60 protein-coding genes, 1 pseudogene and 1 riboswitch (1 of these 62 only partly in view) are annotated in these 53826 nt (G+C 67.8%); of the genes and pseudogenes, 34 read left to right on the top strand and 27 right to left on the bottom strand.

The window, feature by feature from the left end; all coding sequences use genetic code 11:
• Both PV772_RS12670 and PV772_RS12665 read left to right on the top strand, forming a co-directional pair.
• Nucleotides 1–518, top strand: partial view of an alpha/beta hydrolase gene (locus PV772_RS12670; RefSeq protein ID WP_347886357.1) — the 3' portion only. Its footprint begins 298 nt before the window's first position; 518 of the gene's 816 nt are visible here — the last part of the coding sequence; its start codon lies beyond the left edge, outside the window; its stop codon occupies nucleotides 516–518.
• Between the two features lie 209 nt (nucleotides 519–727).
• A complete protein-coding gene (locus PV772_RS12665) occupies nucleotides 728–1747 on the top strand; it encodes a metallophosphoesterase (RefSeq protein WP_347886356.1) in 1020 nt (339 codons plus the stop codon).
• A gap of 86 nt (nucleotides 1748–1833) precedes the next feature.
• On the opposite strand, the gene PV772_RS12660 is transcribed toward PV772_RS12665, so the two are convergent.
• Nucleotides 1834–2409, bottom strand: a complete 576-nt coding sequence (locus PV772_RS12660; protein ID WP_347886355.1) for a TetR-like C-terminal domain-containing protein — start codon at nucleotides 2407–2409, stop codon at nucleotides 1834–1836.
• Nucleotides 2410–2475: 66 nt separating this feature from the next.
• On the opposite strand from PV772_RS12660, the gene PV772_RS12655 reads away from it, so the two are divergent.
• The 3 genes from PV772_RS12655 to PV772_RS12645 all read left to right on the top strand — a co-directional run bounded on the left by PV772_RS12655 (nucleotide 2476) and on the right by PV772_RS12645 (nucleotide 4778).
• Nucleotides 2476–2961 carry a DUF4188 domain-containing protein gene (locus tag PV772_RS12655; protein ID WP_347886354.1) on the top strand — a complete coding sequence of 162 codons (486 nt, stop codon included), beginning with the start codon at nucleotides 2476–2478 and terminating at the stop codon, nucleotides 2959–2961.
• A gap of 215 nt (nucleotides 2962–3176) precedes the next feature.
• The gene (locus tag PV772_RS12650; protein ID WP_347886352.1) at nucleotides 3177–4151 is read left to right on the top strand and encodes a type IV toxin-antitoxin system AbiEi family antitoxin domain-containing protein; all 975 of its coding nucleotides are present in this window, start codon (nucleotides 3177–3179) and stop codon (nucleotides 4149–4151) included.
• A 246-nt stretch (nucleotides 4152–4397) separates the two neighbouring features.
• Nucleotides 4398–4778, top strand: coding sequence for an STAS/SEC14 domain-containing protein (locus PV772_RS12645; RefSeq protein ID WP_347886351.1), 381 nt, complete (start codon nucleotides 4398–4400; stop codon nucleotides 4776–4778).
• Between the two features lie 148 nt (nucleotides 4779–4926).
• Here PV772_RS12645 and PV772_RS12640 read toward each other — a convergent pair whose 3' ends face one another.
• The gene (locus PV772_RS12640) at nucleotides 4927–5829 is read right to left on the bottom strand and encodes a helix-turn-helix transcriptional regulator (RefSeq protein WP_347886350.1); all 903 of its coding nucleotides are present in this window, start codon (nucleotides 5827–5829) and stop codon (nucleotides 4927–4929) included.
• An 86-nt stretch (nucleotides 5830–5915) separates the two neighbouring features.
• Here PV772_RS12640 and PV772_RS12635 point away from each other — a divergent pair, with 86 nt between their 5' ends.
• The 4 genes from PV772_RS12635 (at nucleotide 5916) to PV772_RS12620 (ending at nucleotide 9234) form a co-directional block, all read left to right on the top strand.
• Nucleotides 5916–6797 carry an aldo/keto reductase gene (locus PV772_RS12635; protein ID WP_307359366.1) on the top strand — a complete coding sequence of 294 codons (882 nt, stop codon included), beginning with the start codon at nucleotides 5916–5918 and terminating at the stop codon, nucleotides 6795–6797.
• Nucleotides 6798–6810: 13 nt separating this feature from the next.
• Nucleotides 6811–7839: an aldo/keto reductase gene (locus PV772_RS12630; protein ID WP_347886349.1), complete on the top strand. Its 1029-nt coding sequence runs from the start codon at nucleotides 6811–6813 to the stop codon at nucleotides 7837–7839.
• Nucleotides 7840–7878: 39 nt separating this feature from the next.
• Nucleotides 7879–8709 (top strand): oxidoreductase, encoded by an 831-nt coding sequence (locus tag PV772_RS12625; RefSeq protein WP_347886348.1) that lies wholly within the window; start codon nucleotides 7879–7881, stop codon nucleotides 8707–8709.
• 87 nt (nucleotides 8710–8796) lie between these two features.
• Entirely contained in the window at nucleotides 8797–9234 is a 438-nt protein-coding gene (locus PV772_RS12620; protein WP_347886347.1) for a hypothetical protein, read from the top strand.
• A gap of 160 nt (nucleotides 9235–9394) precedes the next feature.
• Here the strand turns inward: PV772_RS12620 and PV772_RS12615 are convergent, their stop codons facing one another.
• Nucleotides 9395–9928, bottom strand: coding sequence for a DinB family protein (locus PV772_RS12615; RefSeq protein ID WP_347886346.1), 534 nt, complete (start codon nucleotides 9926–9928; stop codon nucleotides 9395–9397).
• A gap of 76 nt (nucleotides 9929–10004) precedes the next feature.
• Between PV772_RS12615 and PV772_RS12610 the strand changes: the two are divergent.
• A pseudogene (locus PV772_RS12610) lies at nucleotides 10005–10100 on the top strand (hypothetical protein); the annotation flags it as partial.
• 14 nt (nucleotides 10101–10114) lie between these two features.
• Nucleotides 10115–11650 (top strand): arsenical pump-driving ATPase, encoded by a 1536-nt coding sequence (gene arsA / locus PV772_RS12605; RefSeq protein WP_347886390.1) that lies wholly within the window; start codon nucleotides 10115–10117, stop codon nucleotides 11648–11650.
• Nucleotides 11651–11666: 16 nt separating this feature from the next.
• Here arsA and PV772_RS12600 read toward each other — a convergent pair whose 3' ends face one another.
• Complete coding sequence (locus PV772_RS12600) at nucleotides 11667–12017, bottom strand: metalloregulator ArsR/SmtB family transcription factor (protein ID WP_141182311.1); 351 nt, start codon at nucleotides 12015–12017, stop codon at nucleotides 11667–11669.
• Nucleotides 12018–12136: 119 nt separating this feature from the next.
• Here PV772_RS12600 and arsB point away from each other — a divergent pair, with 119 nt between their 5' ends.
• From arsB to PV772_RS12585, 3 genes are read left to right on the top strand one after another with little or no spacing between them, the layout of a single operon-like run.
• Nucleotides 12137–13234, top strand: coding sequence for an ACR3 family arsenite efflux transporter (arsB, locus tag PV772_RS12595; protein WP_347886345.1), 1098 nt, complete (start codon nucleotides 12137–12139; stop codon nucleotides 13232–13234).
• 26 nt (nucleotides 13235–13260) lie between these two features.
• On the top strand, nucleotides 13261–13680 hold the full coding sequence (locus tag PV772_RS12590) for an arsenate reductase ArsC (RefSeq protein WP_347886344.1): 420 nt from the start codon (nucleotides 13261–13263) through the stop codon (nucleotides 13678–13680).
• 28 nt (nucleotides 13681–13708) lie between these two features.
• Entirely contained in the window at nucleotides 13709–15097 is a 1389-nt protein-coding gene (locus PV772_RS12585) for an FAD-dependent oxidoreductase (RefSeq protein WP_347886343.1), read from the top strand.
• Between the two features lie 55 nt (nucleotides 15098–15152).
• Here the strand turns inward: PV772_RS12585 and PV772_RS12580 are convergent, their stop codons facing one another.
• The gene (locus tag PV772_RS12580) at nucleotides 15153–16055 is read right to left on the bottom strand and encodes a response regulator transcription factor (RefSeq protein WP_347886342.1); all 903 of its coding nucleotides are present in this window, start codon (nucleotides 16053–16055) and stop codon (nucleotides 15153–15155) included.
• A gap of 375 nt (nucleotides 16056–16430) precedes the next feature.
• Here PV772_RS12580 and map point away from each other — a divergent pair, with 375 nt between their 5' ends.
• Nucleotides 16431–17204: a type I methionyl aminopeptidase gene (gene map, locus PV772_RS12575; protein ID WP_347886341.1), complete on the top strand. Its 774-nt coding sequence runs from the start codon at nucleotides 16431–16433 to the stop codon at nucleotides 17202–17204.
• A gap of 62 nt (nucleotides 17205–17266) precedes the next feature.
• On the opposite strand, the gene PV772_RS12570 is transcribed toward map, so the two are convergent.
• Complete coding sequence (locus tag PV772_RS12570; RefSeq protein ID WP_347886340.1) at nucleotides 17267–18202, bottom strand: SGNH/GDSL hydrolase family protein; 936 nt, start codon at nucleotides 18200–18202, stop codon at nucleotides 17267–17269.
• Nucleotides 18203–18323: 121 nt separating this feature from the next.
• Nucleotides 18324–18842: an N-acetyltransferase family protein gene (locus tag PV772_RS12565; protein WP_347886339.1), complete on the bottom strand. Its 519-nt coding sequence runs from the start codon at nucleotides 18840–18842 to the stop codon at nucleotides 18324–18326.
• 167 nt (nucleotides 18843–19009) lie between these two features.
• On the opposite strand from PV772_RS12565, the gene PV772_RS12560 reads away from it, so the two are divergent.
• Nucleotides 19010–19420 carry a hypothetical protein gene (locus tag PV772_RS12560; RefSeq protein WP_141182318.1) on the top strand — a complete coding sequence of 137 codons (411 nt, stop codon included), beginning with the start codon at nucleotides 19010–19012 and terminating at the stop codon, nucleotides 19418–19420.
• Here the strand turns inward: PV772_RS12560 and PV772_RS12555 are convergent.
• Nucleotides 19389–21365 (bottom strand): amino acid transporter, encoded by a 1977-nt coding sequence (locus tag PV772_RS12555; RefSeq protein WP_347886338.1) that lies wholly within the window; start codon nucleotides 21363–21365, stop codon nucleotides 19389–19391. The two genes, PV772_RS12560 and PV772_RS12555, sit on opposite strands and share 32 nt — an antisense overlap.
• Before the next feature lie 145 nt (nucleotides 21366–21510).
• Nucleotides 21511–22089 (bottom strand): TetR/AcrR family transcriptional regulator, encoded by a 579-nt coding sequence (locus PV772_RS12550; RefSeq protein ID WP_347886337.1) that lies wholly within the window; start codon nucleotides 22087–22089, stop codon nucleotides 21511–21513.
• Between the two features lie 135 nt (nucleotides 22090–22224).
• Between PV772_RS12550 and PV772_RS12545 the strand changes: the two genes are divergently transcribed.
• Entirely contained in the window at nucleotides 22225–22902 is a 678-nt protein-coding gene (locus PV772_RS12545; RefSeq protein ID WP_347886336.1) for an NAD(P)-binding domain-containing protein, read from the top strand.
• Nucleotides 22903–22927: 25 nt separating this feature from the next.
• On the opposite strand, the gene PV772_RS12540 is transcribed toward PV772_RS12545, so the two are convergent.
• On the bottom strand, nucleotides 22928–23611 hold the full coding sequence (locus tag PV772_RS12540) for a response regulator (RefSeq protein ID WP_347886335.1): 684 nt from the start codon (nucleotides 23609–23611) through the stop codon (nucleotides 22928–22930).
• Complete coding sequence (locus PV772_RS12535; protein ID WP_347886334.1) at nucleotides 23608–26184, bottom strand: DUF4118 domain-containing protein; 2577 nt, start codon at nucleotides 26182–26184, stop codon at nucleotides 23608–23610. The genes PV772_RS12540 and PV772_RS12535 overlap by 4 nt, the downstream gene beginning before the upstream one ends.
• Nucleotides 26185–26361: 177 nt before the next feature.
• Here PV772_RS12535 and PV772_RS12530 point away from each other — a divergent pair, with 177 nt between their 5' ends.
• Nucleotides 26362–27108 (top strand): ABC transporter permease, encoded by a 747-nt coding sequence (locus PV772_RS12530; protein WP_347886333.1) that lies wholly within the window; start codon nucleotides 26362–26364, stop codon nucleotides 27106–27108.
• Between the two features lie 142 nt (nucleotides 27109–27250).
• Here PV772_RS12530 and PV772_RS12525 read toward each other — a convergent pair whose 3' ends face one another.
• Entirely contained in the window at nucleotides 27251–27796 is a 546-nt protein-coding gene (locus PV772_RS12525; protein ID WP_347886332.1) for a YceI family protein, read from the bottom strand.
• A 145-nt stretch (nucleotides 27797–27941) separates the two neighbouring features.
• Here PV772_RS12525 and PV772_RS12520 point away from each other — a divergent pair, with 145 nt between their 5' ends.
• Together PV772_RS12520 and PV772_RS12515 are read left to right on the top strand one after the other, a co-directional pair.
• Complete coding sequence (locus PV772_RS12520) at nucleotides 27942–28370, top strand: hypothetical protein (RefSeq protein WP_347886331.1); 429 nt, start codon at nucleotides 27942–27944, stop codon at nucleotides 28368–28370.
• Between the two features lie 42 nt (nucleotides 28371–28412).
• A complete protein-coding gene (locus PV772_RS12515) occupies nucleotides 28413–29147 on the top strand; it encodes a CDP-alcohol phosphatidyltransferase family protein (protein ID WP_347886330.1) in 735 nt (244 codons plus the stop codon).
• A gap of 29 nt (nucleotides 29148–29176) precedes the next feature.
• On the opposite strand, the gene crcB is transcribed toward PV772_RS12515, so the two are convergent.
• The 6 genes from crcB to PV772_RS12485 all read right to left on the bottom strand — a co-directional run bounded on the left by crcB (nucleotide 29177) and on the right by PV772_RS12485 (nucleotide 32239).
• The gene (crcB, locus tag PV772_RS12510; RefSeq protein ID WP_246839853.1) at nucleotides 29177–29554 is read right to left on the bottom strand and encodes a fluoride efflux transporter CrcB; all 378 of its coding nucleotides are present in this window, start codon (nucleotides 29552–29554) and stop codon (nucleotides 29177–29179) included.
• Entirely contained in the window at nucleotides 29551–30075 is a 525-nt protein-coding gene (locus PV772_RS12505) for a CrcB family protein (protein ID WP_347886329.1), read from the bottom strand. The genes crcB and PV772_RS12505 overlap by 4 nt, the downstream gene beginning before the upstream one ends.
• On the bottom strand, nucleotides 30075–30623 hold the full coding sequence (locus tag PV772_RS12500) for a universal stress protein (RefSeq protein ID WP_347886328.1): 549 nt from the start codon (nucleotides 30621–30623) through the stop codon (nucleotides 30075–30077). Before PV772_RS12500 ends, PV772_RS12505 begins: the two co-directional genes overlap by 1 nt.
• 71 nt (nucleotides 30624–30694) lie before the next feature.
• Nucleotides 30695–30781, bottom strand: a riboswitch (Fluoride riboswitch).
• 46 nt (nucleotides 30782–30827) lie between these two features.
• On the bottom strand, nucleotides 30828–31505 hold the full coding sequence (locus PV772_RS12495; protein ID WP_347886327.1) for a haloacid dehalogenase type II: 678 nt from the start codon (nucleotides 31503–31505) through the stop codon (nucleotides 30828–30830).
• Nucleotides 31506–31518: 13 nt separating this feature from the next.
• Complete coding sequence (locus PV772_RS12490; RefSeq protein ID WP_347886326.1) at nucleotides 31519–31935, bottom strand: DUF302 domain-containing protein; 417 nt, start codon at nucleotides 31933–31935, stop codon at nucleotides 31519–31521.
• 46 nt (nucleotides 31936–31981) lie between these two features.
• Entirely contained in the window at nucleotides 31982–32239 is a 258-nt protein-coding gene (locus PV772_RS12485) for a metal-sensitive transcriptional regulator (RefSeq protein WP_043452296.1), read from the bottom strand.
• A 125-nt stretch (nucleotides 32240–32364) separates the two neighbouring features.
• Between PV772_RS12485 and PV772_RS12480 the strand changes: the two genes are divergently transcribed.
• From PV772_RS12480 to PV772_RS12445, 8 genes are all read left to right on the top strand, one after another.
• Nucleotides 32365–32982: a rhodanese-like domain-containing protein gene (locus tag PV772_RS12480; RefSeq protein WP_141159514.1), complete on the top strand. Its 618-nt coding sequence runs from the start codon at nucleotides 32365–32367 to the stop codon at nucleotides 32980–32982.
• Nucleotides 32979–33737, top strand: a complete 759-nt coding sequence (locus PV772_RS12475) for a sulfite exporter TauE/SafE family protein (RefSeq protein ID WP_347886325.1) — start codon at nucleotides 32979–32981, stop codon at nucleotides 33735–33737. The genes PV772_RS12480 and PV772_RS12475 overlap by 4 nt, the downstream gene beginning before the upstream one ends.
• A 23-nt stretch (nucleotides 33738–33760) precedes the next feature.
• On the top strand, nucleotides 33761–34102 hold the full coding sequence (locus PV772_RS12470; RefSeq protein WP_347886324.1) for a rhodanese-like domain-containing protein: 342 nt from the start codon (nucleotides 33761–33763) through the stop codon (nucleotides 34100–34102).
• A 49-nt stretch (nucleotides 34103–34151) separates the two neighbouring features.
• Nucleotides 34152–34448: a rhodanese-like domain-containing protein gene (locus PV772_RS12465; protein ID WP_141159511.1), complete on the top strand. Its 297-nt coding sequence runs from the start codon at nucleotides 34152–34154 to the stop codon at nucleotides 34446–34448.
• A 34-nt stretch (nucleotides 34449–34482) separates the two neighbouring features.
• The gene (locus PV772_RS12460) at nucleotides 34483–34845 is read left to right on the top strand and encodes a thioredoxin domain-containing protein (protein ID WP_347886323.1); all 363 of its coding nucleotides are present in this window, start codon (nucleotides 34483–34485) and stop codon (nucleotides 34843–34845) included.
• Between the two features lie 5 nt (nucleotides 34846–34850).
• Complete coding sequence (locus PV772_RS12455) at nucleotides 34851–35150, top strand: rhodanese-like domain-containing protein (RefSeq protein ID WP_347886322.1); 300 nt, start codon at nucleotides 34851–34853, stop codon at nucleotides 35148–35150.
• A gap of 90 nt (nucleotides 35151–35240) precedes the next feature.
• The gene (locus PV772_RS12450; RefSeq protein ID WP_347886321.1) at nucleotides 35241–36641 is read left to right on the top strand and encodes an MBL fold metallo-hydrolase; all 1401 of its coding nucleotides are present in this window, start codon (nucleotides 35241–35243) and stop codon (nucleotides 36639–36641) included.
• 156 nt (nucleotides 36642–36797) lie between these two features.
• Nucleotides 36798–38069 carry an MFS transporter gene (locus PV772_RS12445; RefSeq protein ID WP_347886320.1) on the top strand — a complete coding sequence of 424 codons (1272 nt, stop codon included), beginning with the start codon at nucleotides 36798–36800 and terminating at the stop codon, nucleotides 38067–38069.
• Here PV772_RS12445 and PV772_RS12440 read toward each other — a convergent pair.
• From PV772_RS12440 to PV772_RS12405, 8 genes are all read right to left on the bottom strand, one after another.
• Nucleotides 37967–39043: an alpha/beta hydrolase gene (locus tag PV772_RS12440; RefSeq protein WP_141159507.1), complete on the bottom strand. Its 1077-nt coding sequence runs from the start codon at nucleotides 39041–39043 to the stop codon at nucleotides 37967–37969. The genes PV772_RS12445 and PV772_RS12440 overlap by 103 nt on opposite strands.
• 7 nt (nucleotides 39044–39050) lie before the next feature.
• Nucleotides 39051–39293 (bottom strand): phosphopantetheine-binding protein, encoded by a 243-nt coding sequence (locus tag PV772_RS12435; RefSeq protein WP_347886319.1) that lies wholly within the window; start codon nucleotides 39291–39293, stop codon nucleotides 39051–39053.
• 21 nt (nucleotides 39294–39314) lie between these two features.
• A complete protein-coding gene (locus tag PV772_RS12430; RefSeq protein ID WP_347886318.1) occupies nucleotides 39315–40745 on the bottom strand; it encodes a dihydrolipoamide acetyltransferase family protein in 1431 nt (476 codons plus the stop codon).
• Nucleotides 40738–41718 (bottom strand): alpha-ketoacid dehydrogenase subunit beta, encoded by a 981-nt coding sequence (locus PV772_RS12425; protein WP_347886317.1) that lies wholly within the window; start codon nucleotides 41716–41718, stop codon nucleotides 40738–40740. The genes PV772_RS12430 and PV772_RS12425 overlap by 8 nt, the downstream gene beginning before the upstream one ends.
• Nucleotides 41715–42776, bottom strand: a complete 1062-nt coding sequence (gene pdhA / locus PV772_RS12420; protein WP_141159504.1) for a pyruvate dehydrogenase (acetyl-transferring) E1 component subunit alpha — start codon at nucleotides 42774–42776, stop codon at nucleotides 41715–41717. Before pdhA ends, PV772_RS12425 begins: the two co-directional genes overlap by 4 nt.
• A complete protein-coding gene (gene acsA, locus PV772_RS12415) occupies nucleotides 42773–44605 on the bottom strand; it encodes an acetate--CoA ligase (protein WP_347886316.1) in 1833 nt (610 codons plus the stop codon). Before acsA ends, pdhA begins: the two co-directional genes overlap by 4 nt.
• Entirely contained in the window at nucleotides 44602–45942 is a 1341-nt protein-coding gene (locus PV772_RS12410) for a phosphoribosyltransferase family protein (protein ID WP_347886389.1), read from the bottom strand. The genes acsA and PV772_RS12410 overlap by 4 nt, the downstream gene beginning before the upstream one ends.
• A 137-nt stretch (nucleotides 45943–46079) precedes the next feature.
• Entirely contained in the window at nucleotides 46080–46436 is a 357-nt protein-coding gene (locus PV772_RS12405; protein WP_141182342.1) for an SPW repeat protein, read from the bottom strand.
• A gap of 193 nt (nucleotides 46437–46629) precedes the next feature.
• Between PV772_RS12405 and PV772_RS12400 the strand changes: the two genes are divergently transcribed.
• The 6 genes from PV772_RS12400 (at nucleotide 46630) to PV772_RS12375 (ending at nucleotide 52019) form a co-directional block, all read left to right on the top strand.
• Entirely contained in the window at nucleotides 46630–46980 is a 351-nt protein-coding gene (locus tag PV772_RS12400) for a PadR family transcriptional regulator (protein ID WP_347886315.1), read from the top strand.
• Between the two features lie 2 nt (nucleotides 46981–46982).
• Nucleotides 46983–47348 (top strand): DUF1048 domain-containing protein, encoded by a 366-nt coding sequence (locus tag PV772_RS12395; protein ID WP_347886314.1) that lies wholly within the window; start codon nucleotides 46983–46985, stop codon nucleotides 47346–47348.
• 27 nt (nucleotides 47349–47375) lie between these two features.
• Nucleotides 47376–48146: an ATP-binding cassette domain-containing protein gene (locus PV772_RS12390; protein WP_347886313.1), complete on the top strand. Its 771-nt coding sequence runs from the start codon at nucleotides 47376–47378 to the stop codon at nucleotides 48144–48146.
• Nucleotides 48146–48910 carry an ABC transporter permease gene (locus tag PV772_RS12385; protein WP_141159498.1) on the top strand — a complete coding sequence of 255 codons (765 nt, stop codon included), beginning with the start codon at nucleotides 48146–48148 and terminating at the stop codon, nucleotides 48908–48910. The genes PV772_RS12390 and PV772_RS12385 overlap by 1 nt, the downstream gene beginning before the upstream one ends.
• A gap of 381 nt (nucleotides 48911–49291) precedes the next feature.
• The gene (locus tag PV772_RS12380; RefSeq protein ID WP_347886312.1) at nucleotides 49292–50296 is read left to right on the top strand and encodes an alkaline phosphatase family protein; all 1005 of its coding nucleotides are present in this window, start codon (nucleotides 49292–49294) and stop codon (nucleotides 50294–50296) included.
• 1 nt (nucleotide 50297) lies between these two features.
• Complete coding sequence (locus tag PV772_RS12375; RefSeq protein WP_347886311.1) at nucleotides 50298–52019, top strand: alkaline phosphatase family protein; 1722 nt, start codon at nucleotides 50298–50300, stop codon at nucleotides 52017–52019.
• Between the two features lie 30 nt (nucleotides 52020–52049).
• Here the strand turns inward: PV772_RS12375 and PV772_RS12370 are convergent, their stop codons facing one another.
• Nucleotides 52050–53558 carry an FAD-binding oxidoreductase gene (locus PV772_RS12370; RefSeq protein ID WP_347886310.1) on the bottom strand — a complete coding sequence of 503 codons (1509 nt, stop codon included), beginning with the start codon at nucleotides 53556–53558 and terminating at the stop codon, nucleotides 52050–52052.
• Between the last annotated feature and the right edge of the window lie 268 nt (nucleotides 53559–53826).

Here is a 53826-nt window from a genome sequence, read left to right as displayed (position 1 = left end):
ACGGGATCTCTTCGGGCGCCGCGCTGGCCCTCGAGGCTGCCGCGGCGGGAGTTCCAATGCGCGGCCTGGCCACGTATGAGGCGCCCTACACCGGTGTCCAGGGCGCCGACGGGACACCGGGGAGCCACCGCGAACACCTCGAGGCCCTGCTGCGGGACGGCAAGCGCGGCAGCGCCGTGTCCTACTTCCTGGTCAAGATGGTGGGGGCGCCGGCGTTCCTTCCTTACATGCTGCGCCTCATGCCGGGGGTGTGGAAGAAGCAGACGGCGGCGGCGAACACGTTGCCCTACGAAACCTGGGTGACCAACAACTTCGTGGCCCCCGTGGACCGGCTCCGCACCATCACCGTGCCCACCCTGGTCATGGTGGGCGGAAAAGCCGCAGACCCCATGGCGCAGGGGCAACAGACCATCGCGGCCGCCGTTCCCGGCAGCGAGCACCGCGTCCTCGACGGCCAGACCCACCAGGTTTCCGCCGCCGCCATCGCCACCCAGCTCAGGGGCTTTTTCACCGCCTGAGCCAGCCGGCCGACGTCGTGCTCGCCTCCTTGACGCCTGCCTGCGCCGCGCCGCCCTCCTCTCGGGGCGGCTTGGGCCGCATGCGGCGGATAATCCTGCGGGAATCCCTATTGATCCGTCCGCGGCGGCTCAATAGGTTGGTTTCACCCGGCCAAAGCACAGCCGGAGGGGCGCATCAGGCAGAGGAGCGCCGCAAAAGGGAGGACCGCATGCCGGCACGAAAGGGTTCAGCGTCGATTCTCCTGGCACTGCTGGTGTGTACCGGTATCGCCGGGTGCGAGTCGAAACCGCCGGCGCCGGATATTCCAAGAATCACAGACGCCAGGACCGTGCATTTCACTGCCGCCGGCGACACCGGCATCGAAGAGGGCGCCGAGTCCGTGCTCGACACCATTAAAGACCTTGGTCCCGATTTCAACCTCCACCTCGGCGACATGTCCTATTCCGACGTTCCGGAGCAGGAGTTCTGTGACATGGTCACCAACAAGCTTGGCCCGTACTTTCCATATCAGCTCGTCGCCGGCAATCACGAAAGCGACGGCCTGCAAGGCGACATTGAGAACTTCGCGCAGTGCCTGCCGAACAAGCTGCAGGGTCTCCAGGGTGAGTATGCCAAGCAGTGGTACGTGGACCTGCCCCAGGAAGAACCCCTTGTCAGGCTGATTTTGGTCTCTCCGGGGATTCCATTCAAAGACGGTGATGAACTGGACTACTCAGAGGGCAGTGCCCGCTGGCAGTGGACCGAGGGCGCTATCGACGGCGCCCGGGACGCGAAGATTCCTTGGACTGTGGTGGGCATGCACACCCCTTGCTTCAGCATCGGGCGCTATAGCTGCGACGCCGGGCGCGAGCTGACCGACATGCTGATCCGGAAGAAGGTGGATCTGGTCCTGAACGGCCACGAACACGTTTACCAACGGACCAATCAGCTGGCCACGAGTGTTAGCTGCCGCCAAATATCAGCCAGGAAGGAATGCATGGCTGATACGGATGACTCACTCATCAAGGGCAAGGGCACTGTGTTCGTCACTTCCGGGTTGGGTGGCAGGAACATCAGGGCCATCAACACCAAGGACGAGGAAAAGCCCTACTTCACTGCTTGGTCCGGCAGCAACGCAGACCCGGCGCTCGGGACGCTGGACGTCCAGGTGACAGGCTCGCGGATGGACGTGAAATTCGTGCCCGCGGCCGGATACTCCTTCACAGATTCCTTCAGCGTCACCAAATAATCCATGCCGCGGCTCTTACTGGCGCGCCCCGCCGTCGTGCTTTCCCTGGTTGGATCTGGAGCTGCGGGCGCTGACGACCGGAACCGTCAGGCAGCCCATCCGCGCCCGACGGCGTCCAGGGCCTGCATGTACACCCCGGCCCAATCGGCCCCGGGCGGTCCAACCTGCGCCAACTCAAGACTCACAAGGCCGTGGACCTGGCCCCAGATGGCGGCCGCGATCAGGTCCACGGGTGCCTCACGCAGGGTGCCGGCGGACTGTGCAGAAGCGACCGCGTCCTTCAGTGGCTGCATGGCATCCATGGCCGCGTCGGGGTCTGGCTGGCAATCGACGTACGCGGCCAAAGCGCCGCCGAACATCAGGCGGTAGAGGGCCGGGTGCTGGAGTGCCCAGGCCCGGTAGGCGTCCCCGAGCCCCTGGAGGCCGCCGCCGGCTGCTGCCCGCTGCGAATCGCCGAAGGAGCGGAACCCGTCCTCCACCACTGCTGTCAGGAGCTGGGCTTTTCCGCCGAACAGTGAGTACACAGCCGTGGTGGACGTCCTTGCCGCGGCGGCCACGTCCCGCAGCGTCAGCCGCGCGGGACCACTGCGGTCCACCAACTCGGCGGTGACGTCCAACAGGTCCCGCCTCAGGGAATCGTTATGCACAACAGGTCTTGCCATGGACCCCATTGTTTCATAACCTTGTTTTGTAACAGTGTTATGAAACGATCAAGCGAGGGAGTTCCCATGGCGCAGAAGGTATTTCCGGGCCGGTACACCGCCGACCCCGCACGGGAATCCGTAACGGTCTTCCTGATCGGCATGCGGGCCAACCGGTGGTGGAAGATCGGAACCGTAGGCAGGGTCGGTGCCGCCATGGGGCGCATGCTCCAGCACCTGGCCACGGTCCCCGAAGCGGGAATGCTCGGCTACCACCAGTGGGCGGGGCGCACCACCATGTTGGTCAGCTACTGGGAGAGTCCGGAGCACCTGCGGAAGTTTGCGGCGGACCGGGACGCCCCTCATCTTGAGCCCTGGCGCCGCTTCATGAAGGAGCTTGCCGGGAGCGGAGACGTCGGCGTTTGGCACGAGACATACCAGGTGCCGGCCACCGGCATCGAGGTCGTCTACAGCGGAATGCCGGTCTTTGGGCTCGCCAAGGCAACGACACATGTCCCAATCGGCGCAGGAACCAACACCGCCAAGCAGCGGATGGGCCGCGCCGGCGCCTAGGGGAGAAAGCAGCCGCTCCGGCTCGGGTTTTCGACGCGCGGATTCATCCTCGACGCGGGCGCTCCCTCCCGCGGCCCACATGGAGCGTGCGCGTCAGCGGGGCAAATGCGCGTCCCTGATGGGGGACGGTACGACTGGCCAACAGGGTAAGCCGCTTATCCACATAACCCCGGACTGCCGTTCCGGTGATGCGCTCTGCACGCCACCGTTGATACATGACCGAACTCCCGCCGTTCCTGCTTTCGCGGGACCGCATTCTGCACGGGCTCAGCGCCAACGATCTGGCCAAGCGCGTGCGGTCCGGCACCCTCGTGCGGGTCCGGCACGGCGTGTATGTCGACGGACCAGCGTGGCGGGACCTGAAGCCTTGGCAGCAGTACCGCGTCAGGGTCCAGGCCGCCGCGGAAACGTTTGAGAAAACCACAATTTTCGCCAGACACTCCTCAGCCAGCGTGTGGGACATCCCGTTCATCGGCCAGAACCACCCGGTTCAGGCCCTCACGTTGAAGAACGACGGCGGGAGGTCACGTGCCGGAGTCAGCCGCCACTTCGCTGCCCGGTCGGGCCTGAGGGCGTGCTGCGTGGAGGGGCTGCTGGTCACCGACCGCGTCCGGACTGTCCTGGACCTGGCCGCATTCAGCCCCTTCGCCGAAGCCATGGCACCGCTGGACCACGTGCTCCGGCCGGACCTGGCCCGTCAATTGCCTGCCCTGACCAAGGCTGAACTGGAGGCGGGCATCGGGAACATCTACTCCGCTGCGGCGGCGCGACGGATCCGGGCCGCCATCGCTTTTGCCGATCCCGCGTCTGCTTCGGCCGGCGAATCCTGGAGCCGCGCACTGATCCACGTGGCCGGCTTCGAACCCCCACTCCTCCAGCAGCGCTTCACGGACGCCGCCGGCCTGGTGGGGTACTCGGATTTCTACTGGAAGGAGTCGCGGATCATTGGCGAGTTCGACGGTGAGGAGAAGTACGTCAAACCCGAGTTCCTCAAGGGCAGGACCACATCCGAGGCAGTCCTGGCTGAGAAGAAACGCGAAAACCGACTTCGTTCTTTGGGATTCCGCGTGGAGCGGTGGGACTGGGCGGAGCTCGCTGCGGCTGGAACGCTGGAACGGAAGCTCGCGGCGGCGGGGGTGGGCCGGCGTCGTACGCGTTCCGCTGTTCTCGACCCGCAAAATCCCTTGTGACGCACCATCTGCCGCGCGCGGCGCTTATGTGGGTGGCGTTCAGGAATTTGCGCGTCGGGACTGAACCTCAGCAGCGGTGTCCGGCAACCCGTTCGGTGAAGCCACCCTCTGGCCCGCCATGCGTCGGCCCCCGCAGGCGGTGATCCGACCGAGCCGACTTCACCCCTCGTTGCATGCAGACCGCCGTCATACGCTTGGGCGCCTCACCGGTGGCGCTCCTACTGAAAAGCCATCACAGTAGAAGGCATGAATGCCGCAGAGGATGAGGACGTCACCGGAACCATCGAGCTCTCCGGCGGCTTGCTCCACCTGAAGTGGTCGCCCGGGGACGTGGTCACGGAGCGGGATGCCAGGGCGCTGATGCACCGGGCCCGGGCCCTCAGCGGGGGCCGCGCCCTTCCGATGCTGGTCGAAATGACAGGCTTGGAATGGATTGACCAGGGCGCCCTGACGGCCTTCGCCGGCACCTGGCCGGTGAAGTGCGCGGCGGTGGTAGGCACATCCCCCGTAGACCAAACACTGGCCGACTTCTATATGGGACGGCACAAGCCGGCCCATCCCACCCGATACTTCACCTCCATGGACGAGGCAATCGCGTGGCTGAACGAGGATGCGCCGCTGGTGTGAGCGGAGGCCTCGGGGAATTTCTGCTTCTGTGGTTCCATTACGACGCGCAAAACCACCTCCGACGCGCAAATTCCCTAGCGCGGCCGGAATCTGCGCAGCGGCAGGGAATACGCGCGTCGAAAACGAATGGGCGCAGCGCGGAAGCGGTTCAGGTCTCCTGCGCCGCCACGTCAGACGCCGGCAGCTCGGGCGCTGCCCCCAAAGCCCGCTGCGTGGCCACCCAACTGGCGAGGACCTTCAGTGCGTCCTCTGACGGCGAGCCCGGCTCGGCCGTATAGATGTTGATGCGCAGCCCGGGATCCGCAGGAAGCTCCATCGCCTCATAGGTCAGGTCCAGGTCCCCCACGATGGAATGATGGAGCCGCTTGCGGCCGGTGCGGTGGTACTTCACGTCGTGCCGGGCCCAGCGGACGCGGAACTCCTCGCTGCGGGTGGAGAGTTCGCCGATCAGGTCCGAGAGGTCCTTGTCGTACGGGTTCTTGCCCGCAGTGGACCGCAGCACGGCCACGATGTCGTCCGCGGCGCGCTCCCAGTCGGCGAAGAACTCCCTCGCCTTCGGGCTCAGGAAGGTGAACCTCGCGCTGTTGGGCGGGGTGCCGCCGTCGAGCATCATCTCCAGGTACAGGGCCCGGCCCAGCTCGTTGGAAGCCAGCACGTCGCCGCGGTCGTTGCGGACCCAGGCCGGCGCCGAGGTAATCGCATCGATCACCCGCTGCACGCTGGGCCGCACCGTCTGCGGGCTGCGCTTGCGCCGCACCCTCGGGGCAGCCGTGGACGCGCGCGCCAGGTCGAAAAGGTGGGCCGTCTCGGCGTCGTCCAACTGCAGGGCCCGTGCCAAAGCCTCCAGCACACTGTCCGAAGCTCCGGACAGGTTTCCCCGCTCCAGCCGGATGTAGTAATCAATGCTCATCCCGGCGAGCATGGCCACCTCCTCCCGGCGCAGGCCCTTCACGCGCCGGTTGCCGCCGTACGCGGGCAGCCCGGCTTCATCGGGTGTGAGCCTGGCGCGGCGGGAGGCCAGGAACTTCCGCACGTCGTCGCTGTTCGTCATGGCACCCACGCTACGCCCCGGGTGGACAGCGAAGGAGGGACTGGCAAGCCCTCCCACAATCCCGCGTACCGAAATAGCGTGGAGGCATGGAACTCACGCTCAACAACGGAATCACACTGCCCGCGCTCGGCCTGGGCGTCTTCCAAAGTCCCCCGGAAGAGACGACGGCGGCCGTCCAGACCGCGCTCGAGGTAGGCTACCGGCACATCGACACCGCCGCCGCCTACGGCAACGAGCGCGAGGTGGGCGAAGGCATCCGCCGCTCCGGGCTGCCGCGCGAAGAGGTCTTCATCGAGACGAAAGTCTGGGTCAGCGACTACGGCTACGACGAGGCGCTGCACGCCTGGGACAAGGCGGTGGGCAAGCTGGGCGTGGAGCAGCTGGACCTGCTCATCCTGCACCAGCCCGCGCCGGACCGGTTCGACAAGACCATCGCCGCATACAAGGCCCTGGAAACCCTGCTCAAGGACGGGCGGGTGCGGGCCATCGGCGTCAGCAACTTCATGCCGCACCACCTCACCCAACTGCTGGCGGAAACGGACGTTGTCCCCGCCGTCAACCAGATCGAACTGCACCCCTACTTCGCCCAGCGGAACGTCCAGGCGGCCGACGCCGAACACGGCATCCTCACCCAGGCATGGTCACCCATCGGCGGGATCACGTTCTACCCCGGCTGGGGCGAGAACCGGAAAAACGTCATGCGGGACCCGGCGATTGCCGCCGTCGCGGACGCCCACGGCAAGACCCCCGCGCAGGTAATGCTCCGGTGGCACCTGCAGCAGGGCCGCTCCGCCATTCCCAAGTCCACCAACCCGGTGCGCATCGCGGAGAACTTCGACGTGTTCGGTTTCGAGCTGTCCGCAGCTGAACTCGCCGCCATCGACGCCCTGGATACCGGTATCCGCAGCGGCCCGGACCCTGATGTGGCCCGGCCGGAGCGGTTCGCTATGGTCATCCCCGAAGCCTAAAGGAGAAAAAGCTATGGAATACCGCCCCCTTGGCCGCACCGGCGTGCACGTCAGCCCCCTCTGCCTCGGCGCCATGATGTTCGGCCCGTGGGGCAATGACGACCGCGCCGACGCCACCCGCATCATCCACCGCGCCCTGGACGCCGGCATCAACTTCATCGACACCGCGGACGTGTACTCCGGCGGCGCCTCCGAGGAAATCGTCGGTGCGGCACTTGCCGGAAGACGCGACGACGTCTTCCTGGCCACCAAGTTCTTCATGCCCATGAACGAAAAGGACCCCAACCAGCGCGGCGGGTCACGCCGGTGGATCATGCGGGAGGTGGAGGACTCGCTGCGCCGGCTGAACACCGACCACATCGACCTCTACCAGGTGCACCGGCCCAGCCCGGACACCGACGTGGAGGAAACCCTCGGCGCACTCACCGACCTGGTCCGCCAAGGCAAGGTGCGCTACATCGGCTCCTCCTCCTACTCCGGCTCCCAGATCGTCGAAGCCCAATGGGCGTCCCGCGAGCGCAATTTGGAGCGGTTCGTCACCGAGCAGCCGCCCTACTCCATCCTGACCCGCGGCATCGAGGAGGACGTGCTCCCCACGGTGCAGCGCCACGGGATGGGCACCCTCACGTACAGTCCGCTGGCGGGCGGCTGGCTCTCCGGACGGTGGCGGAAGGACTCCGCATCCCGGCCCACCTCGAGCGCCCGGCCCAGCGCCCGGTTCGACATGAGCCAGCCCGCCAACCAGCGCAAGCTGGACATCGTGGAGGAGCTTGCGCAGGTGGCCGAATGGGCCGGGGTGACCCTCATCGAGCTGGCCATCGCGTTCGTGATCAACCACCCCGGCGTCACCTCCGCCATCGTAGGCCCGCGCACCATGGAGCAGCTGGAGTCCTACCTCCCGGCCGAGGACACCGTCCTGGCCCCGGAGGTGCTGGACCGCATCGACCAGCTGGTGGCCCCGGGCGTCACCGTCAACCCCGACGACAACAGCTACGGCGCGCACGAACTGAGCGCCCACGCACGACGGCGGCAGCGGGCTTAGGTGCCCGCCCCGCCTTACACCCCTACGAAAGGAAAACCCATGGCAACGTGGCTCATCACAGGCTGCTCCACCGGACTTGGCCGGGCACTCGCTGAAGCCGTGCTCGCGTCCGGGCACAACGCTGCGGTCACCGCCCGGAACGTTGACCCGGTGCAGGACATCACCGCCGGCTTCCCGGACAGCGCACTTCCCCTGGCCCTCGACGTCACGGACAAGGCGCAGATCGCCGCCGCGGTCAAGGCAGCCGAGGAAAAGTTCGGCAGCATCGACGTGCTGGTGAACAACGCCGGCTACGGCTACCGCGCCGCCGTGGAGGAAGCGGACGACGCCGACATCCGCCGCCTGTTCGACACCAACTTCTTCGGCGCCGTGGACATGATCAAGGCCGTGGTGCCGGGCATGCGCGCCAACAAGTCCGGGACCATCCTGAACATCTCCTCCATCGGCGCCCGCATCACCCCTCCCGGTTCCGGCTACTACTCGGCCACCAAGGCGGCGCTGGAGGGCATGTCCGGATCGCTGCGCAACGAACTGAAGCCGCTGGGCATCAACGTCACGGCCATCGAGCCCGGGGGCTTCCGCACCGACTTCGCGGGCCGCTCGCTCACCCAGTCCGCGACGGCGATCGGGGACTACGCGGACACGGCGGGCAAGCGCCGCAAGGAAGTCGACACGGCCCACGGCAACCAGCCCGGGGACCCGGACAAGGCAGCCAAGGCGATCCTCGCCGTCGTCGATTCCCCCAACCCGCCGGGCCTGCTGGTCCTGGGCACGGACGCCTTCGGCGCGTTCGGCATGGTGGCCGATGCCCAGCGCGCCGAGCTGGACCAGTGGCAGGAGCTGAGCACCAGCACCGACATCACGGACTAGCCCAATTCGAGTACCGGGTACTCATGACACGGCGCCCGCCCGGTGCGAAAGTGGATGCCTAACAATCACTTCGCAAGAGGAACCAGCATGGCAGCCAAACGACGTCGGTCACGCAGCGGAGGCGGCGGCTCCACCGGGTGCGCGCCCTTCTTCGTCCTCATCATCGTGGCGCTCATCATCCAGTACTGGTGGGTGCTGCTGATTGCGGCGGGGGTGGTTGCGCTGACGGTGGCACTTGTCCGCTCCGCCAACGCCCCGGCACGTCCGGTCCGTATGCCGCAGCCCCCGCCGCAACCCCTCAGGCCGCCGCCCCCGCCCCGGGTGCCCAGCGGCGAGGAACTCACCGCCCAAATGCGGGCCCACAAGCGGATCAGCCGTGTGCGGGACATGCAGGAGTGGGACTACGAGTGGCTCCGGCTGGCAAACCCGGGGAAGAGCGTCCGCGAGGTCAACGAGATCGCAAACGCCCATTTTGCCCACGGGCGTTCCATCGGCCTGGACGGCGGGGACCCGTCAGTTCCCTAGCCCGGCCGCGGCCCCGGGCCGTCCACGGGGCCGCCGTCGAGCATTCCCGCCCGGTTACTCCTGCCGCACTGGGTGAACACGCCGTGCTCAGCGGCGTGTCCCCGCTCCCACGCGGGATGCGGCCGGAGTAACTGGGCCGAAGTGCACCGAACCCTTCCGCTCAGGCCGGAAGCGTGGTCAGGCTCAACTGGGCCCGGTGGTGGCGGTAGTGCTTGGGCGCCCACTCCAGGATGTCCCGGCGGCTCATCCAGGGCAGGAAGTACGGATCCCACCGCACGGGCATGGTCATGCCGCGGTCCAGTGCCCTGGTGCCGGCATGGCCGTACCAGTTCACAAGGATCCGCGTGGTCCGGTCCATCATCCCCAGCATGCCGGCCGGCTTCAGGACCTGGCCTCCGGCGGCGGATCCGGCCCAGTTCACCCAGTCATAGGGGCGGGCGCAGGAGTCCAGGAGGCGGCTCCAGTTCCGGGATGCCGGAGGCGGCAGGCGCGAGAACAGTCCCAGGAGCGGAATCCCGGCGAGCGCAATGTTCTGGCCGAGGACCATGTGGAAGAGCAACTGCCGGTTGGTCCACCGCGTTCCGTTGGAGGGCAGGTCCAGCTCATCCGCCGGGGCGCCCACAACGATGCGCCGGAAGTCGGCCGCGATCCAAAGCAGGTCTGCCTTGACCGGATCGCTGTCAGGCACCGCCATCGGACCCTGCCTTCCTTGGGTGTCAGCCGGTATTCTTTCAGGCATTGATGGATATCAATAGCATCGCAGGGCCGGCATGCCGCGACCCGTCGGGAACCGAAGGAGAAACACCATGAAGTTCCTCCAGGACGCGCCCCGGTTCCTGTTCTTCACGGGCAAGGGCGGCGTGGGCAAGACGTCCGTGGCCTGCGCTGCCGCGCTGCCGAGGCCTACCGGGAGCGGATCATTGGCCCGGCCCGCGGGGTCCTTCCGGACGCGGAGCTGGCGGGGATCGCGGAGAGCCTCTCCGGTTCGTGCACCACCGAGATCGCCTCCTTCGACGAGTTCACAAGCCTGCTTGCCGACGACGGCAGCTACGGCGAGTACCACCACATTGTTTTCGATACCGCGCCGACGGGCCACACCATCCGGCTGCTGCAGCTTCCGGGGTCATGGACCGACTTCCTGGCTGCCGGGACGGGTGATCCCTCCTGCCTGGGCCCCCTCTCGGGCCTCGAGAAGCACAAACAGGCCTACGCCGCAGCAGTCCGGGCCCTCACGGACCCGGCCCGTACGCGGCTGGTGCTGGTCAGCCGCGCGCAGGCGTCGTCGCTGGGCGAGATAGAACGGACCTACCTGGAGCTCAACCAGATAGGCATCGGCAATGGCTACGTGGTGATCAACGGCGTGCTGCCGGACGCCGCTGGGGATGAAGAGCTGGCCAAGGCGCTGCGCGCCCGGGAAGCCGCTGCCCTCCGCGCGGTCCCCGGCACAGTGGCCCGCCTTCCCCGCGACATCCTGGAGCTGAAGCCGGGGAACATGGTGGGGATTCCCGCGCTTGAATCCTTGTTCACCGCAGCTTCGATCACCGAACTGCCGGCAACCACAGCGCCCGTTCCTGGTGCAGGCGATGCCCCGCTTGCCGTGCTGGTGGACGAAGTGGAGCGCGACGGCGGCGGCCTGGTCATGTGCATGGGCAAGGGCGGAGTGGGCAAGACCACGGTTGCCGCGGCCATCGCCGCAGCCCTGGCCAGGCGCGGGCATGCCGTCCACCTCACCACCACCGATCCGGCTGCACACCTGGCCGAAACGCTCCACGGTTCCATCCCGGGCCTGACCGTCTCGCGCATCGATCCCGAAACCGCAATCCGCGAGTACCGGGCCCACGTCATGGAGACCAAAGGCCGGAACCTGGACGATGAAGGACGCGCCGCCCTGGCAGAGGACCTGATGTCCCCGTGCACGGACGAGGTTGCGGTGTTCCGGCAGTTCTCCAAGGTGGTCCAGGAGTCCCGCCGGCACTTCGTGGTGATCGACACCGCCCCTACCGGCCACACGCTGCTGCTCCTGGACGCCACGGGCTCGTACCACCGGGAGATCGCCCGCCAAGTGGGAGCCACCATGGGGTTTGTGACACCCCTTATGCGGCTGCAGGACCCGGCGCAGACCAAGGTGGTCCTGGTGACGCTGGCCGAAACCACCCCGGTGCTCGAGGCCAAGGAGCTGCAGGACGACCTGGAACGGGCCGGGATCCATCCGTGGGCCTGGGTCATCAACAACTCGATCGCCGCTGCACACCCAATGTCACCGTTCCTGCAGGCGCGCGCGGCCAGCGAGCTTGAAGAGATTTCAAAGGTGTACGCGCTGGCCGACCGGGTGGCCCTCATTCCCCTGCTGCCCGAGGAGCCCGTTGGGGAAGAAAAACTGGCAGCCCTCACCGCCTACAGCTCCCAACCCGCATAACGGGCGCCGGGCGGTTCTACAGGGTGGCCAGGAGGCCGGCCGCCTGCTCGATCGCACCGGGAACCAGCGAGTAGTACGCCCAGGTGCCGCGCTTTTCGCGGTGCAGCAACCCGGCGTCCACCAGGATCTTCAGATGGTGGGACACTGTGGGCTGGCTCAGGTCCAGCGGTTCGGTCAGGTCGCAGACACACGCTTCGCCGTCTCCGGCGCCCTTGACAATCGAGAGCAGCCTGAGCCTGTTCGGATCGGCCAGCGCCTTGAACACAAGGGCCGTGCGCTGGGCCTCCTCCACCTCGAGGGCTGGCCGGCCTGATGGCGCGCAGCAGTCCTCGGCGATGGCGGGCTCAGCCAGTTGCAGGGAAGTCATGCGTCCATTATGCACAAGATTGACAATCATCGATATGGTTGCCGATACTTCATATCGACGAACATCAATGTTGTTCCAGCAGTCCCGCCCAGGCAGTACACCAGCGCCACAGGAGTTCCGTGAGCATCCAGACTGACCATACATCCCGCCTTGACACGGCGGCTCCCATCGCGGGCAAACTCTCCACCCTGGACCGGTTCCTGCCTGTCTGGATCATTGCGGCCATGGCACTGGGGCTGCTGCTGGGAACCTTCGTCCCGGGCCTGAACACGGTTCTCGAGGCCGTTAAGATCGGCCAGGTGTCCCTGCCGATCGCCGTCGGGCTGCTGGTGATGATGTACCCCGTGCTTGCGAAGGTCCGCTACGACCAGGCACACGGGGTAATCGGTGACCGCAAACTCATGATCACTTCGCTGGTGCTGAACTGGGTACTGGCCCCGGCGTTCATGTTCGCCCTGGCCTGGATCTTCATCCCTGACCTGCCTGAGTACCGCACCGGCCTGATCATCGTGGGCCTGGCCCGCTGCATCGCCATGGTGATGATCTGGAACGACCTCGCCTGCGGCGACCGGGAGGCCGCGGCCGTGCTGGTGGCCATCAACTCGGTCTTCCAGGTCATCGCGTTCGGCGCCCTGGGGTGGTTCTACCTCCAGCTCCTGCCGTCCTGGCTGGGCCTGCCCACCACCAGCGCGGACTTCTCCTTCTGGGCCATCACCGCTTCCGTGCTGGTCTTCCTGGGCATCCCGCTGCTCGCAGGCTTCCTCACCCGCACGATCGGCGAAAAGGCCAAAGGCCGCGACTGGTACGAAGGAACCTTCCTGCCGAAGCTCGGACCGTGGGCGCTGTACGGGCTGCTCTTCACCATTACGCTGCTCTTCGCACTGCAGGGCGGGACCATCACCTCCCGCCCGCTCGACGTCGTCCGGATCGCGCTGCCGCTGCTGGTCTACTTCGTGGCCGTTTTCGGCGCCGGCATGGCCGTTGGCAAGTGGCTGGGCCTCGGCTACGCCAGGACCGCCACCATGGCCTTCACCGCCGCAGGGAACAACTTCGAACTCGCCATCGCTGTGGCGATTGGCACCTTCGGCGTCACCTCCGGGCAGGCCCTGGCCGGCGTCGTCGGGCCCCTGATCGAAGTCCCCGCCCTCGTTGCCCTGGTGTACGCGGCCCTCTGGGCCCGCACCCGCTATTTCACCGCCAGCCAGCCTTCCGCCTGACACCGAGAACCCCCAGGAGAAACCCCGTGACCACCGAAACCGCCAAGAAGCCCTCCGTCCTGTTCGTCTGCGTCCACAACGCCGGGCGGTCCCAGATGGCCGCCGCCTTCCTGACCACCCTCTCCAAGGGCGCCATCGAGGTCCGCTCCGCCGGTTCCCAGCCCGCCGACAAGGTCAACCCCGCCGCCGTCGAGGCCATGGCCGAACTCGGCATCGACATGTCCGCCGAGATCCCCAAGGTCCTCACCACCGAGGCAGTCAAGGAATCCGACGTCGTCATCACCATGGGCTGCGGCGACACCTGCCCGATCTTCCCGGGGAAGCGCTACGAGGACTGGGAACTCGAAGACCCCGACGGCCAGGGCATCGACGCCGTCCGCCCCATCCGCGATGAGATCAAGGGCCGCATCGAAGGCCTCATCGCCTCCCTCACCCCCGCCCAGTAACCCCCGGACCGTAGAAAGCAGGACCCTCATGGCTGGTACCAACACCCTCCCCGTTGTGGTCATCGGCGCGGGCCCCATCGGCCTCGCCGCCGCGGCGCACCTGCTGGAACGCGGCCTGGAACCCCTCATCCTCGAAGCCGGCCCGGCCCCGGCCGCGGCGATCGGGCAGTGGCGGCACATCCGGCTCTTCTCCCCGTGGCAGTACAACACCGACGCCGCAGCCGTGCGCCTGCTTTCCGAAACAGGCTGGACGGCACCCGAGCCCGCGGCATTGCCCACCGGCGGGGACCTCATCGACCGGTACCTCACCCCGCTCGCCGCGCTGCCGGCCATCGCGTCCCGCCTCCATACCGGCGCCCGCGTCATCGCGGTGACCCGCCAGGGCATGGACAAAACACACAGCCGCAACAGGAACAGCACCCCCTTCGTGGTCCGGGTGGAACACGCCGACGGCGACGTCCGCGACTACCAGGCCGCCGCGGTCATCGACGCCTCCGGCACCTGGTCCACCCCCAACCCGCTCGGAACCTCGGGACTGCCCGCCGTCGGTGAAGCCGCCGCCGCTGCCCACATCTCTTCCCCCCTGCCGGACGTGCTGGGCCGAGGGCGCGCAGGCTTTGCCGGACGCACCGCCGTCGTGATCGGTTCCGGCCACTCTGCCGCCAACACCCTGATCAACCTCGCAGACCTTGCCACCCAGGAACCCGGCACCAGGATCATCTGGGCCATCCGCGGCACGTCGGCAGCCAAGGTCTACGGCGGCGGCGACGCCGACGGGCTCGCCGCCCGCGGCCGGCTGGGCAGCCGGCTGCGTACCCTCGTCGAATCCGGCGGGGTGGAACTGCACACCGGCTTCGGTATCGCCTCCATCGAGGCAGCCGACGCCGGCCCGGTCACCTTGACCGCCACGGACGGCCGGACCCTCCAGGCCGATGTGGTGGTTCCGGCCACGGGGTTCCGGCCCGACCTGAAGATCCTCCAGGAGCTGCGGCTGGAACTGGACCCGGGCGTGGAGGCCCCGCGCAGACTCGGACCCCTGATCGACCCGGAATTCCACTCCTGCGGAACGGTGGAACCACACGGTGCAGCAATGTTGTCCCACCCTGAACAGGACTTCTACATCGTTGGGATGAAGTCATACGGGCGCGCGCCCACCTTCCTGCTGGCCACCGGCTACGAACAGGTCCGGTCCGTCGCGGCTGCCCTGGCCGGGGACCGGGAAGCAGCCGACACCGTGCAACTCGAGCTGCCGGAGACCGGGGTCTGTTCCTCGGACATCGGCACCAGCTGCGACGTCCCCGCTGCCGCTTCTGCCGGATTCGTGGCAGAAACGTCCGGAGGATGCTGCGGCACCCCCGAGCCGCTGCTCATCGGATTCCCCACGGGCCTGGCCCACGGCCGCTCCGGTGACAACTGACCACCCTCCTTAACGCCCCCCAGATCAGCGCTAAGGGGGACAACGCCCCAGACCGTTAGTGCCGGGTGGGCCCGGGCGCCCTGTCTGGGGCGCGGGTATTTGAAGGTCCCGGAATCCGGTCATCGGGGCCTTTGAGTTTCATTGGTCGTTCCTGCAGGCGTTTTGCCGGGCGGGGACGGGCAACCGCCAAAGCATCAGCAAGCCGCATGGCGTCCAGGAGCAGCACCTTGTTGGACGGCGGTATCCTGCCCGCCTCGCTGGTGCAGATAACCAGCGCCGCGGTGACTTCCGCGATCAGGTCCGGGTCACGACTGCGCCGGTACTCCCGGGCGAGGTCTCCTGTCTCCTCAAGTTCCCCGGAGACGAATACCGCCACCTCGGTCCTGCGCGACATGTCGAATTTCATCAGCACCGATGAGACCATGTTTTTCACGGTCTTTTCGGCCAGAGACAATTCCTGGCCGATCTGTGCGTTGGCCAGCCCGCGGGCAACCCCCACAGCCACCTTCATTTCCTGTTTGGAAAGCATCCCCAGCCGGCCGTCGGGCCCATTCATCCCGTCGGCCTGGATCGGAGCCAGGATGCCGGTCTGGAAACGGCGGCTGAAGGCTGTGTACCCGTGCATGGCCCGCCGGATCAGCCTCAGCTGCTCCTCATTGTCGTCCTGCTGGGACAAACACCCCCAGGCACCGGCCAGAATCGCGCCAATAAGAACCGCTTCGTCAGTTTCACCCGTCATCAGCACGCACCGGATGGTGGGATCAGCGGCTGCGATAGTCCGGCAAAGCCCCGCACCGGAGCCATCTGGAAGGTCATCGTCGATGATGGCCAGATCCGGACGTATCGCAGGGATCCGCCGCGCCGCCTGGCGGACAGACCCCGATTCACCGGCAACGTTGAACCCATTGGCCGACAACAGCCCCCGCAGACCCTGCCCAACCAGCTCTTCCCCAGTCACGACGTATACGCTCCCCGAGGAAGACGACGCCAAACCAGGTTGATAGCCAGTGGCCATACTCGTTCCGTTCACTCGCCCTTGAAACCCCAAAGGCACTTGTTAGTCTCCTGCTTTGCCACTCTGGCCCACCGCGAAAAGGAGAACAGTTACCTGAAACGGGTACCTGCGAAAGCGAACGAACATGTCAACCCACTTACAGGCTAGCCCCATCAGCAGGGTCCCAACACCCCGCCCGGGCTGCAATGCAGGGTGCCGGGCACGGGGGCCCCATTCCAATCCCGCAATAATCCCGCAGGTCGGCACCGTTCCTTGCAATCGGCCGGGATACGGGAAATAGGATGGCCCGTAGGCTTTACCGGACACGAAGGGCGCCCCATGATCGAGATCCTGAACCCTGCCGAAGTGGCCCGCGCACGCGTCACCGGCGCCCTGGTGGCGGACATCCTGCAGGCCATGAAGAGCCGCGCCACCGTGGGCACCAACCTTCTGGACATCGACCAGTGGACCAAGGAGATGATCACCGAGGCCGGGGCCGAATCCTGCTACGTGGACTACGCGCCGTCGTTCGGCCGCGGCCCGTTCGGCCACTACATCTGCACCGGCGTCAACGATGCCGTGCTGCACGGACTCCCCCACAACTATGACCTGGCCGACGGGGACCTGCTCACCCTGGACCTCGCCGTCGTCAAGGACGGGATTGCCTCCGACGCTGCCATCAGCTTCATCGTCGGTGAGTCACGTCCGGCGGAGAGCGTTGCCATGATCGAAGCCACGGAACGGGCCCTGGCCGCGGGGATCGCCGCCGCCGGGCCGGCCGCCAAGATCGGCGACGTCGCCTATGCCATCGGCCGGGTCCTTACCGACGCCGGCTACCCCATCAACACCCAGTTCGGCGGCCACGGCATCGGCTCCACCATGCACCAGGACCCGCATGTCCCCAACATGGGCCGGCCCGGCCGCGGCTTCAAACTGAGGCCCGGGCTGCTGCTGGCGCTGGAACCGTGGATCATGGCGGACACAGCGGAGCTGGTGACGGACGACGACGGCTGGACCCTGAGGAGCGCCACCGGCTGCCGGACGGCCCACACCGAGCACACCATCGCCATCACCGAGGACGGCGCCGAGATCCTGACCCTCCCCTCGCGGTAAGAGTTACTCGGTACCGGCCACGGCGCTGCGGCGTTCCAGCATGTCCCTGCCCAGGGTACGGCTCAGCCCTTCACGAGCTGTGCAGGTTTGATCGCGCTGACCATGGCCGGGTAGTAGCCCTGTGTATATCCGTCGGCGGTGGGGTGGAAGTTGAACTGCGTGTACTGGCCGAGGTTGAACCAGGAGTCGGCGGAACCGATTTCGTGGCCGTTGAATTTGGGGGTGACGTCCACGAACTGCGCGCCGGCGCTCCGTGTCTTACCCGCGAGGACGGCGTTGAGCTGGTCCGTGCCCTTGTCGAACACCGCTGCGGCCGCTGCGGACATGACACCGCCGCCTGCTATGACTGTGGTGGATTCCCCGGCCGTCGCAAAGAGCTGGGGGTACCCGAGCCAGGCGATTTTGGCATTTGCTGCGTACCCGCGAATTTTTGCGACCGTTCCAGCCACGTCGACGCCGTTAGCAAGCTGGACTCCATAGGCTACGGCCTCCCGGCAGCCGACGGCCGTCGGTGACGGGTCTGCAGCACACGCTCCGATGATCTGGCCGAAGTTGACGTCGTTGCCGCCGGCGGTGAGGGTCACCAGTCCTGTGGTGCTGTTGAGCGCACCATCACGGGACGCCTCAGCCGCCTGCTGGACGATGGTGGGAATACCCCCGGCTGGAACTCCGGCGGTGGAGTTTGGATCTCCCACAAGTGCGCCCGCACACGCATAGTCGCCGGTGGGGGCCACCGAATGCAGCTGGTCGAAGAGCGTCACGTCGTCAGGACCGCCGTGCAGGCAGGTCGGGCCGCCGTATTCGGGGCTGAGGTATACCGGGTTCCCGACGGCGGTTGGCGCCAACGAGCCCCACCCGGCCGAGTAGGAGTCCCCAAGGTTGACATATTTGACGGGCTGCTGCGCGGCGAAGGCAGGAGCTGATGCGCCGGAGAGGATGAGGGCTGTGGCGGCGGCGAACGTGGCCGCACTGCGACGCCAAACTGCGGGGAACTGCATTATGGGCTCCAAACTGTACTCGAGGACGCGTGTCCCCATGACCCTAGGCGCGGGCGCACGATCAGGACAGGGTCCTATGGCCCCGGACAAGAAGTTGAAAGAGCCACACTGGATAAGGCAGCTACCCGGTCCCGGCCACGGCGCTGCGGCGTTCCAGCAGCAGCGTGTCCTGCCAGTGCCCCGCTTTGGGGCCGGTACTGATCCGCGCAATCCGCTCCCTGGTCCCCACCACCCGGAAGCCCAGCTTCCGGTGCAGCGCCAGGCTGGCCGTGTTCTCCGGGAAAATGCTGGACTGGATGGTCCAGATGCCCGCGGCCTCCGTCGACTCCACCAGGGCGCCCAGGAGCAGCCTGCCCACGCCCCGGCCCTGTGCCTGCGGCGCCACGTAGATGGAGTGCTCCACCAGGCCCCGGTACACCTCCCGGGACGAAACGCGGGACACCGCGGCCCAGCCCGAAACCCGCCCCGCATCCTCGGCGACCAGCCTGTGCTCGGGCAGCCGCACGGCGTCGAACGCTTCCCAGGTGGGCGGTTCACTCTCGAAAGTCGCCTCCCCTGTGGCAATGCCGGCGGCGTAGATGGCGTGTACGGCGTCCCAGTCCTCGGGGCACATGGGGCGGATGGTTACGGGGCTCTCCATGGGTCCCATTATGGTGCCGGCCCGCTCCCCCTCATCCCGCGGCGTGGGGCCGGGGGGGCGCAGCGGCCCGTAAATAATGCGTCAAAAAACGGCCGCCCGCGCCCCGGACGGGCCCCTCAAGACCTTTCATTAAGGCAGGAAATTGTGAGGAAGCCAGGGGGCGCAGGATGCGGTGGGATGAGTCGCCCGAGGACCGCGGCAGGGTGAAGTTCGCCGCGGCAGCCGAGGCCGTGGAGGGCTACGGCGGCCGGGGGCTGAACGGCCGCGCCCTGCAGCCTGCCAGCGGCTACCTGTTCCCCGACCAGGACGGCGAGGGCTGGTGGGTGGTCTTCCAGCCCTGGCCGTCAGCCGGCCCGGAGGCGCACCGGGTGCCCGGCGACGTCCTGGCCTGCAACGACTCCTACGGCGACATGGTGCACGTTGTGGTGCTGGCGTCAGGCGTCTGGGAGGACGACGCCGAGGCCGCCTTCCGCGCACACCGCCCTTCCAGCCTGGCGGACGCAGCCCGGGTTGCCGCCTCGGTGGCGCACATCAGCCAGCCGCACATCAGCCGACGTGGACCCACGGCCGCTGGGTGACGTCCGGGACGGCCTCGCGGAGAACCTCCCTGGTGACCGGGGCGATCTCGCCCTCGCCCAGGAACAGGAACCGGACCAGGTTGGTGATGGGGTTCCCCTCCGTCCAGCGGAAGTAGATGTGCGGCATCAGGCCGGTGACGTCGCGGATGTGGAGCAGCACGGAGGCGATGGTGTTGGGAACCACCGGGCCGTGGACCTCCAGGATGTGGTACCCGTGCCGGTTGATGCCGCGGACATGCAGTTCGGTTTCGAAGTCCGAGGAGTCGTCCACGATGACCTCGAGGAACAGGGCGTCCCCCGCCAGCGGGAGGTGGCTGACCTCGATGGCTGACTCCAGCTTGTCCCGGTAGGCCTCCGGGGACAGCCGCAGCGGTTCGTGCGCGATGATCGCGATGGGCCCGTCCAGGGTGCTGGACATGAACTCCAGGGCCTGCTGGTCCAGGTGCACCCGGGTGGCATGCAGCTCGAAGGAGCGGCGGACCCGGGACAGCAGCGAGATGACGATGATGCCGAGGATGAAGATGGCGGCGATCCGGATGCCCTCGGGCCGTTCAAAGATGTTGGCCACCGTGGTGTAGGCGAACACCACCGAAATCGCGCCGAAGCCCGCGGTGAGGTTCCGCTGCCCTTTCCGGCGGGCCGAGAGGGTCACAGCCACCGCGGCGGAGGTCATCAGCACCAGGACGCCGGTGGCGTACGCACCGCCCTGCGCATCGACGTCGGCATTGAAGATGAACGTGATCAGGAAGCCGATCAGGGTGAACACCAGCACCAGCGGCCGCACGGCCTTGGCCCAGCCCGGGGCCATGCCGTAGCGCGGCAGGTAGCGGGGCACCAGGTTCAGCAGCCCGGCCATGGCGGACGCCCCGGCGAACCAGAGGATGGCGATGGTGCTGATGTCGTACACGCTGCCGAAGCCCACACCCAGGTATTCATGAGCCAGGTAGGCCAGGGCACGGCCGTTGGCCTGGCCGTCCGGCTGGAACTCCTGCTCCGGGATGAGCACCACGGTGATGAAGCTCGATGTCAGCAGGAAGGCGCTCATGATCACGGCCGCGGTGGTGAGCATGCGCCGGGCCCCGCGGATGCGGCCGGCAGGATTGTCCTCGGTGTCGTTGTCCGCACCTTTCACCTGGGGCATGACGGCGACGCCGGTCTCGAAACCGGACAGGCCCAGCGCCAGTTTGGGGAACACCAGCAGGGCGATGGCCACCGCCATCAGCGGGTTGCCGTGCGATACCCACAAATTGGTCCACCAGTCGCCCATGGCCACCGGATGCGAGATGACCTGGCCCAGGGTCACCACCACCACGATGGCGTTCAGGCCCAGGTACAGGACCACCAGGACCACGGCGACGCCGATCGCTTCCTTGAAGCCCCGCAGGAACACGGCAGCCAGCAGGGCGAGCAGGACCAGGGTGATAGGAATGTTCTGCCCCTGCAGCCAGCCGGGGGCCACGGGGTTGTGGATCAGGTGCGCGGTGGCGTCCGCGGCCGAGAGCGTCATGGTGATCATGAAGTCGGTGGCCGCGAAGCCCAGCAGCACCAGGACCAGGAGCTTGCCGCCCCACCGCGGCAGCAGCCGTTCCAGCATGGCGATGGAACCTTCGCCGCGGGGGCTTTCACCGGCCACCCGCCGGTACACCGGCAGGGCGCCGAGCAGGGTCACGGCCACAAGCACCAGGGTGGCCAGGGGCGAGATGACACCGGCGGCCAGTGCGGCGATGGCCGGCTGGTAGCCCAGGGTGGAGAAGTAGTCCACACCGGTCAGGCACATGACCTGCCACCATGCATGCTTTTTCTCGTGCTGCGTGGGCACGCCGCCGGGGCCCTGGTGGGTACCCTTGCTGTCCTGCAGCCCGAACAGCAGCCAGTCCTTCAGCGCCTTCCTGCCGTGGGCATGGGGCGCGGAAGGATCCGCCGGGGGCCTGCTCAACGTGGTCATCTCTGCCTTTCCGCGCTGCCCTTTGCACCGCGACCACTGCGAAGCTAGCACCGGGCAAAACGGCGGATCGGCGAAAAGGACCTTTATTGACGAATCCTTTACGCGGGAATTTACGACGGCGGCACGCGGCTTTGGTGCCCACCGTTTAGGGGCGCGGGCAGGCCTGCCCGACGAGCAACTGCGCAAGGGCCAGGGCGCGCCTGCCGTACGTCCCGCCGTCGAGCACTGCCGCCGTGGCGTAGGCGCCGTTGAGGACGATGAGGAGCTCTTCGGCGAGCTGGTCCGGCGACTCCGCTCCGGCGTCGGCCGCCAGCGAGCTGAACCAGTCGCGCACCTGCTGCTTGTGGCCCACAGCTGCGATGTGGGCCGGGTGCTGGCCGAGCGGAAACTCGGTGCTCGTGTTCAGCATGGGGCAGCCGCGGTATGTTGGGCCGGCGCAGTCGGCAGCCAGCACCCCAAACACGGCAAGGAGCTTCTCCCGGGGGTCGTGTTGCTCATCAGCGGACTGCCGCATCCGCTCAAACCAGGCGTCGGCACGCCCCTGGACATACGCGGTGGCGAGGGCGTCCTTGGTGGGGAACTGCCGGTAGACGGTGGCGTTTCCAACCCCGCATTCCTTGACCACCGTATCCATGCCCACGGCCCGGATTCCCTGCTGGTAGAACAGCCGGGTGGCCACATCCAGGACATTGCGCCGGTTCTCCTCCGCCGTCCTTCGCACCATTCGGACCACACTCCCTCGAAAGCTTCTGCACTCTGCTTGGCCTTAAGTTTGACAGACGGAACGTTCCGTCACAAACTAAATGAGAACGATCCGTCACAATCAGCCCCGTCCCCACGGACACACCAAGGAGCACTCATGAACATCGCCGTCCTCGGCACCGGCATCGTCGGCCGGACCATCGCAGCCCGCCTGGCAGAGCTGGGCCACAACGTCGCCATCGGCACCCGCGATCCGGAAGCCACCCTCGCGCGCACGGCCCCGGACGCCATGGGAACTCCCCCGTTCGCCGGCTGGGCCGCCGAAAACCCGGGCATCGCCGTCGCCGGTTTCGCCGACGCTGCGGCCGGCGCCGAACTGATCGTCAACGCAACCAACGGCAACGCGTCCCTGGACGTCCTGGCTGCGGCCGGCGCCGGGAACCTGGACGGCAAGGTAATCCTGGACATCGCCAACCCGCTCGATTTCAGCAAGGGCATGCTGCCCACCCTGTTCGTCAAGGACACCGACTCCCTCGGCGAACAGATCCAGCGCACCTTCCCTGCCTCGCGTGTGGTGAAGTCCCTCAATACGCTCAACGCCGACCTCATGGCGCGCCCCACGCTCCTGGCCGACCCCGGCACGGTCTTCGTCTCCGGCAACGACGCGGACGCCAAGAACACCGTCACGGGCCTCCTGAAGGACTTCGGCCATGACGATGTCATCGACCTCGGCGACATCTCCACCGCCCGCGGCACCGAAATGCTCCTGCCCGTTTGGCTGCGCCTCTGGGGCGCGCTGGGCACCCCGGCGTTCAACTTCAAGATCGTCCGGTAAGCCCGCCTGCCGGCCCTGGTACGGGTTATGGCTCGAAGCGGTAGCCCATCCCGGCCTCGGTGAGCAGGTGCCGGGGCCGGGCCGGGTCCTTTTCCAGCTTGCGGCGCAGCTGGCCCATGTAAACGCGCAGGTAGTGGGTTTCGTTGTCGTAGCCCGGGCCCCAGATCCTGGCCAGCATCTGCTGCTGGGTGATCAGCCGGCCCGGGTTCCGCACCAGCAGTTCCAGGATGGCCCACTCGCGCGGGGTGAGCCGGACCGGTTCCCCTTCCCGGGTCACCTTCCGGTTGGCCAGGTCCACCTCGAAGTCCCCCACGTCGACGGCGGGCGGGTCCTCGGCAACCTCGGGCGCGCTGCTCCGGCGGCCGGCGACGCGCAGCCTTGCCAGGAGCTCGTCCAGCCCGAACGGCTTGGTCACGTAGTCGTCGGCGCCGGCGTCCAGGGCCCTGACCTTGTCCACGGACCCGTGCCGGGCGGAGAGCACGATGATGGGCATGCTGCTGGTGCGGCGGACGCGGGTGATCACGTCCACGCCGTTGATGTCCGGCAGGCCCAGGTCCAGCACCATGGCATCCGGGTGCCCGCCTTCCGCGTGCCTGAGCGCGGCCGCCCCGTCCAGGGCCGTAAGCACCCGGTACCCCTCCGCCTGCAGGTTCACCTGCAGGGCACGCAGCAGCTGCGGTTCATCGTCAACGATCAGGACTGTCCTCATACGGTTGCGGTGCCTGCTTCCCGGCGGATGTTGGGGCTGTAGGGCCCGGTGGACAGCGGCAGCCGGACCACCATGGTCAGCCCTCCGCCCGGAGTCGGCTCGGGCACCAGCTGGCCGCCCATCGCCTCGGTAAAGCCCTTCGCCACGGCCAGGCCCAGCCCGATGCCCAGACCTTCCGGCGCATCGTCAAGCCGCTGGAACGGCCGGAACATCTCCACTACCGCGGCAGCGGGCACACCCTGCCCGTGATCGACGATACGCAGCTCGCCAAAAGGCGTGCCGCCGTCGTCCGCTGCGTTGGCCGCTCCCGACACGCCCACGATCACCACGTCTGAGCCGGGCGCGTACTTGAGCGCGTTTTCCACGATGTTGGCGATGACCCGCTCCAGCATGCCCAGGTCTGCGTCCACGGCCGGCATGTTGGGTGCGAGGTCGATCCGGATGCGCTCCGTGGGGATGCCGCGCAGGGCGTCCTCGATGGCATCGCGCCACGTGACCGGGGCGGTGTGCGGTGCGGCCGATCCGCTGGAGATGCGGGACATGTCCAGGAGGTTGGAGATGAGGGCGTCCAGGCGCTCGGTGTAGGAATCAATGGTGGCCAGCATCTCCTCCTGCACCTCCGCCGGGAGCCTGCTGTTCTGGCGGCGGAGCGCGGTGACCGCCAGCTTGATCCCGGCCAGTGGGGTGCGGAGGTCGTGGCTGACCGCGCTCAGGATTGCGGTGCGGACGCTGTTGCCCTCCGCCAGTTTCGTGGTGCTTTTCAGGGTGCGCTGCAGGGCGTGGTGTTGCCGGAGCTGCAGGAGGTGGGCTCCGTGGGCGGCCAGCAGGAGCCGGTCCCCTGCCGTCAGGGTGCGGCCGGACAGGACGAGGGCGGTCCGGGGATCGGCCAGTTCCACGTTGTCAGTGAGCGCGGTTGCCGCCTCCGGGGACGGTGGCGGCGCGTCCCCGGAAAAGGCCTGCAGTTCCCACGTGTCCTGCCTGTCCCCGGTACGGGTGAAGAGGCCGGCGGCCCGGACCTGGAAGGTTTCGCGGGCCTTGTCCAGGAAACCGGCAACGGTATCGTCCGCGAGGAGTGCGTCCCTGGCGAGGTCGGCGAGGGTGGTGGCCTCAGCGCGGGCGCGGACGGCTTCCCGCGCCCGGCGTTCGGACAGGCCCACCACCAGGGACACCGCCACGGCGGCCCCGAGGAAGACCAGCAGGGCAAAGACGTTCTGCGGGTCGCTGATGGTGAACGTGCCCACCGGGTCCGTTTCGAAGTAGTTCAGCAGCAGCGATGCCAGGACGGCTGCGAGCACGGCCGGCCACAGCCCGCCGATGAACGCCACCGCCATCACGCCGGTCAGGTGCACCAGGGCGTGGGTGGCGAGGTTCAGGTCGCGGCTGAAGGACAGGAGGGTGGAGGCCAGCACGGGGAGGAGCACCGCGAGGATATAGCCAACCGTGGTGCGCGTGCGGCTGAGGGCTGCGGGGGTATGCCGCGGGAGTCCCCGGGCCGCGGGCGGATGGGAGACCAGATGCACGTCGATGTCGCCTGATTCCCGCACCACCCTTGACGCCACGCCCCTGCCCAGGACGCGGCTCCAAGGGCTTCCCGGTGCTGCCCCGAGGACAATCTGGGTTGCGTTGGCGCTCCGGGCGAATTCCAGCAGTGACTGCGCCGGGTCATCCCCGGACACCGTGTGGAAGGTGCCGCCGAGGTCCGTGATGAGCTGCCGCTGCGCCTCCACGGTTTGTTCCGACGCCTCCCGCCGTGCGGTGGTGCCGCGCACGTGGACGGCCAGGAGTTCGCTGCCGTTGACGCGGGACAGGATCCGGGCTGCCCGCCGGATGAGCACCTCGTCCCCGGGGGAGCCGGCAAGCCCTACCACCACCCGTTCGCGGGTGGGCCACGCGGCGGTGATGCCCTGGCTTTCCCGGTACGCCGCCAGGCCTTCCTCCACCCGGTCCGCGAGCCAGATCAGGGCCATTCCGCGCAGGGCCAGCAGGGTGCCGGGCCGGTACTCGTTGGCCAGGGCGGCATCGATCCTGTCCGCCGGGAAGATCCTGCCGTCCGCCACCCTCTGGCGCAGGAGCGCAGGTGGGATGTCCACAAGCTCAATGTGGTCCGCCCGCCGCACAATCTCATCCGGCACCGTTGCGTCCGGCGGATCGTCGATGATCGCGGCAACCACGTCTCTGAGGGACCCCAGCTGCTGCACGCAAAGGGTGGACAGCACGTCGATGCCCGCCGCAAGCAGCTCCTCGATATCCTGCCATCTCTGCTGGTTCCTGCTGCCTGGGGCGTTGACGTGTGCGTACTCGTCCACGACGGCCACATCCGGCGTCCGTTCCAGCACGGCGTCCACGTCCAGGCCGGGCTCCCCTGCTCCCGTCGTACCGTCCGAAAGGCGCGGCGCAACGGCGTCGAGCCCTTCTGCGAGCTGCCGCGTCTCCTCCCGGCCGTGGTCCGCTGCGATGCCGACCACGACGTCCCTGCCCCCGGCCAGCAGCCGGTGCGCTTCCCGCAGCGCGGCGTATGTGGTGCCCGCGCCGGGCGCCGCGCCCAGAAAGATCCGAAGGGTTCCGCGTGACATACCCACAGTCTTATCCTGTCCGGTCGCCTGGGCCAACTTTCGGCCTGCGGGAGCGGTGGTAGTGATGGGGCGTCGCAGGAAAACGTGCCAAAAGTGATGGGGCGTCGCAGGAAAACGTGCCAAAAGTGATGGGGCGTCTGGGAAGGGACGACGGCGGGCGCTCAGTAAGCTGGCAGGATGTCCGTGCTTGCCGCCCTCCTGCCCACCCTGGCGGCCATTGCCATCCTGGCGGCACTCACGGTGGGCATCCTGTGGGGCTCGCGGACGCCGTCGTACCTCTCCCCTGCCCTGGCCATCCTGCGCGGCGCGGCGCAGCTGGCCGTGATCAGCCTGGTGCTGGGCGGCGTGATCAGCAACCCGCTGTGGGTGGGGGCGGCCCTGCTGGTGATGTTCAGCGTGGCGGCCGTGACCGCGGCGCGGCGCCTCACCTGGTCCTGGCGGCGCTTTGGCCTGGTGGCCGGAACCATGGCCGCCGGGATCCTGGTGACGGTCGCCGTCGTGTTCGGAACCGGCGCCATTGAATTCTCGCCCCGGTACGCGCTGGCGGTGGGCGGGATCGTGATTGGCAACTCCATGACCATCGCCACCCTGGCCGGCAGGCGCTTCTTCGAAGCGGTGGTGGAGCAGTGGGACCAGGTGGAGGGGTGGCTCGCGCTGGGTGCCACGCCGCGGCAGGCAACCCTGGTCCAGGCCCGGCGGGCGGTGCACTCGGCGCTGATTCCCTCCACGGACCAGACCAAGACCACCGGCCTGGTGACCCTCCCGGGAGCCTTCGTCGGGGCGATCTTCGGCGGCGCCTCCCCGTTCGAGGCAGGCCGGTTCCAGGTGGTGGTGCTCGCCTCGATCATGGCAGCCGGGTCCATTACCGCCGTGGCCCTGATCCGTTCACTGGGCAACGTCAAGGTCCGGCCCGACCCGCTGTAGGCCACCGCGTGGCGCGGCGCATCTCCATTTCCGCTGCGCAAATCCATTCCCGCGGCGCCAAAACGCCGGCGCTACGGACATTCCGGTAGCGCCGGCATTTTCGCGCGTCGAAAAGTAACGGGCGCGGCGGGAACCTGCGGGATTAGGCCTGCTTGACCAGGGCCGCTTCCAGGTTGATCTTCACCTTGTCGCTGACCAGCACGCCGCCGGCTTCAAGGGCTGCGTTCCAGGTGAGCCCGAATTCCTTGCGGCTGATCTCGGTCTCGGCGGAGAAGCCGGCCCGGGTGGCCCCGAACGGGTCAACGGCCACACCGGTGAATTCGACCTCCAGCTCCACAGGCTTGGTGACGCCCTTGATGGTCAGGTCCCCGGTCAGGGTGTAATCCTCCCCGTCCCCTTCGATGGCGGTGCCGCGGAATGTCATCTCGGGATACTTCTCGACGTCGAAGAAGTCCGCGCCGCGCACGTGTGCGTCGCGGTTGGCGTCACCGGAGTCGAAGCTTGCGGTGGAGACCGTGGCGTGCACCGACGAGTCAGCCAGCGACTCGCCCACTCGCGCCTCGGCCTGGGCTTCAGTAAAGCGGCCGCGGACCTTGCTGATCCCGGCATGGCGGACGCTGAAGCCGATCTCGCTGTGCGACATGTCCAGGGTCCAGGTTCCCGGCGTGATGTCCTTGGGAAGGGTCATTGTCATTCTCCTTGCTCGTAGGGCCGCAGGCTCGGCTGCCCGCTAAAGGGCGCAAGACTGCGGATGCCCCTAATATTCCCCCTAAATCCCACAAGGAGAACAGGGCCGAATGAACCGGAAGGGAACTTCGGGCGTATACATAAGCGTGGCTCTACGATTACTGACCGCCCTGGCGCTGTTCATCGATGCCGGCGTGCACCTGTTCCTGGCCCCGGGCTACCAGAACACGCAGCCGGGCACCGTCAGCCAGGGCACCTTGTTCCTGCTCGAAGCGGCGGCCGCGCTGGTGGCCGGCGTTTACGTCCTGGTCCGCGGCAGCAGGGCTGCCTATGCCGTGGCCCTGGTGGTGGCCCTCAGCGCGTTCGCCGCCGTCGTGCTGTACCGGTACGTTGACATCCCTGCCATCGGACCGATCCCGGCCATGTACGACCCCGTCTGGTTCTTCTCCAAATCCCTCAGCGCCGTTGCCGAGGGAGCCGGGGCCCTCCTGGCGCTTGCCGGCCTGGTCCGCGGCCGCCACAGGAAAACGTCCGACGCCGGCGCAGGAGTCCGGTCCCGCCGCTTCCGGCGGTGACCACCACCCCGGCCGTTGTTAGCATGCGAGGGGAGGTGGGCGATGAGCGGGGCTGAGCGGGCGGTGCCGGACGCCTTCGGGGCCGTTTCGGGGTACGTGTTCTCGGCTCTTGTGCTGACTTCCCTGTCCCCGTCCGGACTGCTCCTCCAACTGGCCGGCCTGTGCGCTGGAGCAGTGGTGACGGGGGCCGCCGTCGGCTCGGTGCTGCGGCGGATTCCACGCTTCTCGACGCCGGCGGACCGGGTGACCCTGCTGCGCGCCATCCTGGTGGCCCTGTGCGCGGTGCTGGCGGTTCCGCAGTTGTTCACGGGCCGCCGCACCGACCTGCTCCTGCCCCTCCTGGGTGCCGCGGCGTTCCTCCTGGACGGGCTGGACGGCATGGTGGCGCGGCGCACCGGAACCTCCTCGGCCGCCGGAGCGCGGTTCGATTCCGCCACCGACGCCGCCCTGGTGCTGGTGCTGTCCGTCGGAGCCGCTTCCGTGGCCGGCCCGTGGACGCTGGCCATCGGGGCCATGTATTACGCCTTCGTGGCCGCGGGCTTGCTCCGGCCGCAGCTTCGCGCGGTGCTGCCGGCCAGCGCGTCCCGCAAGGCCATCGGGGCGTTCCAGCCGTTTGCGCTGCTCATTGCGCTGCTCCCGGGCGTCCCTGCCCTGGCCGCGGGCCTGGTTCCCGCGCTGGCCCTCGGTTTGCTCGCCGTGTCCTTTACCCGCGACGTGGTCCAGCTGGAGCGCCTGCACCGTGCCGGGCTGCGGGAGGTTCCCGCCGGAATTTCCTAGCCGGCGTGGGGCCGGTGCAGCCGGTGCCGTCAGAGCAGGCCCGCGAGGGCGAAGCCGCCGGCCGCGGCGCCCACCGCGGCCACCGCGGTGCCCACGGCGTTGAGGAGTGCCAGGCCGGTGCGGCGGGACTGGACCAGGCGGACTGTTTCGAAGCTGGCCGTGCTGAAGGTGGTGTAGCCGCCCAGGAACCCCGTGCCGGCGATGGCCTGCAGCTCGGGCGGGGCCGCGTGCACGATCACGGCGCCGGCGAGGAGCCCCAGCAGGAACGATCCCGTGACGTTGATGGCGATTGTGCCAACCGGCAGTGCGGTCCTGATTTTGGTGCGCACCAGCCCGTCCACCACGAAGCGGGTGGCGGCTCCGAGGCCGCCCGCGAGTCCCAGCAGGATGATGGTCAGGGGGCTCACCGGCGTCCTTCCTTCGCGGCGGCCGGCCCCGGCCGGTGGGTGGTGCGGGCGTGCTGGGCTGCTGCGAGGCGGATGCCCGCGACGGTTGCCACCGCGCCGGCCACCACGGAGGCGCCGACGTAGAGGACGGCGTCGGCACTGCGGCCGGTATTGACCAGGGTGGTGGCTTCCACGGCCAGGGTGCTGTAGGTGGTGAAGGCGCCCATGAACCCGGTGCCCACCAGCAGCCGGACCAGCCTCAGCCGGCCGGCGTCGGGCCCCCGGCGGACCAGTGCCTCCAGCAAGGCGCCGAGCAGGAACGCACCGGCCAGGTTGATGGCCAGGGTGGGAAGCGGCCAGCCGCCGGGTGCGGGCAGGACGCCGCTTACCCCGTAGCGGGCCAGCGCGCCGAGGATTCCGCCGATGATGACCACCAGGACAAACCCGGGGTGCAGGTGGACCGGCCGGTGGACGCGCGCCCCGCCCAGGGTTCCCAGGTCGGCTGCGTCCTGCGTTTCGGTCCTGGGGACGGGCTGCTCCATCAGCGTCCCGCCTTCGGCTGGCGCCTGGAATGCGGGGCCAGCGGGACCACCAGGACGGGCCGGTGCTGGCGGTGGGTCAGGTGCACGGCAACGGATCCCACCAGCAGTTCCTCGAAGCGCGCGCCGAGCCCGCGTTCCCGGGTGCCCACCACGATGACGGAGGCATCAGTGGATTCGGCCAGCCGTCCGAGTGCCCGGGCCGGGTCCCCCGCCAGGGTCAGGAAGGACCAGTCGATCCCGCTGGCGCCCAAAGCTTCTTGGAGGTCCCCGGCGATGGAGGCGCTGATCCCTTCGATGTCGTCATCGATCCCGTCGGGGTCGATGGGGCGGGCCTCCACCCTGCCGTCGGGCTCTTCCGCCAGGTACGTGGTGACGTCCACATAGGCACAGACAAGTTTCACGCCCAGGCTGAACGCCAGTTCGGCGGCACGGTGGGCGACTGCGAGCGGCTGGCCGGGCACCACGCCCATGAGCACCGGACCGCTGATTTTCCGGGGGACGTAGGGCACGGCACCGGCGGGGTCTTTGGGTTTCTCGGGCTCAGTCATGGGCTCTCCTGGTCGGGCCGGGGCAGGAAGACTGGGCCGGCTGCGGGCACGGGCCACCTACCTTCGGATCAGCAAAGGCAGGAACCATCAGCCAGGCGGCGGTTCGAAGACCGCGCACCTGCGCGGGCCTTCCGGCGGGATCCATCACCGTGAACAGAGACTACAGGTTTTTCCGCACCGCCCGCCACCACCGGCGGCCGGGTCTTACAGGGCAGCGGCGAGGGCGTCCGGCAGTTCGGTCAGGGCCGCGACGACGATGTCCGGCTCGTGGAAGTAGGAGGGGTACCGGGAGCCCGTCCGGTTGATCCAGGCGGTCCGCAGTCCGGCCCGGGCTGCCCCGTGGATGTCCCAGGGGTGGACGGCGACCAGCAGCATCCCGGAAGGGTCCGCTCCGGCGGAAGCTGCCGCATAGTGGTAAGCGGCCTTGGCGGGCTTCCACGCGGCTGCGTCGGCCACGGAGAGCAGCAGCTCGAAGCTGTCCCGGATATCCGCGGCCACGAGCAGCTTGTCCGTGTTGGCGGCCGCGCCGTTGGTCAGGGTTACCAGCCGGTGCCCGGCCGCGGCCAGGGCGCGTACACCGTCGGGGATATCCGGGTGGAGGGAGAGGTCCTGCATTGCGGCCATGACGCGTTCGACGGCGGCGTCCAGGTCCCCGGAAACCCGTTCGGCTTCCAGCAGGGCGCGGAGGGCGTCGGCGCCAATGGCGGCGAAGGCCCGGTTGTCGCCGCTGGCGGCGAGGGCGAAACCGTCCCGCAGCAGCGTTGCGAACCAGAGCCTGGCCAGTTCCCGCCGCGCACCGGCCTGCTCAAAGGCGTCCGCGAGCGGGCCCATGTCCGAGAGTGTCTCGTTGACGTCAAAGACGATGACAAGCGGTTCCGGCATGGTCTCCCCTTCGCTACCCGTCCGCCTGGCCCAGGCTGGCCAGGGCCTTCCGAAGGCGCGTGCCGGCGTCGTCCGCCACGTCCTTGACGGCAGGCGCGCTGCTGAGCTGCACCATGGCTTGGGGATCGATGGCCTCCACCGTGGTTACATCCGCCGAGTTGTTCCGGCGCACCACCACGTTGCAGGGCAGCAGGGCGCCCATCTGCGGCTCGGCGGCCAGGGCGCGGCTGGCAAGGGAAGGATTGCAGGCGCCAAGGATGACGTAATCGCCGACGGCGTCCGCGGCCTCGGAGCCAAGCTTGGCTTCGAAGGTGGAACGGATATTAATTTCGGTCAGGATCCCGAACCCCTGGGCAGCGAGGGCTTCGCGGGTGCGCTCCAGCGCCTCCGCCCAGGGAAGGGAAACAGTGGTGGCCAGGGTGTAGGTCATGATGCTCCTTGGAATTGCCGGGCGGTCAGTTGTGGTGCGGGGCTGTTCAGGCGAGGGAGAGGAAGAGCTTCTCCAGGTCCTTCCGGTCCATGGTTTCGTCCTTCTGGACGATGCACTGCTCAAGACCCGTGGCGATGATGGCGAAGCCGGCACGGTCGAGGGCTTTGGAGACGGCCGCCAGTTGGGTGACGACGTCCTTGCAGTCGCGGCCTTCCTCGAGCATCCGGGTGACGGCGGCAAGCTGGCCCTGTGCCCGCTTAAGGCGGTTGATCACGGGCGTGAGTTCTGTTGGGTTCAGTTCCATAAAGGGGTCTCCATAGGTGGTCGGCTTGCGTCCAACTATATACCCCCATGGGTGTTTTGACTACCCCCGGGGGTATCTGCAATACTCGGTGGGGTATCCACCCGACCCCTTCCGAGAGGCCATCCATGACGTCCCCTTCCAAAGCAACAGCCGTTACCGCACTCGCCCCTGAGGCCCTGCAGTCCTGGATCAAGGAGCACCAGGACCTCGTGGTGATCGACGTGCGCTCCGCCGCTGAATTCGAATCGATGCACATCCGCGGCTCCTACAACGTGCCGCTTCCGCTGCTCTCCGAGCACACCGACGAACTCGCCGCCCGGCTGGGCAGCCGCGTAGTCCTGGTCTGCCAGTCCGGCGTCCGCGCCGAACAGGCCCGCCAGCGCATGGCCACTGTTGGCCTTGACACGGCCTACGTCCTCACCGGCGGGGTTCCCGGATTCGCGGCCGCGGGCGGCGATGTGGTCAAGGGCAAGGACCGCTGGGACCTGGAGCGCCAGGTCCGCCTGGCCGCCGGCTCCCTGGTGATGCTGGGCCTGGCGGGCGGAAAGTTCGTCTCCCCGAAGGTCCGCATGCTGGCCGGTGCCATCGGCACCGGGCTGACGTTCTCGGCCGCGACCAACACCTGTGCCATGGGCAAGGCCCTCTCGGCAATGCCCTGGAACAAGGCGGCCAAGGAGCCCACCCGCGAAAGCGCCATCCTGCAGTTCCCCGCGCAGCCGGCTGACGAGGGCGCAGCGGCATGATCGCGGCCCTGGGTCTGGGGCTCGTCGTCGGCGTCGTACTGGGCGTAGTTGGCGGCGGCGGGTCCATCATTGCCGTTCCGGCCCTGGTGTACGGCGTGGGCATGAGCCCCGCCCAGGCCATTCCCACCTCCCTGCTGGTGGTGGGAATCTCCTCGCTGGCAGCCCTGCTCCACCGGTTGCGGGAAGGCCTGAACTGGCCCGTGATCGCACTGGTGGGGGGTGCCGGCATCCCGGCAGCCTGGGCCGGTGCGGCCGTGGGCAAGCTGCTGGACCCGAACATCCTGATGCTGGCCTTCGCCGGGATCATGGTGGCCGCGGGCATCCGGATGCTCAGCAAGCCCCGCGAAAGCGAGGGGTCCTGCAGCACCGGGCCGAACCGGGCCTTCCGGTCCTGCGCCCCCAAAGCCGTGGGAGTGGGCCTGCTGGTCGGGTTCCTCACCGGACTCCTCGGCGTGGGCGGCGGCTTCCTCATCACCCCCGCACTGACCATCTTCCTGGGACTGCGCATGAAGCAGGCCGTGGGAACGTCCCTGGCCATCATCGTGGTCAACTCGGCCGCAGGCTTTGGCGCACACGCCGCCGGCTACACCATCGACTGGGCCACCACCCTGGCGTTCGCCATCCCCGCGGTCGTGGGATCGGTGGTTGCGGCCCGGTTTGCCCGCCACCTGCATGACAAGCACATCCGCATCTCGTTCGCGGTCCTCATCTTCGCCGTCGCGGCGTGGGTCACCGCCGGCACGGTCACCGCCTGACCCATCCATGGAGGAGAAACATCATGGGACTCATCGATTCCCTCAAGAAGGCCTTCAGCAAGCCCTACAAGACGATTTCCGTAGCGCAGGCCAAGGAACTCCTCGGTGCCGGGGCCACGCTTATCGACGTCAGGTCCGCCCAGGAATGGCGGACCGGCCGTGCGCCGCAGGCCAAGCACGTCCCCCTGGACCGGCTGCATGCCAGCACTGCCGGGATCCAGAAGGCCCGGCCCGTGATTGCCGTCTGCGCCTCCGGCGTCCGCTCCGCCTCCGCGGCCCGGCTCCTCGCCGAAAAGGGATACGACGCCTACTCGGTGCGCGGCGGCATGGCCGCCTGGCGCCAGGCCGGCGAACCCGTCCGCTAGCAACACCCCCACCAGCTCCAGCCACACACCACTTCGAAGGAGAACCACCATGGCTGAAATCACCATCAACGAAACCGATCAGCGCCGCTCCACCGCCCGGATCCTGGACGTCCGCGAGGACTTCGAGGTCGCCGAGGGCATGATCCCCGGCGCCCTCCACATCCCCATGGGCCAGCTGCAGGCCCGCCTGGGCGAGCTCGACCCGGCCGTCCCCGTGATCGCCGTCTGCCGCAGCGGCAACCGAAGTGCCGCCGTCGCCGATGCCCTCAACGGCGCCGGATACAAAGCCGACACCATGGCCGGCGGCATGACCGCCTGGACCCGCGCCGGACTCCCCACCACCTAACCAGCAAACTCCGCCCGAAAGGACACGACAGATCATGGCAACCATCGACATCACCGAGCAATCCTTCGCCCAGACCCTGGAGGACAAGGACATCGTCTTCGTTGACTTCTGGGCAGCCTGGTGCGGCCCCTGCCGCATGTTCGCCCCCACGTACGGCGCCGCCGCCGAACGGCACCCGGACATCACGTTCGCCAAGGTGGACACCGAGGCCGAACAGGCGCTCGCCGCGGCAGCGAACATCACCTCAATCCCCACCCTGATGGCCTTCAAGGACAAGACGCTGGTCTTCTCCCAGCCCGGAGCGCTCAACGCCACCGGCCTGGAGGAAGTCACCCAGGCCGTGAAGAACCTGGACATGGACAAGCTCCGCGCCGAGGCCGGCCACCAGCACGCCTGAGAACCATGACGGCCCCTTGGGCGTTCCGCACCGTCACGGCGGACCAGCTTGCACTGGTGTGGCCCCAGGCCACGCTCCACCTGATGTGCGGCTCCGGGAAACGCAGCAGCCAGGCTGCACGCCTCCCCACGGACCGCGGACACACCGCGGTCAACGTGGCCGGCGGGATCACCGAGTGGTACCGGGCAGGCCACCCCGTCATCTACAACCACACCCCCGCAGACCCTCCCCCACCCGCACAAAAGCACGCAGCACCAAGCCTCAAACGCCTGCTGCCAAGGCTCTTCCGCAGGACCTCCGCATAGGCCGCAGTGCACTTGCGTGATACCCCCGGGGGTATCTATACTGGATTCAGAACAACTCCCAATCCCCTTTCACCTGAAGGAGAGCACCAGATGCTTATCGAGCGCATTTACGACGAAGACCTCGCCCAGGCCAGCTACCTGATCGGCTGCCAGGCCAAGGGCGAAGCGATCGTGGTGGACGGCCGCCGCGACATCGCCGTGTACCAGGACCTGGCTGCGAAGAACGGCATGAAGATCGTGGCCGTCACCGAGACCCACATCCACGCCGACTACCTCTCCGGCACCCGCGAACTGGCCGCGGCCACCGGAGCCAAGATCTACGTTTCCGGCGAGGGCGGCCCCGACTGGCAGTACGAGTTCGACGGCGAACGGCTTTACGACGGCGACACCATCACCCTGGGCAACATCAGCATCAAGGCGGTCCACACCCCCGGGCACACCCCGGAGCACCTGTCCTTCCTGGTGACCGACGGCGCGTTCAGCGACAAGCCCGGCTACCTGCTCTCCGGCGACTTCGTGTTCTCCGGCGACCTGGGCCGGCCGGACCTGCTGGACGAGGCAGCCGGCGGCGTGGACACCCGCTTCGAAGGCGCCAAGCAGCTCTTCGCCAGCCTCCGCGACAAGTTCCTCACCCTCCCGGACTACGTCCAGGTCCACCCCGCCCACGGCGCCGGCAGCGCCTGCGGCAAGGCCCTGGGCGCCATCCCTTCCTCGACGGTGGGCTACGAGCGCCTCTACGCCTGGTGGGGCCCCTACCTGGCGGCAAACGACGAGCAGGGCTTCATCAACGAGCTCCTCGACGGCCAGCCCGATGCACACGCCTACTTCGCCCGCATGAAGCGCGAAAACCGGGAAGGCCCGGCCGTCATGGGCGAGCGCACTCCCCTGCCCGAGCTGTCCACGGAGATGGTTGCCGCAGGCCTGGCAGAGGACACCCTGACCTTCATCGACACCCGCTCCAACGGCGAAGTCCACCAGGGCACCGTGGTCCGGTCCCTGAACGTACCGGCCGGCAAGTCCGTGGCCAGCTACGGCGCGTGGGTGGTCAACCCGGAGACCGACAAGAACCCGCTGGTGCTCCTGGCCAACGGCCAGGACCAGGCCCAGGACATGTGGGACCACCTGGTCCGCGTGGGCATCGACAACGTGGCCGGCTACCTCACCAGCATCGAGGGCCTGCCCACCTTCACCCCCAAGCTGATCCAGCCGGAGGAACTCGAAGGTTTCGACGCCGCCATGGTCCTGGACGTCCGCAACAAGACCGAGCACAAGGCCGGGCACGTCCCGGGTTCCTACCAGCTCAGCGGCGGCCGCCTCATGTGGCACCTCGACGAGCTGCCGGCCGGCGGCACCATCGTCTCCTACTGCCAGTCCGGCGTCCGGAACTCCGTAGCCGCCAGCGCCCTGCGCCGCGCCGGGTACGACGTCGTCGAACTCGACGGCAGCTACGCCGCCTGGAACGCCTGGCAGAACAGCGTCCCCGCCGTCTGACCAGGACACCCACGGACCGCCCGGGCAGGACCCCCCTCCTGCCCGGGCTCCGGTCCGGTGCGTCCCCCGCGTATCCGGGTCCGGCCCGGGCGTGCCCCCACACGCCCGGGCCACTTTCATGTCCCCACCGATGACCCGTATGGAATGGAACAGCTAATGCAAGGCAGGACACTTCCCGCAACCGGTTCGGCCGGGCCTGTACTTGGCCTGCGGCAGAACCTGGCCCAGTTCATGCTGCTCGTGGCTGTAAACGCACTGGTGGGCGGCACCCTGGGCCAGGAACGCACCGTCCTGCCCCTGCTGGCCACCCAGGAGTTCCACCTGGACCTCTACACAGGTGCACTGACGTACATCCTGGCCTTTGGCCTGTCCAAGGCCGCCATGAACTACTTCGCCGGCACCCTCTCGGACCGGTACGGCCGCAAGCCGGTCCTTGTCGCCGGCTGGCTGGCGGCGGTTCCGGTGCCGCTCATGCTGATCGTCGGCCCGTCCTGGGCCTGGATCGTGGCGGCCAACGTCCTGCTGGGCATCAGCCAGGGACTGACCTGGTCCACCGCGGTGATCATGAAGATGGACCTGGTGGGCCCCCGGCAACGCGGATTGGCCATGGGGTTCAACGAGGCCGCCGGCTACCTGGGGGTCGCCGCCACTGCGCTGGCCACCGGCTACCTGGCCACCGCCTATGGCCTCCGCCCCGCCCCGTTCCTGCTCGGTGCGGCCTATATCGCCCTCGGCCTGGGACTGACCGTCCTGGCCGTCAGGGAAACCCACCACCACGCCAAGACCGAGGCCGTCCAGCACACTGCCGCCTCCGGCAGCGCCCATGCCGGCCTCACCACCGGCCAAGTGTTCACCCTTACCAGTTTCAAAGACCGCTCCCTCTCGGCAGCAAGCCAGGCGGGCCTGGTCAACAACCTCAACGACGGCCTGGCCTGGGGCCTCTTCCCCGTCCTGTTCGCCGGTGCCGGGCTGGACCTTGGCCAGATCGGCATCCTCGCCGCCGCCTACCCTGCCGCCTGGGGTGCCGCGCAACTGGCCACCGGCGCCGCGTCGGACCGTTGGGGCCGCAAATGGTTCATCACGGCCGGCATGCTGGTCCAGGCCGTGGCCCTGGGCATCACCGCGTCCGCCCACAGCTTCGGGCCTTGGCTCGCCGCCGCCGTCGTCCTGGGCCTGGGCACCGCCCTGGTCTACCCCACGCTGCTTGCCGCCATTGGGGACGTCGCCCACCCGGCCTGGCGGGCCCGCTCCGTGGGCGTCTACCGGTTGTGGCGCGACGGTGGCTTCGCCGTGGGTGCCCTCCTGTCAGGCGTCCTGGCAGATCTTTACGGCATCCCCGCAGCCATCGCCGCCGTCGCGGTGCTCACCGCCGCCTCCGGCGTCGTGGTGGCCGTCCGGATGCGCGGGAACGACCACGTCATGGGGTAGTACAGGTCGGCCGGGGCCAGGAACCGCCGGATCTCTTCCGCCATCCGCCCGGCCTGCGTCCAGTGCAGGTAATGGCCGCCCGGCAGGGGCAGCACCTGGTGCAGTGTGACGTTCTTGAGGAGTTCCTCCGCTGCAGCCGTTTTCGCGGCCGCCCTGCCGTCCCCTTCATCGGCGATGAAGGCCAGCACGGGCAGGTCCTCCGGGTAGGTGGCACCCCGAAGCGCCGCCGCGTTGTTGCCGATTCGCCCGGTTTCATCCGCCACCGCCGGATTGCCGAGGTTCCACAGCATCATGGTGCGCATCCGTTGCAGCTCTTCATCCGAATAGGCATGGCTGTCCGGATCGAAGATCCCCGGAGCCACCGCGGCAGCCACGCGGACCAGCCCCGTGGCGGCCAGGAGCTTCACCCAGTTGATGCCGGGCTCCGGTTCCGCCACCGGGTGGTCTCCGGGCTTGGGGATGGTGGCGTCAATGCCCACCACCGCGGCCACCTCCGGGCGGTACCGGTTGGCGTAGTCCAGCAGGTAAAACCCGGCGATGGAGTGGCCGGCAAGGACGTAAGGCTGGCGGAGCTGGAGCTTTGACAGGGCCTCGTGGAGTTCGTTGCTGATGTTCTCGTTGGTCCGGGCCTTGGCCTCCAGGTCGCTGTAGCCGTAACCGAAGCCTTCCACCACCAAGACGTCGAAGTCGTGCAGTTCGCGCATCAGCGGGGCAAAGTCGAGGCCCGGGGCGGCAGTTCCCAGGCCGCTGAGCAGGACGATGGGCGGACCCTGGCGGCCGGCCCCGCTCCCGTTCCGGACCACGTTCAACCACCCCCCGGCCACCGCTATTCGCTCCCCGTAAGAAGGGATGGTGGCCTTCTCCCGCGATTCGAGGGCCACATTGGCCAACGCAGAAGCCATCAGCAGCACCAGGACCACCAGTGCCGGGATGCCCAGGCGGCGAAGCCAGCGCCGCGGCCTCCGGGGCTTCATGGCAGCTCTATCCGTGCCCGGCCAAGTACTGGACCAGGCCGCCCACCGTGGCCACGTCCGGGTAGTCCGCCTCCGGGATATCCACGCCCGTGGATTCCGCAATGACTTCCACCAGGCGGAGGAAATCCAGTGAGTCCAGCTCCAGGTCCTGGCGCAGGCGTGCACCGCTGTCCAGGTCTCCGGGCTCGACGTCGGGGGCGACCTTGCCGATCGCGGCCTCCACCGTATGGCGTGCGTCCTGTTCGTTCACGGTTCCTCCTCGATTACGGGTTCACAGGTCCCCGGGCTTCTGCAGCAGCTCGTCAATGCGGGCCAGAAACCGCCCGCCGCGCAGGCCGTCGCTCACCCGGTGGTCCGCTGACAACGTGGCAATGGCCGCGTGCCGGATGCCCAGCATCCCGTTGTGCGCCCACGGCTGCTCCAGCACCTTGCCGAACCCCACCATGGCCACCTGCGGCGGATAGATCACGCCGTACACGCTCTCGACGCCGAGGTCCCCCAGGTTGGTCACGGTGATGGTGGGGTCGGCCATCTCCGCGCGCTGCAGCCGGCCGGCCCTGGCCCGGCCCACCAGGTCGCGCAGCTGGTCCATGAGCTGATCGAGCGTCAATGTGTCGGCGTCGTGCAGGGCCGGGGCCACCAGCCCGCCGTGCCGCAAGGCGACTACCACGCCCAGATGCACGCTGCTGCTGGCCTGGAAGGCGCCCCTGGTGAAGAACCCGTTCATGTCCGGCACCTCCCTGGCCGCGAGCGCGGTGGCTTTCAGCAGCAGGGCCGACGGCACCAGCCGGGACGAAACCGGGCGCTGCTGGTTTGCCGCCTGCATCCACGCCATGGCCGCCGCCAGGTCCAGGGTGGTGGAGAGGTAGTAGTGCGGGATTTCCTTTTTGGAGCGGGACATCAGGGCGCCGATCGCCTGGCGCAGGCTTTCGGCCTTGCCGCCGGTGTCCTTCCTGCCGGGGTGGGACGGCGGCTGCGGCTGAGGCGCGGGTGGCGCCGGCGCCTGCAGTTCCGGCGTGGCCGGTTCCGTCGCTGGAACGTCCGACGGCGGTGCTGCCGCCGGCTTGTCCGCGCGGGTGCCCTGGGGTGCCCGTTCCCTGGGCGGGACGGCGGCCAACACGTCCTCCTCGGTCACGGCACCCCCGGGGCCCGTTCCTGGGATGCCCGCAAGGTCGACCCCGAGTTCCAGCGCCAGCCGCCGGGCCAGCGGAGAGGACCGCACCCGGTGGGCCGTGTCCTCCGCTGGCTCCGCCGGCGCTTCCGGGGCCACGGCGGGGGCTGGACCGGCGCTGCTGCCGGGTGCTGCCGCGGCGGCGCGTTCGACGTCGGCCCTGGTCACCTCGCCGTCCGTGCCGCTGCCGCTGATGCGTCCGACGTCGACCCCCAGCGTGTGCGCCAGGTGGCGCACGGGCGGGGCTGCCTTTGGGGATGGGACGGGCGGGGTTGGGGCGGTGGGGAGTTCGGCGGGGGTGGCCGTGATCCGGGCAATGGGGGTGCCCACGTCCACGGTGTCGCCGAGGTCCACCAGGAACTCGGCCACCACGCCTTCCTCGAACGATTCGATATCCATGACTGTTTTGTCCGTGTCCACGGCCGCCACGATATCGCCCTTGTGGACGTAGTCCCCGGGTTTGACCAGCCACTCCACCACCTTGCCGTGCTCCATGTCCGCGCCCAGGGATGGCATCCGGAACTCAGCCATTGGCCCCCACGGCCCTTCGCGCGGCGGCCATGACCCGCTCCACGGACGGCAGCGCTGCCTGCTCCAGGTGCTTGGCGTACGGGACCGGCACCTCCAGGCTGCAGACCCGTTCCACGGGCGCGTCGAGGTCGAAGAAGGCCTGCTCACAGATCCGGGCCGCGATCTCCGCGGAGATGCTGCCGCTGCGCCAGCCTTCATCCACCACCACGGCCCGGTGCGTCCTGGCCACGCTGTCCACGATGGTGTGGGCGTCGAGCGGGCGGAGGGTGCGGAGGTCGATGACGTCCGCGTCGATGTCCTCCCCGGCAAGCCGGTCCGCGGCCTCCAGCACCATGGGCAGCGTGCCGCCGTAGGTGACGAGGGTCAGGCCGTCCCCATGCCGGAGGACTGCTGCCTTGTCGATGTCCACGGCGCCGGCGTCGTCGTCGAGCTCCCCCGCAACGTTGTACAGCGAGCCGTGCTCGAAGATCAGCACCGGGTCCGGGTCCTGCAACGCGGTCCACAGCATGCCGCGGGCGTCCGCCAGGGTGGCCGGGGCGAGGATCCGCAAGCCGGGAATATGGGCGTACCAGCCCTCCAGGCTGTGGGAGTGCTGGGCACCGAGCTGGCGGCCGGCGCCCGTGGTCATCCGGATCACGATGGGCACGTTGAACTGGCCGCCGGACATGTGCAGCAGCGTGGCGGCGTTGTTGATGATCTGGTCCAGCGCCAGCAGGCTGAAGTTGACGGTCATGATTTCGACGACGGGACGCATCCCGCCAAGCGCGGAGCCGATGCCCGCGCCGACGAACCCGGACTCGGACAGCGGCGTGTCGCGGATCCGCTCCGGCCCGAATTCCTCCAGGAGGCCCAGGCTCACGGCGAAGCTGCCGCCGTACCGGCCCACGTCCTCGCCCATGAGGAACACCCGGTCATCGCGCTGCATGGCGTCGCGGAGGGCCGCGCGCATGGCTTCCCGGTACGTGGTTTTCATCGTGCAGCCCCGCCTTTCCCAGTCGTCTCCCCATGGCCCGGACCCCCGCCGCTGCCCGCACTGCCGTCATCCGGCCGGTCGCTGTAGACAAACCGGCCGAGCTCGGAGACCGGCTCCAGCGTCCCGTTCTCGGCGAATCCGACGGCGGTACTGATCTCTGCGGCCACGTCCGCCTGCAAGTCGGTCCAATCCTTCTCCGCCAGCTGTCCCGCCGCCTGCATGGCACCCTGCAGCAGGCTGATGGGGTCCCGTTCCATCCACTGGGCCACCTCGGATTTCTCCCGGTACAGCTCCGGATCGAACATCGAGTGGGCGCGGAACCGGTAGGTGCGCAGCTCGAGGAAGTGCGGGCCCCCGCCGGACCTCACCGCCTCCACCGCACGCCGGGCGGCTTCCTCAACGGCCAGCACGTCCATGCCGTCCACTGCCCAGGCGGGGATCTCGTACCCGGCTGCCTTGAGCGCGATGTCGGTCTGGGATTCGGAGCGGCCCAGCGCGGTTCCCATGGCGTAAAGGTTGTTTTCGCAGCAGAACAGCACCGGCAGCTGCCACAGGGCGGCCAGGTTCATGCTTTCGTGGAACTCTCCTTCAGCCACGGCCCCCTCGCCGAAGAAGCAGACGGTCACCCGCTGGCGGCCGGCCATCCGGTCCGCAAGGGCCAGGCCGACGGCGAGGGGCAGCCCGCCTGCCACGATCGCGTTTCCGCCATAGAAGCGGGTGGCGGCATCGAAGAGGTGCATGGACCCGCCGCGGCCCCGGCAGCATCCTTCGGCGTGGCCGTACATTTCGGCGAGGATGGCACCGGCCGAGACACCGCGGAGGAGGGCGTGCCCGTGTTCGCGGTAGGTGGCCACCACTGCGTCCCCAGGCGCCAGGGTTTCCATCACTCCTGCGGCCACGGCCTCCTCGCCGATGTAGACGTGCAGGAAGCCGCGGATCTTGGCGGCACTGTACAGCTCAATGCATTTCTCCTCGAGCCGGCGTACCCGCAGCATCTGCCGCAGCAGGTGCAGTGCATGCTCCGCGTCCGCGACGCCCTGTTTTTTGAGGCTGGTCATGACTGGCCCTTCTGCAGGACGGCGGGGCCCGCCGGCGATTCGAGCGTTGACGTATCGCCTTCCGGCAAGCCGAGTTCGCGGGATTTCAGGAGCCGGCGGAGGATCTTGCCGCTGCGCGTCTTGGGCAGGGAAGTGGTGAAGTCCAGCAACCTGGGTGCCACGGCGGCGCCCAGGCGTTTCCGTGCGAACCCGATGATCTCCAGCTGGAGCTCCTCGGTGGGCCGGTTGCCGGTTTTGAGTTCCACAAAGGCCTTGACCACCTCGCCGGCCACCGGGTCCGGTACGCCGATCACGCCGGCTTCTGCCACGGCCGGGTGCTCCATCAGGCAGCTTTCCACCTCGAACGGGCCGATCAGGTGGCCGGAGGACTTGATGACGTCGTCACCGCGGCCCACGAACCAGAAGTAGCCGTCGCCGTCGCGCTTTGCCAGGTCGCCCGTGAGGTACCAGCCGCCGGCGAAGCAGCGCCGGTAGCGTGCGTCCTCGTTGAGGTAGCCGCGGAACATCGAGGGCCAGCCGGGGCGGAGCGCCAGCTCGCCCATGGCGTCCGGCTCGGTGACCAGGACCGCCTCGCCGTCCTTGACGATGGCCTTGCCGTCGGCGTCGCGGGCCACCAGGACGGCCTCGATGCCGGGCAGCGGGCGGCCCATTGAGCCGGGGCGGATGTCCATGGCGGCGTAGTTGGCGATCATGATTCCACCGGTTTCGGTCTGCCACCAGTTATCGTGCACCGGCAGGCCGAGTACGTCCCGCCCCCACACCACCGCCTCCGGGTTCAGCGGCTCCCCCACGCTGGCGATGAAGCGCAGCGCGGACAGGTCATGGCCGGACGCACGCTCCGCACCGGCTTTCATGAGCATCCGCAGGGCGGTGGGGGCCGTGTACCAGACCGTCACGCGCTGCTCCGCGAGGATCCTGTACCAGCGGTCTGCGTCCAGTTCCTCCTGGTCCACGATGGCGGTGACCCCGTGCACCAGGGGCGCGATGATGCCGTAGGACATCCCGGTCACCCAGCCCGGATCGGCGGTGCACCAATAGATGTCCTCCGGGTGCAGGTCCAGCGCGAAGCGGCCGGTGGCGTAGTGGGCTGCCACCGCGTCATGGACGTGGATGGCACCCTTCGGTGTGCCTGTGGTGCCGCTGGTGAAGTGCAGCAGGGCCATGTCCTCCGGCTGCGTGGCTGCGATCTCTCCGCTGGGGTCAGCCAGGGCCAGGAGTGCTGCCAGGTCCAGGGTCCCGGGTTCGGGACTGCCGCCGGCGTCCACCAGCAGCACGTGCCGGAGCTCCGGCAGGGTGTCCCGCACCGGTACCACCTTTTTGCGGTACAGCGCCTTGGTGGTCACCAGCACGCGCCCGGCCCCCAGGTGCAGCCGCTGCCGGACCGGTTCGGGACCGAAGGCGGAAAAGAGCGGGCAGAAGACGCTGCCGTTCTTGAACGTGCCCAGTACCGCGGTGTACAGGCCCGGGCTGCGTCCCAGCAGCGAAAAAACCCGCTCACCGCGCCCCACGTCCAGGTCCCTGAGGACTGCGGCGAACCTGGCGGATCCGTCCGCAAGGTCCCCGTAGCTCAGGGACCGGGTGCCGCCGTCGGCCATCACGAACCGCAGCGCCTCCTTGGCGCCGCGGCCCTCCGCCACGTGCCGGTCCACGGCCTCGTAGGCGATGTTGACGCCGCGGCCGCCGGGCAGCCCGGCCAGCGCCTGGCGCGCCTGTTCCCAGCTGAAGTCCCGCCGGGCGGCGTCGTAATCCGGCATGTTGGGCTGGACCCTGAGGGCGGCCACATCCTTGGCGATGGCGGCGATGACCGGTCTGCCGGCGGAAACGTTCATTCCCTGGCCTCCGGCACGGACCGGCCCACCGGCGAGGGCAGGAGGTACTGCCGGAACCAGTCCGCCGCCAGTGTGGCTGCCATGGCGAGGGTGCCGGGTTCCTCGAAGAGGTGCGAGGCGCCGGGGACGATCTCCAGCCGGGTGGGGGCCTGCATGCCCGCCATGGCCTGCCGGTTGAGGGCCAGCACCTGGGTGTCGGCGCCGCCGACGATCAACAGGGTGGGGGCTTTGACCGCCGCAAGCCGCGGACCTGCCAGGTCCGGCCGGCCGCCGCGGGACACCACGGCGGCAACCTGGGCGCCGGGCTCGGCGGCAGCCCACAGGGCAGCACCCGCGCCGGTGCTGGCCCCGAAATAGCCGATCCGGCCGGCGGATCCGTCATGCCGCGCCTCCAGCCAATGCGTGGCGGCGGAAAGACGGCGTGCCAGCAGGCTGATGTCGAACACGTTGGCCCGGTTGACCTCCTCCTCGGGGGTCAGCAGGTCCAGGAGCAGTGTCCCCAGGCCGGCGGCGTGCAGCACGGAGGCGGCGAAGCGGTTGCGCGGGCTGTGCCTGCTGCTGCCGCTGCCGTGCGCGAACAGGACCGTGCCTTCGCAGCGGGCCGGCAGGTAGAGGCTGCCGCGCAGCACGACCATTCCGTCGGGGATTTCGACGTCGTCCTCCAGGCTGCCATCTCCCCCATATGCGCCATTGGGATGCTCCGGAGCAGCAGCGGCGTCCAGGAGCTGAACCACCTCGCCGTCCTCGGTGGGCGAAAAGTCACGGTAGTAGTACCCCACGGCCTGGAAGTCCTGGGGCGAGACCAGGCAGACGACGTCGTCCGGTTCCTTGAGCTCCACGATGGCGCGGGCGGGGGCAACCGGAACGGCGAGGATGACTTTTGCGGCACCGAGTTGCCGTGCCACCTGGCAGGCCGCCCTGGCGGTTGACCCGGTGGCGATTCCGTCGTCGACGATCACCGCCGTACGGCCGGCGAGGTCGAGGCGCCGTCGTCCCTGGCGGAACCGCGCCACCCGGCTTTCCAGCAGGGCGCGCTCACGGCGCTCCACCTGCTGCAGGTCCTCCTGGGAGACGCGGGCCATGGAGATGGTGCGTGGGTCCAGGACGCGGACGTTGCCCTCCCCGATGGCGCCCATGGCCACCTCCGGCTGGAAGGGAACCCCCAGTTTCCGCACCACAATCACGTCCAGCGGCGCCTCCAGGGCTTTGGCTACCTCAAAGGCAACAGGGACGCCGCCCCTGGGCAGGCCCAGCACCACCACATCCGGTCCCCGCAGGCCGGCGAGCCGTTTTCCCAGCCGCCGCCCGGCGTCGGACCTGTCATGGAATGACACCATCGCCGTCACCCGTCGTGTGTGGTTTCGTCTGTCCAAAGTTGCCCGCGGGCGGAGTCCGCCATGGCCTCCGGTGCTGCGGGAACGGCCACGGATCCCACTCCGCAGCGCAGCACCTCAGCCATGGCGGACTCCTCCTGCTAATGCGAGACGCGGTAGGTGTGGCGGAGGTCGGTGCTGGGCTTAATGGCCACCGCTGTTACCACCAGTGCCACTGCCCCTGCGATCCATGACGTCCAGGCCGCACCCGTTGCGCCCGTGTATGTCCCGAGCCATGGCGAGAGGACCAGTCCTGCTGCGAGGACGGCCTGCACGTATTCCATGGCCGGAGTTCCCGGCATTGCCAGGTTGATGATTCCGCTGACCACCAGTAGGCCGCCGAAGGCGAGCATCAAGGTGGTGGACATGTTTTGCTGCCGCGTGAACAGGACCGCCACCGCGGTGAAGAGTCCGGCGGCGACCGCTACATAGTCCTGCCACCGATACCACTTTTTCACTGACTTTCCTTTCTGTTCGGGGCGGGACGCGTTGTGCGTTTCCGGCCCGCGGTCCCCAGCATCCCGTGGTTTAAGTCAACGCCTGCCGCTGTCCGGCTTGTAGGGCAGAAAGACCTACCCGGCCCTTGCACTCCCGGTACTCAGTGTTACTATTTACTAGTAGTCAGCGTTACTAGGTACTAAGGAACACCTCATGGGCAAACAGATGACCGAGATGCTCAAGGGCACGCTGGAAGGCGTGGTCCTTGCCCTCCTCGCCCTGCAGCCCGCGTACGGGTATGACATCACGGCGCGGCTGCGGGAACAGGGCTTTTCCGACATCGCCGAGGGCACGGTGTACGCGCTGCTGGTCCGGATCGAGCAGCGCGGCCTGGTGGACGTGGAAAAGGTCCCCTCCGAAAAGGGGCCGCCCCGCAAGGTGTACACCCTCAATGGGGCAGGCAGCACCTACCTGGACGAATTCTGGAGCACCTGGAGCTTCCTTGCCGAACGGATCGAACACCTCCACCACAACAACAACCAACCAACGGAACAAGGAGAATGACCATGGCCCAGGGATGGCTCGAAAAAGTCACCGGCCCGCTCGAGGACAAGAAGCGCTGGCGCCAATACAAAGCGCGCAAGGAGCACCTGCCCGGCAGCTACCGCACTGCCATCGACGCCCTCGAACGCTACTTAATGTATGCAGGCGCAATCGTCAAGGGCGATGTCCTCATGCAGATGCTGGAGGACCTTGCTGACCTGATCGAACAGGCCGCCGCCAACAGCACCCCCGTCCGCGACGTCGTGGGGGACGACCCCGTGGAATTCGCCGAAACTTTCATCCGCAACTATTCCGGCGGCCAGTGGATCCAGAAGGAGCGGCAGCGCCTGACGGACTCCATCAACCAGGCCGCCGCAGGCGACGCCTGATCCCGCCAAACGTCGAAAGGACCAGCCATGGCCACTGACCAGGCCCTGCAACCCGCCGTCCGGGTGCAGGGCATCGAGAAGTCGTTCAAGGACGTGCACGTGCTGCGGGGCGTGGACTTTGACGTCGCGCGGGGCAGCATCTTTGCGCTCCTCGGCTCCAACGGTGCCGGCAAAACCACCCTGATCCGGATCCTCTCAACGCTGTTGAGGGCGGATGCAGGCACCGCGTCCGTAGGCGGGTACGACGTCGGCGCAGAGCCGGCGGAGGTGCGCGGCTCCATCAGCCTCACGGGCCAGTTCGCCGCGGTGGACGAAGTCCTGACAGGCCGGGAGAACCTGGTCCTGGTGGCCACGCTCCGGCACCTGCCGGATGCCGGGGCCATCGCGGACCGGCTCCTCAGCAGGTTCTCGCTGGCTGAGGCCGCCGGCAGGAGGGCCTCCACCTACTCAGGAGGCATGCGGCGCCGGCTGGACATCGCCATGAGCCTGATCGGAAACCCTCCAGTCATCTTCCTCGATGAACCCACTACCGGCCTGGACCCGCAGGCACGGCTCGAGGTCTGGGACACCATCCGGCAACTCGCCGGCCAAGGCACCACGGTGTTGCTCACCACCCAGTACCTCGACGAGGCCGAACACCTCGCCGACCGGATCGCCATCCTGCACCATGGCACCATCATCCAGAACGGGACCCTGACTGAGCTCAAGCGGCTCCTGCCGGCCGCCACGGTGGAATATGTCGAGAAGCAGCCCTCGCTGGAAGACGTCTTCCTGGCACTTGTAGGAGATGAATTGTGATGCATTCCCATGCCCTCAGCGACACCCGCATCCTGACCGGGCGCTCGCTCCGCCATATCCTTCGCAGCCCTGACACCATCATCACCACGGCTGTCACACCGGTGGCCATGATGCTGCTGTTCGTCTACGTCTTTGGCGGCGCCATCAACACCGGCACCGGCGGGCCTTACGTCAATTACCTGCTGCCCGGCATCCTGCTCATCACCATTTCGTCCGGCGTGGCCTACACCGCGTACCGGCTGTTCCTGGACCTCCAGGGCGGCATCTTTGAGCGGTTCAGGTCAATGCCGGTGGCCCGGTCCAGCGTGTTGTGGGCGCACGTACTCACGTCGCTTGCCGCCAACTTCGGCGCACTGTCGATCGTGGTGGGCGTCGCCCTGCTGATGGGTTTCCGGACTGGAGCGTCCGTGGCCGCCTGGCTGGCCGTCGTCGGAATCCTTGCGCTGTTCACCCTGGCCCTGACCTGGATCGCCGTGATTGCGGGGCTGCTCGCAAAGACGGTGGACGGCGCCAGCGGCTTCAGCTACCCGTTGATCTTCCTGCCGTTCATCAGTTCGGCGTTCGTTCCCACCGGGTCGATGCCGGGCCCGGTGGCCTGGTTCGCGGAGAACCAGCCGGTGACCTCCATCGTGGACACCATCCGTGCCCTGTTTGCCCAGGAAGCGGTGGGAAGCGGCATCTGGACCGCCCTGGCCTGGCTTGCCGGGATACTCTTCGCAGCCAGCGCGGCCGCGGCGTTGGTCTACCGCCGAAAGACCGGCTGAGTCCTACCTTCGTCACTGCAAATTGAACAATATTCACTGCCAATTCACAGGCATCGCACGTAGGAAACGCAGTTCCGGTGTGCAAGAGTGTCGGCAACGCTGGGGCGTAGTTTCGAGACCACACATCAGGGGCCGCGCGTGAACCGAAGAACAGCCCGATTACCCGGCACCAGGCGGCCGGCTGCACTGCTGCCGGTGCTGGCCCTGCTGCTGTCCGCGCTCGTGGCATGCCAGTCGACGGTCCCTGCTCCGTCCCCCACGCCCTCGGCCTCGGCCTCTGCCCCTCCGTCCCCTGCACCGTCCGAAAGCTCAACTCCCCCGCAGAGCCCGGCAGCTGACACGGGGAGCACAAAGCCGGCAGAGGCTGCCAAACCCGCAGGTGTGCCCCAACACATCTTCATCATCAACCTGGAGAACAAGGGCTACAGCAATACCTGGGGCAGTAACTCACCGGCGCCCTATTTGTCCGGCACGCTCCGCAGGGAGGGCGTGCTGCTAAAAAACTACTACGGGATCGCCCACAACTCACTGGCCAATTACCTGGCCCAGATTTCCGGCCAGCGGCCTAATGACAGCACAGAGCACGACTGCCATGTATATACGGCGTTCAATACCACGGGCACCAACGCAGACGGCACGCTTCAGGGCGACGGTTGTGTCTACCCGGCGGACGTCCAGACGCTTGCAGGCCAGCTGAGCACCCAAGGCAAATCCTGGAAAGGCTACATGGAAGACATGCCTTCGCCCTGCGACCATCCGGTCTTAGGCGAAGCCGACAACCACATCAAGGCCACCCCGGCCGAAGCCGACAACCACATCAAGGCCACCCCGGCCGAAGGCTACTCCACGCACCACAACCCCTTCGTGTATTTCCGCTCCATCACCTCATCGCCGGACTGCGCCAGCAACGTGGTCAACTTCTCCGCGCTCATGGACGACCTGAAATCCGTGGGCACCACCCCAAATCTCGCCTACATCACACCCAATCTTTGCCACGACGGACACGACGGCACCTGCGCCGACGGATCGGACGGCGGGCTGGGCGCCGCGGACACCTGGCTCAAGGAGCAGGTCCCCGCCATCCTGTCGTCACCGGCGTACAGGCAGGACGGCATGCTGGTGATCACCTTCGACGAGGCCGAAGGCGACTCGACAGGGCCCTCCGAATCTGCCCCTGGTACCCCTGCCGGTGGCACCGAGGGCGGAAGGGTGGGAGCATTGGTCCTCTCGCCGTTCAGCACGCCAGGCGCCTCCTCGGACCAGCCTTACAACCACTACAGCCTGCTGGCCACCATCGAGGACTTTTTCCACCTCCCGCGGCTCGGGCTGGCCGGTGACCCCGGAGTGAAAACGTTTGGCGAGGATGCCTTCCGAAAGGAGTCGTGAGGTGGCGTTTTTCAGGACTGGACCGCGACGGCGCCGACGCCGGACAGCCCTGGCAGGCGCCGCGGTGGCGTTGGTGATCATCGCGGGCGTCATCACCCTGGCGGTGCGCGCCAGCCAACCTTCCGCGATTGCACCTGCCCCAGCCCCCCAGGCCACCAACGACCCCGCCCCGGCTCCCACGGCAACCCTTGCGACAGCGTCCGCGGACGCCGCCGGGATCGGCAAGATCAAGCATGTCGTGATCATCACCCAGGAAAACCGGTCCTTCGACAGCTACTTCGGTACCTACCCGGGGGCTGACGGGATCCCGATGAAGGACGGCAAACCCGCCGTGTGCCTTCCAGACCCCGCCAACGGAGGCTGCATTTCCCCCTTCTACAATTCCGCCGACAGCAACGCCGGCGGCCCCCACAGCCACGCTGATGCCACCGAAGACATCAACGGCGGGGCGATGGACGGTTTCGTGGCGCAGGCAGAGAAGGGCTTGTCCGGTTGCACTGCTGCCAGCACGGACTGCCAGTACAGCACTGCCCTTCCCACAGATGTGATGGGCTACCACGACGGCCGGGACCTGCCGAACTACTGGGCCTATGCGCAGAACTTCACCCTCCTGGACCACTTGTTCGCGTCCGCTGCCTCGTGGAGCCTGCCGGCTCACCTCTACCTGGTTTCGGAGTGGTCAGCCAAGTGCAGCGTTACGGGAGACCCGTCCTCCTGCGTCAATGCCCTGCAGAACCCTGACGCAGAGCCTGAACCGCAGATCATCAAGGACACGCTGATCGGAAAATGCCAGGCGGGGATGGATCTGGACCCCTGCAGGGAGGCCCTGGAAGCGGCCGGCATTAACCCTGACCTCGCCGCCCAGATTGACCAGCTCATCGGCACCAGCTGCAAGCCCACCGATTCGTACGCCACGTGCCAGGCCGCGGTAGATTCCGCTCCCGTGGCAGATGACCTGAAGAAGAAGCTGACGGAGGCCGCCAAGAAGTTGGAACTGCCGGACTACGCGTGGACGGACCTGACGTTCCTGCTGCACAAGCACCAGGTCTCTTGGGCGTACTACGTGTTCAACGGCACCGAGCCGGACTGCCGAAACGACGCTGCCACCTGCGACCCCGTTAAGCAGGACGCCAAGACCCCTGGGCTATGGAATCCGTTGCTGTACTTCGACACCGTCAAGGAGGACGGCGAGCAGGGCAACATCAAGCCGCTGAGCGGCTTCTACGATGCCGCCAGGCACGGAACGCTGCCGTCCGTCACCTGGGTGGCGCCCACGGACAAGGTCAGTGAACACGCTCCTGCCAAGATCAGTACAGGGCAAGCGTACGTGGCCGGGCTCATCAACGCGGTGATGAGCGGTCCAGACTGGGACAGCACCGCCATCTTCCTCAGCTGGGACGACTGGGGCGGCTTCTACGACCACGAAAATCCGCCCGTGGTGGACAGCAACGGCTATGGGCTGCGGGTCCCGGGCCTGATCATCAGCCCCTATGCAAAGAAGGGTTACATCGACCACCAGGTCCTCAGCCACGACGCTTACTTCAAATTCATCGAGGACGACTTCCTGGGCGGCGAGCGGATTGATCCGGCCACGGATGGACGGCCCGACGCCCGGCCAGACGTCCGCGAAAACAACCCGCAGCTGGGCGACCTCGCCAAGTCCTTCGACTTCAACCAGGCCCCGCTGCCCCCTCTCATCCTCCCCAACGCGACAACCTACTGACGCCGGGCCCTCCGCCCGGCGTACGCCAGGTTATGTGGCAGCCCCCTCTGCAGGGTTTGCCGAGCGCGGCGCAGTGCCAGGTTGGCTCGTTTCCTTCGGCGCTGCTTCAGCCTGGAGTACGGCCGGACGCTCTGCCGGAATCGCAGCGGCTGCGGTGCCGGCAGGGGCGGGCTTGATGTTCTGGTTGACGTGGAAGAAGTTGTCGGGGTCGTACCTGGCCTTGAGTTCGGCAAGCCGCGCGTAGTTCGACCCGAGGGTGTCCTCGATCCTGGCCTGGTCATCCGAGTCCTGGAAGTTAAGGTAGCCGCCGGGCTCCGAGAATTCGTGGAGCGCGGTCCAGTACTCCCGGACCCAGGCGATGTTCCTGTCATTCTCGGACGGATCGGGCCACTGCGCCGCGATAACAGGCGCAAAGTCCACGTCACGGTAGGCGAAGGCGGTCGCCCCGGGCGCCACCCGCTGGACCGCCCCGTCGATCGGATAGAAGTGGTTGGCGGAGTGGACGCTGGGAATGCCCGGTGCGTAGGCGACGGCGGTGCGGAGTGCGTCATCGCTGAGGGTGCGGAGGAAATCTGCCTTCCAATAGCCCTGCAGACCGGGGACGCCGCTGAGGCCGTCGAACATGATGTTCAGTGCCGGGTACGGCATCGGCGCAAAGAAGCTTCCCAGTACCTGCCCGGCGTCGAGCATTGCCTGCCAATGAGCGGGGCCGGCGTCAAGGTCACCGGTCCACATTCCCGCGATCACCGCCACGGGCTTCCCATGCCATTCCTCGGGAAGGAACGGAACCGGAGGACCCTGGTGGAAGCCCAGGAAGGCGCCCATTTCTTCTGGTTCGGCAGCAATCCACTCGCGGTAGGCCGCCCCCACCTCGGCTCCCATCGCGGCATCGAAGAACATGATCCCCACATGGACCATGTCCACGGGGTGCAGGCGGAATTCCATCGACGTGACCACACCGAAGTTGCCGCTGCCGCCGCGGAGCGCCCAGAACAGGTCGCCGTTTTCCGCTTCACTGGCAATGACAAAGGTTCCGTCAGCGAGAACAACATCGGCAGAAACGAGGTTGTCGCAGGACAACCCATACTTACGGGACAAGTACCCGATACCGCCGCCGAGGGTGAGGCCGGCGACGCCGGTTGAGCCGATGATGCCACCTGTGCTTGCCAGCCCGAACGCATGGGTGGCGTGGTTGAAGTCGGCCCACGTTGCTCCGGGCTCCACCCGGGCCAGCCGTGCCACAGGGTCCACGCGCACGCCCCGGCGGGCCGAGAAGTCAAGGACCAGGCCGCCGTCGACCGTTCCGAATCCTGGTGCGCTGTGCCCGCCACCGCGCAGGGCAACCTCGATCCCCATTCCACGGGCGAACCGGACGGCCGCCAGAACATCCGCCACCTGCGACACCCGAAGAACGGCTGCGGGACGACGGTCGATCATCCCGTTGTACACAAGGCGCGCGGCCTCGTACTCGGCGTCGCCTTCCTGCATGACCTGCCCGCGGACCTGTTCGCGGAGCACTTCGAAACGATCGCTACCCATTACAACTCCATTTTTGCGTCGGAGACCAGGGGCAGCCGGCTCCATCCAAGGCCCAGCGGGGGCCAGCATGATGATGCTTTCGGTATACGCCCAGGCCTGGAAGGGGTCAAGAGCGCGCGTTGACTCATTGAAAACCTCCGCGTTGCCGGATTCGTTGCCTCATTTGAAAACCTCCGTGTAGCGGCGTGGTTAAGGGTGATGGCAGCGGGTGCAGGTTATGCCCGTTGTCATGGAGCTAACGATGGCCCAGCGGCAAGCTGTGACGAAG

The organism is Pseudarthrobacter sp. CC12, assembly GCF_039907755.1.
Taxonomy (GTDB): domain Bacteria; phylum Actinomycetota; class Actinomycetes; order Actinomycetales; family Micrococcaceae; genus Arthrobacter; species Arthrobacter niigatensis.
The sequence above is the reverse complement of the archived record's forward strand: the minus strand, read 5'-3'. Positions and strand labels throughout refer to the sequence as shown.

What these genes read in the sequence shown, in the direction of transcription:
- PV772_RS12625 (WP_347886348.1), top strand. Translation starts at nt 7,879, where the DNA reads ATGGCAACGTGGCTCATCACAGGCTGCTCCACCGGACTTGGCCGGGCA.
- PV772_RS12665 (WP_347886356.1), top strand. Translation starts at nt 728, where the DNA reads ATGCCGGCACGAAAGGGTTCAGCGTCGATTCTCCTGGCACTGCTGGTG.
- PV772_RS12545 (WP_347886336.1), top strand. Translation starts at nt 22,225, where the DNA reads ATGAACATCGCCGTCCTCGGCACCGGCATCGTCGGCCGGACCATCGCA.
- PV772_RS12440 (WP_141159507.1), bottom strand. Translation starts at nt 39,043, where the DNA reads ATGAAGCCCCGGAGGCCGCGGCGCTGGCTTCGCCGCCTGGGCATCCCG.
- PV772_RS12650 (WP_347886352.1), top strand. Translation starts at nt 3,177, where the DNA reads ATGACCGAACTCCCGCCGTTCCTGCTTTCGCGGGACCGCATTCTGCAC.
- PV772_RS12565 (WP_347886339.1), bottom strand. Translation starts at nt 18,842, where the DNA reads ATGGAGAGCCCCGTAACCATCCGCCCCATGTGCCCCGAGGACTGGGAC.
- PV772_RS12530 (WP_347886333.1), top strand. Translation starts at nt 26,362, where the DNA reads ATGTCCGTGCTTGCCGCCCTCCTGCCCACCCTGGCGGCCATTGCCATC.
- PV772_RS12500 (WP_347886328.1), bottom strand. Translation starts at nt 30,623, where the DNA reads ATGACTGAGCCCGAGAAACCCAAAGACCCCGCCGGTGCCGTGCCCTAC.
- PV772_RS12480 (WP_141159514.1), top strand. Translation starts at nt 32,365, where the DNA reads ATGACGTCCCCTTCCAAAGCAACAGCCGTTACCGCACTCGCCCCTGAG.
- PV772_RS12460 (WP_347886323.1), top strand. Translation starts at nt 34,483, where the DNA reads ATGGCAACCATCGACATCACCGAGCAATCCTTCGCCCAGACCCTGGAG.
- PV772_RS12490 (WP_347886326.1), bottom strand. Translation starts at nt 31,935, where the DNA reads ATGACCTACACCCTGGCCACCACTGTTTCCCTTCCCTGGGCGGAGGCG.
- PV772_RS12630 (WP_347886349.1), top strand. Translation starts at nt 6,811, where the DNA reads ATGGAATACCGCCCCCTTGGCCGCACCGGCGTGCACGTCAGCCCCCTC.
- PV772_RS12525 (WP_347886332.1), bottom strand. Translation starts at nt 27,796, where the DNA reads ATGACCCTTCCCAAGGACATCACGCCGGGAACCTGGACCCTGGACATG.
- PV772_RS12615 (WP_347886346.1), bottom strand. Translation starts at nt 9,928, where the DNA reads ATGGCGGTGCCTGACAGCGATCCGGTCAAGGCAGACCTGCTTTGGATC.
- pdhA (WP_141159504.1), bottom strand. Translation starts at nt 42,776, where the DNA reads ATGACCAGCCTCAAAAAACAGGGCGTCGCGGACGCGGAGCATGCACTG.
- PV772_RS12600 (WP_141182311.1), bottom strand. Translation starts at nt 12,017, where the DNA reads ATGACTTCCCTGCAACTGGCTGAGCCCGCCATCGCCGAGGACTGCTGC.
- PV772_RS12585 (WP_347886343.1), top strand. Translation starts at nt 13,709, where the DNA reads ATGGCTGGTACCAACACCCTCCCCGTTGTGGTCATCGGCGCGGGCCCC.
- PV772_RS12445 (WP_347886320.1), top strand. Translation starts at nt 36,798, where the DNA reads ATGCAAGGCAGGACACTTCCCGCAACCGGTTCGGCCGGGCCTGTACTT.
- acsA (WP_347886316.1), bottom strand. Translation starts at nt 44,605, where the DNA reads ATGAACGTTTCCGCCGGCAGACCGGTCATCGCCGCCATCGCCAAGGAT.
- PV772_RS12555 (WP_347886338.1), bottom strand. Translation starts at nt 21,365, where the DNA reads ATGACCACGTTGAGCAGGCCCCCGGCGGATCCTTCCGCGCCCCATGCC.
- PV772_RS12495 (WP_347886327.1), bottom strand. Translation starts at nt 31,505, where the DNA reads ATGCCGGAACCGCTTGTCATCGTCTTTGACGTCAACGAGACACTCTCG.
- PV772_RS12425 (WP_347886317.1), bottom strand. Translation starts at nt 41,718, where the DNA reads ATGAAAACCACGTACCGGGAAGCCATGCGCGCGGCCCTCCGCGACGCC.
- PV772_RS12400 (WP_347886315.1), top strand. Translation starts at nt 46,630, where the DNA reads ATGGGCAAACAGATGACCGAGATGCTCAAGGGCACGCTGGAAGGCGTG.
- PV772_RS12485 (WP_043452296.1), bottom strand. Translation starts at nt 32,239, where the DNA reads ATGGAACTGAACCCAACAGAACTCACGCCCGTGATCAACCGCCTTAAG.
- PV772_RS12450 (WP_347886321.1), top strand. Translation starts at nt 35,241, where the DNA reads ATGCTTATCGAGCGCATTTACGACGAAGACCTCGCCCAGGCCAGCTAC.
- PV772_RS12455 (WP_347886322.1), top strand. Translation starts at nt 34,851, where the DNA reads ATGACGGCCCCTTGGGCGTTCCGCACCGTCACGGCGGACCAGCTTGCA.
- PV772_RS12515 (WP_347886330.1), top strand. Translation starts at nt 28,413, where the DNA reads ATGAGCGGGGCTGAGCGGGCGGTGCCGGACGCCTTCGGGGCCGTTTCG.
- PV772_RS12655 (WP_347886354.1), top strand. Translation starts at nt 2,476, where the DNA reads ATGGCGCAGAAGGTATTTCCGGGCCGGTACACCGCCGACCCCGCACGG.
- PV772_RS12635 (WP_307359366.1), top strand. Translation starts at nt 5,916, where the DNA reads ATGGAACTCACGCTCAACAACGGAATCACACTGCCCGCGCTCGGCCTG.
- PV772_RS12410 (WP_347886389.1), bottom strand. Translation starts at nt 45,942, where the DNA reads ATGGTGTCATTCCATGACAGGTCCGACGCCGGGCGGCGGCTGGGAAAA.
- PV772_RS12430 (WP_347886318.1), bottom strand. Translation starts at nt 40,745, where the DNA reads ATGGCTGAGTTCCGGATGCCATCCCTGGGCGCGGACATGGAGCACGGC.
- PV772_RS12385 (WP_141159498.1), top strand. Translation starts at nt 48,146, where the DNA reads ATGCATTCCCATGCCCTCAGCGACACCCGCATCCTGACCGGGCGCTCG.
- PV772_RS12470 (WP_347886324.1), top strand. Translation starts at nt 33,761, where the DNA reads ATGGGACTCATCGATTCCCTCAAGAAGGCCTTCAGCAAGCCCTACAAG.
- PV772_RS12390 (WP_347886313.1), top strand. Translation starts at nt 47,376, where the DNA reads ATGGCCACTGACCAGGCCCTGCAACCCGCCGTCCGGGTGCAGGGCATC.
- PV772_RS12465 (WP_141159511.1), top strand. Translation starts at nt 34,152, where the DNA reads ATGGCTGAAATCACCATCAACGAAACCGATCAGCGCCGCTCCACCGCC.
- map (WP_347886341.1), top strand. Translation starts at nt 16,431, where the DNA reads ATGATCGAGATCCTGAACCCTGCCGAAGTGGCCCGCGCACGCGTCACC.
- PV772_RS12395 (WP_347886314.1), top strand. Translation starts at nt 46,983, where the DNA reads ATGGCCCAGGGATGGCTCGAAAAAGTCACCGGCCCGCTCGAGGACAAG.
- PV772_RS12370 (WP_347886310.1), bottom strand. Translation starts at nt 53,558, where the DNA reads ATGGGTAGCGATCGTTTCGAAGTGCTCCGCGAACAGGTCCGCGGGCAG.
- PV772_RS12505 (WP_347886329.1), bottom strand. Translation starts at nt 30,075, where the DNA reads ATGGAGCAGCCCGTCCCCAGGACCGAAACGCAGGACGCAGCCGACCTG.
- PV772_RS12640 (WP_347886350.1), bottom strand. Translation starts at nt 5,829, where the DNA reads ATGACGAACAGCGACGACGTGCGGAAGTTCCTGGCCTCCCGCCGCGCC.
- PV772_RS12645 (WP_347886351.1), top strand. Translation starts at nt 4,398, where the DNA reads ATGAATGCCGCAGAGGATGAGGACGTCACCGGAACCATCGAGCTCTCC.
- PV772_RS12475 (WP_347886325.1), top strand. Translation starts at nt 32,979, where the DNA reads ATGATCGCGGCCCTGGGTCTGGGGCTCGTCGTCGGCGTCGTACTGGGC.
- PV772_RS12540 (WP_347886335.1), bottom strand. Translation starts at nt 23,611, where the DNA reads ATGAGGACAGTCCTGATCGTTGACGATGAACCGCAGCTGCTGCGTGCC.
- PV772_RS12560 (WP_141182318.1), top strand. Translation starts at nt 19,010, where the DNA reads ATGCGGTGGGATGAGTCGCCCGAGGACCGCGGCAGGGTGAAGTTCGCC.
- PV772_RS12570 (WP_347886340.1), bottom strand. Translation starts at nt 18,202, where the DNA reads ATGCAGTTCCCCGCAGTTTGGCGTCGCAGTGCGGCCACGTTCGCCGCC.
- PV772_RS12620 (WP_347886347.1), top strand. Translation starts at nt 8,797, where the DNA reads ATGGCAGCCAAACGACGTCGGTCACGCAGCGGAGGCGGCGGCTCCACC.
- PV772_RS12550 (WP_347886337.1), bottom strand. Translation starts at nt 22,089, where the DNA reads ATGGTGCGAAGGACGGCGGAGGAGAACCGGCGCAATGTCCTGGATGTG.
- PV772_RS12660 (WP_347886355.1), bottom strand. Translation starts at nt 2,409, where the DNA reads ATGGCAAGACCTGTTGTGCATAACGATTCCCTGAGGCGGGACCTGTTG.
- PV772_RS12535 (WP_347886334.1), bottom strand. Translation starts at nt 26,184, where the DNA reads ATGTCACGCGGAACCCTTCGGATCTTTCTGGGCGCGGCGCCCGGCGCG.